This is a genomic window from Streptomyces sp. NPDC002306, from assembly GCF_053593435.1.
In genome coordinates this window covers 1-57671 of the sequence record NZ_JBSFCK010000004.1, presented here as the reverse complement: position 1 = coordinate 57671, position 57671 = coordinate 1, and the positions used below count along the sequence as shown (strand labels likewise).

46 protein-coding genes (1 of these 46 running past the window's edge) are annotated in these 57671 nt (G+C 71.0%); 14 read left to right on the top strand and 32 right to left on the bottom strand.

Translation table 11 applies throughout. The features are described from left to right. A protein-coding gene (locus tag ACWCQK_RS10475) for a sensor histidine kinase (RefSeq protein WP_451154039.1) crosses the window boundary here: on the bottom strand, positions 1-1003 show its 5' portion. 809 nt of this gene lie to the left of the window's left edge; 1003 of the gene's 1812 nt are visible here — the first part of the coding sequence; it begins with the start codon at positions 1001-1003; its stop codon lies off the left edge, out of view. After that, the gene (locus ACWCQK_RS10470) at positions 1000-1662 is read right to left on the bottom strand and encodes a response regulator transcription factor (protein ID WP_451154037.1); all 663 of its coding nucleotides are present in this window, start codon (positions 1660-1662) and stop codon (positions 1000-1002) included. The genes ACWCQK_RS10475 and ACWCQK_RS10470 overlap by 4 nt, the downstream gene beginning before the upstream one ends. 146 nt (positions 1663-1808) lie before the next feature. Between ACWCQK_RS10470 and ACWCQK_RS10465 the strand changes: the two genes are divergently transcribed. After that, positions 1809-2408 (top strand): PepSY domain-containing protein, encoded by a 600-nt coding sequence (locus ACWCQK_RS10465; protein WP_451154035.1) that lies wholly within the window; start codon positions 1809-1811, stop codon positions 2406-2408. A 33-nt stretch (positions 2409-2441) separates the two neighbouring features. Here the strand turns inward: ACWCQK_RS10465 and ACWCQK_RS10460 are convergent, their stop codons facing one another. Beyond that, positions 2442-2948, bottom strand: a complete 507-nt coding sequence (locus ACWCQK_RS10460) for a hypothetical protein (protein WP_451154033.1) — start codon at positions 2946-2948, stop codon at positions 2442-2444. Between the two features lie 218 nt (positions 2949-3166). Here ACWCQK_RS10460 and ACWCQK_RS10455 point away from each other — a divergent pair, with 218 nt between their 5' ends. Next, positions 3167-3328: a hydrophobic protein gene (locus ACWCQK_RS10455; RefSeq protein ID WP_451154031.1), complete on the top strand. Its 162-nt coding sequence runs from the start codon at positions 3167-3169 to the stop codon at positions 3326-3328. Between the two features lie 268 nt (positions 3329-3596). On the opposite strand, the gene ACWCQK_RS10450 is transcribed toward ACWCQK_RS10455, so the two are convergent. Beyond that, a complete protein-coding gene (locus ACWCQK_RS10450) occupies positions 3597-4043 on the bottom strand; it encodes an ATP-binding protein (RefSeq protein ID WP_451154029.1) in 447 nt (148 codons plus the stop codon). Positions 4044-4218: 175 nt separating this feature from the next. Between ACWCQK_RS10450 and ACWCQK_RS10445 the strand changes: the two genes are divergently transcribed. Continuing rightward, positions 4219-4617, top strand: a complete 399-nt coding sequence (locus tag ACWCQK_RS10445; RefSeq protein WP_451154027.1) for an STAS domain-containing protein — start codon at positions 4219-4221, stop codon at positions 4615-4617. 24 nt (positions 4618-4641) lie between these two features. Here the strand turns inward: ACWCQK_RS10445 and ACWCQK_RS10440 are convergent, their stop codons facing one another. Continuing rightward, positions 4642-5505, bottom strand: coding sequence for an SCO6745 family protein (locus tag ACWCQK_RS10440; RefSeq protein WP_451154025.1), 864 nt, complete (start codon positions 5503-5505; stop codon positions 4642-4644). A gap of 404 nt (positions 5506-5909) precedes the next feature. Between ACWCQK_RS10440 and ACWCQK_RS10435 the strand changes: the two genes are divergently transcribed. Beyond that, positions 5910-6908, top strand: coding sequence for a LuxR family transcriptional regulator (locus ACWCQK_RS10435; RefSeq protein WP_451154023.1), 999 nt, complete (start codon positions 5910-5912; stop codon positions 6906-6908). A 73-nt stretch (positions 6909-6981) separates the two neighbouring features. On the opposite strand, the gene rph is transcribed toward ACWCQK_RS10435, so the two are convergent. Further along, positions 6982-9624, bottom strand: a complete 2643-nt coding sequence (rph, locus tag ACWCQK_RS10430) for a rifamycin-inactivating phosphotransferase (protein ID WP_451154021.1) — start codon at positions 9622-9624, stop codon at positions 6982-6984. A gap of 680 nt (positions 9625-10304) precedes the next feature. On the opposite strand from rph, the gene ACWCQK_RS10425 reads away from it, so the two are divergent. After that, positions 10305-14003 carry a S8 family serine peptidase gene (locus tag ACWCQK_RS10425; RefSeq protein WP_451154019.1) on the top strand — a complete coding sequence of 1233 codons (3699 nt, stop codon included), beginning with the start codon at positions 10305-10307 and terminating at the stop codon, positions 14001-14003. A gap of 146 nt (positions 14004-14149) precedes the next feature. Here the strand turns inward: ACWCQK_RS10425 and ACWCQK_RS10420 are convergent, their stop codons facing one another. The 11 genes from ACWCQK_RS10420 to ACWCQK_RS10370 all read right to left on the bottom strand — a co-directional run bounded on the left by ACWCQK_RS10420 (position 14150) and on the right by ACWCQK_RS10370 (position 26007). Further along, a complete protein-coding gene (locus ACWCQK_RS10420; RefSeq protein ID WP_451154017.1) occupies positions 14150-15823 on the bottom strand; it encodes an esterase-like activity of phytase family protein in 1674 nt (557 codons plus the stop codon). Positions 15824-16006: 183 nt separating this feature from the next. Next, complete coding sequence (locus ACWCQK_RS10415) at positions 16007-16774, bottom strand: crotonase/enoyl-CoA hydratase family protein (protein WP_451154015.1); 768 nt, start codon at positions 16772-16774, stop codon at positions 16007-16009. A gap of 25 nt (positions 16775-16799) precedes the next feature. Further along, on the bottom strand, positions 16800-17960 hold the full coding sequence (locus ACWCQK_RS10410) for a CaiB/BaiF CoA transferase family protein (protein ID WP_451154013.1): 1161 nt from the start codon (positions 17958-17960) through the stop codon (positions 16800-16802). A 174-nt stretch (positions 17961-18134) separates the two neighbouring features. After that, on the bottom strand, positions 18135-19037 hold the full coding sequence (locus ACWCQK_RS10405; RefSeq protein WP_451154614.1) for a LysR family transcriptional regulator: 903 nt from the start codon (positions 19035-19037) through the stop codon (positions 18135-18137). Between the two features lie 171 nt (positions 19038-19208). Continuing rightward, positions 19209-19817 carry a DJ-1/PfpI family protein gene (locus ACWCQK_RS10400; protein WP_451154011.1) on the bottom strand — a complete coding sequence of 203 codons (609 nt, stop codon included), beginning with the start codon at positions 19815-19817 and terminating at the stop codon, positions 19209-19211. Positions 19818-19978: 161 nt separating this feature from the next. Continuing rightward, entirely contained in the window at positions 19979-20650 is a 672-nt protein-coding gene (locus tag ACWCQK_RS10395) for an enoyl-CoA hydratase-related protein (RefSeq protein WP_451154009.1), read from the bottom strand. A 432-nt stretch (positions 20651-21082) separates the two neighbouring features. Further along, a complete protein-coding gene (locus tag ACWCQK_RS10390) occupies positions 21083-22312 on the bottom strand; it encodes a CaiB/BaiF CoA transferase family protein (protein WP_451154007.1) in 1230 nt (409 codons plus the stop codon). Between the two features lie 4 nt (positions 22313-22316). Beyond that, entirely contained in the window at positions 22317-23531 is a 1215-nt protein-coding gene (locus ACWCQK_RS10385; RefSeq protein ID WP_451154005.1) for an acyl-CoA dehydrogenase family protein, read from the bottom strand. 1 nt (position 23532) lies between these two features. Continuing rightward, positions 23533-24483, bottom strand: a complete 951-nt coding sequence (locus ACWCQK_RS10380; RefSeq protein WP_451154003.1) for a 3-hydroxyacyl-CoA dehydrogenase NAD-binding domain-containing protein — start codon at positions 24481-24483, stop codon at positions 23533-23535. Then, positions 24480-25226, bottom strand: a complete 747-nt coding sequence (locus tag ACWCQK_RS10375; RefSeq protein WP_451154001.1) for an acetoacetate decarboxylase — start codon at positions 25224-25226, stop codon at positions 24480-24482. The genes ACWCQK_RS10380 and ACWCQK_RS10375 overlap by 4 nt, the downstream gene beginning before the upstream one ends. 1 nt (position 25227) lies before the next feature. Then, the gene (locus ACWCQK_RS10370; protein WP_451153999.1) at positions 25228-26007 is read right to left on the bottom strand and encodes a crotonase/enoyl-CoA hydratase family protein; all 780 of its coding nucleotides are present in this window, start codon (positions 26005-26007) and stop codon (positions 25228-25230) included. A gap of 446 nt (positions 26008-26453) precedes the next feature. Between ACWCQK_RS10370 and ACWCQK_RS10365 the strand changes: the two genes are divergently transcribed. Further along, positions 26454-26855 carry a PPOX class F420-dependent oxidoreductase gene (locus ACWCQK_RS10365; protein ID WP_451153997.1) on the top strand — a complete coding sequence of 134 codons (402 nt, stop codon included), beginning with the start codon at positions 26454-26456 and terminating at the stop codon, positions 26853-26855. Between the two features lie 207 nt (positions 26856-27062). Here ACWCQK_RS10365 and ACWCQK_RS10360 read toward each other — a convergent pair whose 3' ends face one another. From ACWCQK_RS10360 to ribB, 4 genes are all read right to left on the bottom strand, one after another. After that, positions 27063-27479: an ester cyclase gene (locus ACWCQK_RS10360; RefSeq protein WP_451153995.1), complete on the bottom strand. Its 417-nt coding sequence runs from the start codon at positions 27477-27479 to the stop codon at positions 27063-27065. A 131-nt stretch (positions 27480-27610) separates the two neighbouring features. Continuing rightward, positions 27611-30163: an amino acid permease gene (locus ACWCQK_RS10355; RefSeq protein WP_451153993.1), complete on the bottom strand. Its 2553-nt coding sequence runs from the start codon at positions 30161-30163 to the stop codon at positions 27611-27613. A 128-nt stretch (positions 30164-30291) separates the two neighbouring features. Next, positions 30292-31119, bottom strand: a complete 828-nt coding sequence (locus tag ACWCQK_RS10350) for an HAD family hydrolase (protein ID WP_451153991.1) — start codon at positions 31117-31119, stop codon at positions 30292-30294. A 5-nt stretch (positions 31120-31124) separates the two neighbouring features. Further along, on the bottom strand, positions 31125-31784 hold the full coding sequence (gene ribB, locus ACWCQK_RS10345) for a 3,4-dihydroxy-2-butanone-4-phosphate synthase (RefSeq protein ID WP_451153989.1): 660 nt from the start codon (positions 31782-31784) through the stop codon (positions 31125-31127). A 337-nt stretch (positions 31785-32121) separates the two neighbouring features. Here ribB and ACWCQK_RS10340 point away from each other — a divergent pair, with 337 nt between their 5' ends. The 3 genes from ACWCQK_RS10340 to ACWCQK_RS10330 all read left to right on the top strand — a co-directional run bounded on the left by ACWCQK_RS10340 (position 32122) and on the right by ACWCQK_RS10330 (position 36822). After that, positions 32122-32838, top strand: coding sequence for a PadR family transcriptional regulator (locus tag ACWCQK_RS10340; RefSeq protein ID WP_451153987.1), 717 nt, complete (start codon positions 32122-32124; stop codon positions 32836-32838). A 301-nt stretch (positions 32839-33139) separates the two neighbouring features. Next, on the top strand, positions 33140-33940 hold the full coding sequence (locus ACWCQK_RS10335) for an ABC transporter ATP-binding protein (RefSeq protein ID WP_451153985.1): 801 nt from the start codon (positions 33140-33142) through the stop codon (positions 33938-33940). Between the two features lie 152 nt (positions 33941-34092). Beyond that, positions 34093-36822 carry an FtsX-like permease family protein gene (locus ACWCQK_RS10330; RefSeq protein ID WP_451154612.1) on the top strand — a complete coding sequence of 910 codons (2730 nt, stop codon included), beginning with the start codon at positions 34093-34095 and terminating at the stop codon, positions 36820-36822. Positions 36823-37048: 226 nt separating this feature from the next. Here ACWCQK_RS10330 and ACWCQK_RS10325 read toward each other — a convergent pair whose 3' ends face one another. The 3 genes from ACWCQK_RS10325 to ACWCQK_RS10315 form a co-directional block, all read right to left on the bottom strand. Beyond that, positions 37049-37387 carry an SCO0607 family lipoprotein gene (locus tag ACWCQK_RS10325; protein WP_451153983.1) on the bottom strand — a complete coding sequence of 113 codons (339 nt, stop codon included), beginning with the start codon at positions 37385-37387 and terminating at the stop codon, positions 37049-37051. Between the two features lie 177 nt (positions 37388-37564). Next, the gene (locus ACWCQK_RS10320; protein ID WP_451153981.1) at positions 37565-38641 is read right to left on the bottom strand and encodes a fatty acid desaturase family protein; all 1077 of its coding nucleotides are present in this window, start codon (positions 38639-38641) and stop codon (positions 37565-37567) included. Between the two features lie 619 nt (positions 38642-39260). Continuing rightward, on the bottom strand, positions 39261-39887 hold the full coding sequence (locus ACWCQK_RS10315) for a TetR/AcrR family transcriptional regulator (RefSeq protein ID WP_451153979.1): 627 nt from the start codon (positions 39885-39887) through the stop codon (positions 39261-39263). Positions 39888-39954: 67 nt separating this feature from the next. On the opposite strand from ACWCQK_RS10315, the gene ACWCQK_RS10310 reads away from it, so the two are divergent. Both ACWCQK_RS10310 and ACWCQK_RS10305 read left to right on the top strand, forming a co-directional pair. Further along, entirely contained in the window at positions 39955-41568 is a 1614-nt protein-coding gene (locus ACWCQK_RS10310) for an FAD-binding oxidoreductase (protein ID WP_451153977.1), read from the top strand. Between the two features lie 173 nt (positions 41569-41741). Then, the gene (locus ACWCQK_RS10305; RefSeq protein ID WP_451153975.1) at positions 41742-43694 is read left to right on the top strand and encodes a glycoside hydrolase family 15 protein; all 1953 of its coding nucleotides are present in this window, start codon (positions 41742-41744) and stop codon (positions 43692-43694) included. 24 nt (positions 43695-43718) lie between these two features. Here the strand turns inward: ACWCQK_RS10305 and ACWCQK_RS10300 are convergent, their stop codons facing one another. Both ACWCQK_RS10300 and ACWCQK_RS10295 read right to left on the bottom strand, forming a co-directional pair. Further along, positions 43719-45830 carry an FUSC family protein gene (locus ACWCQK_RS10300; protein ID WP_451153973.1) on the bottom strand — a complete coding sequence of 704 codons (2112 nt, stop codon included), beginning with the start codon at positions 45828-45830 and terminating at the stop codon, positions 43719-43721. A gap of 165 nt (positions 45831-45995) precedes the next feature. Further along, positions 45996-46712, bottom strand: a complete 717-nt coding sequence (locus tag ACWCQK_RS10295) for a hypothetical protein (protein ID WP_451153971.1) — start codon at positions 46710-46712, stop codon at positions 45996-45998. A 308-nt stretch (positions 46713-47020) separates the two neighbouring features. Here ACWCQK_RS10295 and ACWCQK_RS10290 point away from each other — a divergent pair, with 308 nt between their 5' ends. After that, positions 47021-47422, top strand: a complete 402-nt coding sequence (locus tag ACWCQK_RS10290; protein ID WP_451153969.1) for a cofilin family protein — start codon at positions 47021-47023, stop codon at positions 47420-47422. A gap of 49 nt (positions 47423-47471) precedes the next feature. Here ACWCQK_RS10290 and ACWCQK_RS10285 read toward each other — a convergent pair whose 3' ends face one another. The 6 genes from ACWCQK_RS10285 to ACWCQK_RS10260 all read right to left on the bottom strand — a co-directional run bounded on the left by ACWCQK_RS10285 (position 47472) and on the right by ACWCQK_RS10260 (position 54694). Next, positions 47472-48683 (bottom strand): AI-2E family transporter, encoded by a 1212-nt coding sequence (locus tag ACWCQK_RS10285; protein WP_451153967.1) that lies wholly within the window; start codon positions 48681-48683, stop codon positions 47472-47474. 201 nt (positions 48684-48884) lie between these two features. Beyond that, on the bottom strand, positions 48885-49694 hold the full coding sequence (locus ACWCQK_RS10280) for a phosphatase PAP2 family protein (RefSeq protein ID WP_451153965.1): 810 nt from the start codon (positions 49692-49694) through the stop codon (positions 48885-48887). A 6-nt stretch (positions 49695-49700) separates the two neighbouring features. Then, positions 49701-50654, bottom strand: coding sequence for a YihY/virulence factor BrkB family protein (locus tag ACWCQK_RS10275; RefSeq protein WP_451153963.1), 954 nt, complete (start codon positions 50652-50654; stop codon positions 49701-49703). Further along, on the bottom strand, positions 50655-52457 hold the full coding sequence (locus ACWCQK_RS10270; protein ID WP_451153961.1) for a diacylglycerol kinase family protein: 1803 nt from the start codon (positions 52455-52457) through the stop codon (positions 50655-50657). Between the two features lie 350 nt (positions 52458-52807). Next, positions 52808-53704 (bottom strand): N-acetylmuramic acid 6-phosphate etherase, encoded by an 897-nt coding sequence (gene murQ / locus ACWCQK_RS10265; protein ID WP_451153959.1) that lies wholly within the window; start codon positions 53702-53704, stop codon positions 52808-52810. Positions 53705-53749: 45 nt separating this feature from the next. Continuing rightward, positions 53750-54694, bottom strand: a complete 945-nt coding sequence (locus ACWCQK_RS10260) for a MurR/RpiR family transcriptional regulator (protein ID WP_451153957.1) — start codon at positions 54692-54694, stop codon at positions 53750-53752. Positions 54695-54895: 201 nt separating this feature from the next. On the opposite strand from ACWCQK_RS10260, the gene ACWCQK_RS10255 reads away from it, so the two are divergent. Next, complete coding sequence (locus ACWCQK_RS10255) at positions 54896-55876, top strand: N-acetylglucosamine kinase (protein WP_451153955.1); 981 nt, start codon at positions 54896-54898, stop codon at positions 55874-55876. A gap of 137 nt (positions 55877-56013) precedes the next feature. Further along, positions 56014-57564, top strand: a complete 1551-nt coding sequence (locus tag ACWCQK_RS10250) for a sodium:solute symporter (protein ID WP_451153953.1) — start codon at positions 56014-56016, stop codon at positions 57562-57564. The last annotated feature ends 107 nt before the right edge of the window (positions 57565-57671 follow it).

Below are 57671 nucleotides of genomic sequence, written 5' to 3'. Positions count from 1 at the left end.
CGGGCTCCGGCACCCGGCGGGAGAGGTCCTCGGAGGCGGTGATGGCCGCCATCTCCCGCCGGATGCCCTCCACCGGGGCGAGCGCGCGCCGCGTCACCAGCCAGGTGACGCCGCCGACGACCAGCAGCACCAGCGGCAGTCCCGCCAGCATCGCCGTCCCGGTGCTGCGGACGGCACTCTCGCGCGCCGCCAGCGAGGCGCCCGCGTGGACGAGCACGGTTCGGCCGCCGAGATCGGTGGCCTTGATGGTGGCGAAGCGGTACGGGGCACTGTGCCCGTCGACCACCGCGCGCCCGGAGCTCTCCTGGACGGTGTCGCCGATGGTGCCGATGGCCGGGTCGTCCGTGCGGGGCGTCGCGCCGTCGTCCGAACCGTGGTCGTCGGAGCCGCTGCCGTGTGAACCGTGGCTGTCCGAACCGCTGTCGTCCGTTCCGCTGTCGTCTGTTCCGTGGGCGCCCGAGCCTCCGTCGTCCGAGCCTCCGTCGTCCGTTCCGCTGTCGTCGCTCGCGCGGTCCCGGCTCCCGCCCCCGCCATGCCCGCTGTCGTCGTCGGCCCTCTCGTCGTCCCGGTCGGCCATGGGGGAGGGACGTGGGTTCGGGCCCCCGGACGCGGACATGGGCCGGGGAGGTGAGGTGGGGGCGGGCGAGGAAGCGGGGGCAGCGGGAACAGACGGCACACGCACGGCACTCACCCCGGTGCCGCTGATGCTCTGCAGCCCCCGGCCCACCGCCAGCAGCCTGCCGTCCTCGTCCGTCACCTGCACCGGAACCCCTGTCCGCGCCCCTTCCGGCAGCGGCAGCCGGGTGCCGCCACCGGGCCAGGTGGCGACGCCGAGGGCGATTCTGCGGGCCGTCTCGTTGGCCTGGTTCTGCGCCTGCTGGGTGAGGTTGGTGTGCAGCGACATCAGCACCGCGAGCCCGGCGGCCACCAGCGCGACGCTCACCACGGCGGTCGCCCCCAGGACCATCGTGGCCTTCACGGAGCCCAGCAGCCGCCGCCTCACGGAGTCACCATCCGGTAGCCGGCGCCGCGCACGGTCTGGATCGTCTCCGTGCCGAGTTTCCGGCGCAGCGTGCTGACATAGACCTCGACGATGTTCGGGTCGCCGTCGTAGGCGAAGTCCCAGACGTGCTCGAGGATCTCGGGCTTGCCGACCACCTGTCCGGCCCGTGTCGCGAGCTGTTCGAGTACGGCGAACTCCTTCGCGGTGAGCGCGACTTCCTCCTCGTCCCGGCACACCCGGCGGGCTGCCCTGTCGACGACGAGCCCCCCGACGCGCAGTACCGGTGACGCGCCCGCTGTGCCGCGCCGGCGCAGCAGCGCCTTCACGCGCGCCACCAGCACGACGTACGAGAACGGCTTCGTCAGGTAGTCGTCGGCCCCGGTGTCCAGGCCCTCCGCCTCGTCGTACTCGCCGTCCTTGGCCGTGAGCATCAGGATCGGCACGTCGTGGCCGGCGGCGCGCAGAGCCGCGCAGACGCGGTAGCCGTTGAGACCCGGCAGCATGATGTCGAGCAGCACCAGGTCGTGGACGCCCTCGGCGGCCCGGTGGAGCCCCTCGTTCCCGTCGTGGACGACGTCCACGGCGAAGCCCTCGGCCCGCAGGCCCTTCGCCAGCGAGAGCGCGAGCCGCTTCTCGTCCTCCACGATCAACAGGCGCATGTGTCCAGCCTCCCAAACGGAACCTGAAGGAGTCTTCAGGTGGCTTCAGGTCCCCTTCAGCTTCCCCCGCGCACATTGGGGTCACCGAACAGCCAGGACAAGGATCCGACACAGGCCGGGCGACTGCCGGGCCGGGGAGGCTCATCATGAAGCGCACCGCAGTCATCGCCACCGCTTTCGGCGCCGCCGTCATCATCGGTGGCGGGAGTTACTCGGCGCTCGCCTCGGGGGGCGGCGACCGGCACGGCGGCGGCCTCGAGGATCGGCCGGCGGTGACGGCGTCACCCTCGCCCTCGGGATCGTCGGTGACGGCGGCGCCCTCGGCGTCGGGATCGCTGCTCACCGCCGCCCAGGCGGCGGCCGCCGCGCGGAAGACGTACCCGGGTACCGTCGTCAAGGTCGACCTCGACGACGACCACCCGGGCTACTGGGAGGTGTACATCGTCGGCGCCGACCAGGTCCGCCGCGAACTCCGTGTCGACGCCCGCACGGGCGCCGTCACCGTGGACCGGCGCGGTGGTGACGACCTCCCGGGAGACGATCACCGTGGGCACACCGGGGGAGACGACCGAGGCCGCGAAACCCGTGGACAGGACGACCAGTCGGGGGACGACCACGGCGTGCACGCCGAAGGGGAGGATGACCACGTAGGTGAGCACCACGGCGGTGAGCACCACGGCGGTGACGACAACGGCCGTGGCCGTGACCGGGGTCGCGAGGGCCACGGCGGCGACGATCGGTCCTGAGATCGGATCGAGCGTCGGAGCCGGCCGGCTGCCTCAGGCATCGCCCACGGGCGCGCCAGGTTCCTGATCGCGTCGTGGCCAGGACGTGCCGAGGTCCCGACGCATGGCGACCTGTGCTTCCTCGGTCGCCGCGAGATAGTCGCGCGTTCGGCGGCGGAACTCCGGGTCGCGCGTGGTGACCCCCGTCGAGACGAGGTCGCGGAGGTCACGGACCTTCCAGAAGGCCTGATTGGTGGGGTCCATCACCTCCCATGGAGCGATCAACGCGAGTTCGTAGCGCAGCGGGTACACGTTGCTGGCCACGAACACCTCATGGGCCGCGGTCCGTGCGTCCTCCGCCGGGCGACCGTCGCGCGCCGTCTCGTGCAGCCGCGTGTACGCGTCCGACAGCGCTCCCATGAACGCCGCGTACGCCTGCCGACGCGTGTCCTGGTTGAGTGCCGCACGGTCACGGCGCCAGCGAAGCCGGTCGGCGAGCAGGGTGGAACCGACGCCGATCGCGGCACCGGTCAGTGTGTTCAGCGGGGCCAACCAGTCCATGGACGGGACCTTATGGGGAGGCCGCCCGGCGCGGAAAGGCACCAGCGACCGACCACCCGCTCAACTGCCCCACTGAGTTACTCGGCCATGTTCAGGCACAGCCCGGAACCAACGCCCCTCGACAGGTGAGTTGCCGAAATGAATGAACGGAGGAAATCCACACCCGACGGCATGGAAGAGCGGACCAGGGGCACACGGTTGCTCGGAGGTTGATAACTATGGTTCCCCTGCTTCTCGTTCTTCTGCTCGCGGTCATTCTGTTCGGCGCCGGTTTCGCGGTCAAGATTCTCTGGTGGGTCGCGATCGCCGTGCTGGTGCTGTGGCTGGTGGGGTTCGTCGCCCGCCCGAGGGGCGGTACCGGTCGCTGGTACCGCTGGTAGCGGCACCCTCGTCGGGATATCCGGCAATCCGGGCCCACCCCTTTCCTCGGGGTGGGCCCCGCCGTCGTATCCACGGAAAACCGGAATGCGACGGCGGATTCCTTTTCCCGCCGCAGCCCGATGATTTTGCCGCTTCCGGGTACGCGAAAGGCAACCGGGGTGGTGCCGTGACGCAGTCGGGAATCGGTTGCCTCCACCGATCGGCGGCCACCCCGGCCTGCGATCGGATGGGCGGCGACGCGGGACACCGTCGAGGCCGGGCCCGGCGTCAGGCGAGCAGGAGGGGGAGGGTGGCCGTAAGGCGTTTGCCGACAGTCTCCTGGCGTGCGGTGAACTTCTCGACGACGGCCATGACGATCTCCAGGCCGTGCTGGCCGATCCGCCCGGGATCCGCCGCTCGGGCGGCGGGAAGTACCGGGTCGCTGTCCCAGACCTCGATCTCCACGACGGCGTCCACCAGACGCAGGCAGAGCAGCGCCGGGCCGTGCGCGTACTTGTAGGCGTTGGTGACGAGTTCGCTCACCACGAGCTGCGCCAGGTCCATGGCCCGCGCGGTGACCGCGATGCCGTGCTCGGTCCGCAGCCGGGTGAGGAAGTCGACCGTGAGACGACGTGCTTCGGCGATCGAGCTGCTGTCGTTCTCGAGGGCCGCGGTGAATTCGACAGGGTCGGGACCCGGTCCGGAAGAACCCTCCATGACCCTGTCGGGGTCCATCCACACCACTGCCCCTCCGTGTTGCCCCAGCGCACCGATACCCCCGCCGCACCCTTCCACACTCTCGCACAGACTTTCTGTGCAAAGGCCAGTGACAGGCGTCAGCCCTAGGATGGCTGGGCAGTGACAGACAAGCACCGAGCAGACCGTGACCGAGGGCGGCAGAGGCATAACTGTGGCAGACATCCCGAACACGACGGGGCACGGTGGGCTGTCGGTCGACCGCCACACCACCGAGGGCGTCACGGTCGTCACCCCTCACGGCGAGGTGGACTTCCAGGCCGCCCCCGCTCTCCAGGCCGCCCTGCCCCCGACCGCCCCGGTGCCCCGACCCTGCATCGTGGTCGACCTCGGCGACGTCACCTTCATGGACTCCAGCGGCATCAACGTCCTCATCACCGCGCACCGGGCTCTCCCCGAGCCGGGCTGGCTACGCCTGGCGGCCGCCCGCAGCGCCGTCCTGCGCACGCTCGAACTCGTGGGCCTCGACTCCGTCATGCCGGTCTATCCCACCCTCGACGACGCCCTCGCCGACGCGGCGGACTGCGACACCGCGCCTCCCGGCACGGCGTGACCGCGCCGCCCCTCGGGGCGGTGGCTACGTTCCCGCGTGACGCGGCGGAAGGCCCATGGGGTTGGGGAAGGGGATGGTGCCGGAGGCCAGGATCTGGTCGGCCGGCGGGGCGAGCAGGCGAAGCACCCGGGCGGCCTCGGTCCGGGTCAGGGCGCGGTAGGGCCGGACGGCGAGGTCGTCGGTGCGGGCCTCGATGTGGGCACGCAGGGCGCGGCCCTCGGCGGTGAGGCGTGCGCTGTTCTCCAGCAGGCCGCGCCCGGTGAGCCGGTCCACGGCCGCCTGCCAGTCGTCCTCGGACCAGCCGCGGTTGTCCCGCAGGGTCGCCGCGGGCACGTTCTCGCTCACGGCGAAGAGGACGTGGGCCTCGCAGCCGTCCAGGCCCTCGGCGGTCAGCACGGCGACGTGGCCGTCACCGCGGTGCTCGCGCAGTGCCGTGGCGGCCTGCCAGAGGGCGGTGACCGGGTCGTCGGGCGCGGGCAGGCCGCGGTTGGCGGCGAACAGGGGTCGCCCCGAGCCGTCCGCGGCGGCGACGGTCCGCGCCAGCAACGGGACGAGGTCTGCCGTCACCCGCTCCGTCGCCGGCGCCACGCGGCGCAGTGCCGCGGTGGCCGCTCCGGCGCGGGCGCCGAGCACCGCCTCCGGCGTGGCGTATGCCCACGCTTCGGGGATGGCGCGTCGCACCATGGCGGGGTGGAAGTTGAAGAAGGCCGCCTCCACCACCCCTGCCGTGACCGCTCCCAACGGCGCCGCCCGGCCCGCGAAGTAGCCCGTCCAGAAGCCGCGCAAACCGACCCGGCGGAGGGCCTCGCGACTCTCGGCGGCGAAGTACGTCACCGCGTGCAGGGGTTCCAAGACCCGCCAGACCGTACGGGCGAATGCCGTGTCCACGCGTGTCAGTCTCGCAGACGGCCCGCACCGGGGTGGCGGGTGCCGCCACGGAGCCGGACGGGCTCGGGCGGGCGGCCCGTCACGCGGCCGGGTCCGGCGGTCGCCCCGCGCACCTGAGGCCGCCCGCGGAGGCGTCTGTCGACCAGGTCGCCTCGGACGCGGACCACCGGCTTCAGGGTTCCGGCAGAGGACGCCAAGGCCGACTGCGACGTCACCCGGGGACCCGAGGGGCCGCGGGCGGAGCGGGTCGTCGGCCGGTAGCGCGTCGCGGGCGGCCCAGGGCGGCGGCCTTGCCCGTCGCACCAGGCCACCCCAGGTGAGGGCGGCCGCGATCGCCGACGGAGTGGCTTGTTACCTTCTTGACCGACCCTCGCAGGCGGCGGTCGGTGACTTGGAGGGTTCTGATGGGAGAAGCTGCGCCGCTGGATCTGGTCGGGGTGGACGCGGAGGCGGAGCAGGCCTACCGCCACCTGCTGGCCCGCGGTGGCGGGACCGTCGACGACGTGATGGCGGCGCTCGGAGTGACCTACCCCAAAGGGCTGGCACTGCTCGAACGGTTGCACCGGTTCGGGCTGGTCAGCCGTCGCACGTCGGGGGAGTTCCTCACCGTGGACCCCCGGCACGCGCTGCGGGCGCTGGTGGAGTCACGCGAACGGCAACTGGCCTCCGTGCGCGACGCGGCGGGTCCCCTCGGCGCGATCTTCGACACCGCGAAAAGGGCCAGGAACGGCGGCCATGGGACCCTTGTGATCAGCGGTCCGGAGGCGGTCGGCGACCGCTACTACCGGTTGAAGCAGGCCGCGCGCGCCGAGATCCGCGCCTTGGACCGTCCTCCGTTCCTGCTGGCCCCCAACAGTCCGCTCGACGAGGCGGCGGTGGGACGAGGTGTCCGGGTGCGCGCCGTCTACGCGGCGGCCAGCTTCGTCGCGGACGGCAGCCGGCAGGAGATCGGCAGCCTGGTGTCGCGCGGCGAGGAGGCCAGGATCACACCGACGCTGCCGATCAAGCTGGCCATGGCCGACCGTTCGGCCGCGATGGTGTCCCTGAGTCTGTCCGACGGCGACAACGAGTGCCTCTACACCGAGGCGCCCCCGCTGCTGGAGGCACTCGCGGAACTCTTCGAGCGCTACTGGTCGGCCGCGTCCCCACTGGCGGGCACGCCGGGGCCGGGCGAGCAGGTGCCGCTGCCGGCCCGTGCCCTGGACGAGGACCGCGACCCCACCGACGAGGAGCGGAATCTCCTCGCGTTGTTCGCGGCCGGAGTCAAGGACGAGGCGATCGCCCGCCAGTTCGGAATCTCGTCGAGGACGCTGCGCAGGCGCATCCAGGATCTCTACGCGGAACTGGGAACGACCAGCCGTTTCGGCGCGGGCGTCGCCGCGGCGCGCCGAAACTGGGTCTGAGCGCTCGGAGGGCGTCACCCGCTCGGCGTCGCCTCCGGACGGCGGCGACGGACGCGCCTTCTCGGCGTGGCGGTCAGGACAGGATCTCGACGTACCCGTCGGTGCCGTGCACGCGGATCCGCTGCCCGTCCCGGATCAGCCGGGTGGCCCGCTCCACGCCCACGACGGCAGGCAGGCCGTACTCCCGGGCGATCACCGCGCCATGGGTCATCAGGCCGCCCACCTCCGTCACCAGGCCCGCGATGCCGACGAACAGCGGTGACCAGCTGGGGTCCGTGAAGGTCGTGACCAGGATGTCGCCCGCTTCGAGGTCGGCCTCCGCCATGTCGAGGATGACGCGGGCCCTGCCTTCGACGGTCCCGGCGGAAACCGGTAGACCGGTCAGGGCGCCGGCGGGTACGTCGTCGCGCCGGTACGCTCCCGTGACGGCCTCACCCTCCGATGTGAGCACCCGGGGCGGGGTGAGCGCGCGGTACGCCCGGAACGCCTCCTTGCGCCGCTGGATGAGCTGGTCGTCCACCTGTCGCGAGCGCACGACGTCGTGGAACTCCTGGAACGTGAGGTGGAAGACGTCCTCCTTCTCAGCGAGCACGCCGGCCCGCACGAGGCGCTCGGCCTCCTCCAGCAGGGCCCGCTTGTAGACGAAGTAGCGGCTCACGATGCCGTACTTCGGGTACTCCCGGTACCCGATGAAGGCCCTGACCTGGTCGATCATCCGCTTGGTCGCGTCGGCCCTGCCTTCCCCGTCCGGCAGGGCCCGCAAGCGTGACAGCACGTCCTGTTCCTTCTCCCGCGCCTTCCGCCGCCCCTGCTCGAAGCGTCGCTCGGCGGCGCCCGGCTCGAAGTTCCTGACGTTGTCGAGGATCACGGGCACGAGTGTGCCGGGGCGCTCGCGCCACCGTGGCCTCGTGATGTCGATCTCGCCGACGCACCGCATGCCGTACCGGTCGAGGTAGGCCTCGATGGCGTCGCGCGCCTCGGTGCCGCCCGCGAGCTTCGCGAGCTCGTCCAGGAAGTCCTCGTACTCGATGTGCTCGACGTGCTCGACGCCCCGCAGGAACGCCACCACCTCCGAGCGCGGGCGGATCACGTCCGCGACGTCGAGCAGCGCCAGTCCCATCTCGGACGTGATGTTGTCGGGGGCGGACAGCGTGAGCGTGTCCGCCGCGTTCTTCTCGCCCAGCCACTCCCGCAGCTTGTCGTTGAGCCACCAGGTGGCTTCCATCCCCGCCATGATCGCCCGCATGTTCAGCGGATCACCGAGGACTCGCTTGTGCTCCTCGAAGGCATCCAGCAGGAAGTCGAACAGCGCCGGTCCGGTCTTCGTCCGGATGTCGCGCTCCAGGGCGGCGACGGACACCTGGCTGCGCTCGATCAGCTCGCCGACGATGGCCGGATCGGCCTCGACCGGGACGGACGCACCGTCGACCGGCGGCCCCCCGGCGGCCGATCCCTGTGGCCCCCCGGGACTCGCCGCGTCCGGGACCGACGGGACGAAGTCCTCGCGGTCGAGGACGGTCTCCAGAGCGTTCCTGACCAGCGGATCGCCCTTCCCCATGACGTCCAGGAGCGCGGCGCGGCTCGCGGGGGAGGCCAGGCGCCGGGTGACGTCGACGAACAGCCTGCCGCCCGCTTCGTGCATGGGCACCATGGCCGTGAGCCGCCACATGGAGTGGCCCAGGGGCTTCATGGCGTCCGTCATCATCTGCTGATGGCCGACGGAGACGTAGACGTGGTTCTCCTGGTCGCCGGCTGCGGGAACGGGGAACAGCGTCGTGACGGGCCGGCTCTGCACGATCTGGAAACCGTCGTCGACCAGGCACCATTCGATGTCCTGCGGACGGCCGAAGTGTGCTTCGATCCGCCGGCCGAGCTCCACGAGCCGCACCACCTGCGCGTCCGTCAGTGCCGGTTGCTCCTGCCGTCGCGGCTCGATCGCCACCTCCCGCGTACCGCCGGTCGGCACGGCGTGCACGGCGCGCTGTTTGGCGGCGATCGTCCTGGCGACGACTTCGCCGTGTCGCACCTTGAAGACGTCCGGGTTCACCATGCCGGAGACCAGGGCCTCGCCGAGTCCGAAGCCGGCGTCCACGGTGGCGACCTTCCGGTTGCCGGTGACGGGGTCGGCCGTGAACAGGACGCCGGCCGCCTGCGGGAAGGCCATCCGCTGCACGACCACGGCCATGTGGACCGTACGGTGGTCGATGCCGTTCCGCTGACGGTAGGTCACCGCCCGTTCGGTGAACAGTGAGGCCCAGCACCGGCTGACGTGCCGGAGGACCGCCGTCGGCCCCACGACGTTCAGGTACGTGTCCTGCTGGCCGGCGAAGGAGGCCGTCGGCAGGTCCTCGGCCGTCGCGCTGGATCGGACGGCGTAGGCGGCTCGCTCGTCGAACTCGGAGAGCGCGCGGGTGATCGCCGCCGCGAGGTCGCCCGGGATGGCGATTCCCTCGATGGTCGCGCGGATCTGTGCGCTGAACGTCCGGATCGCCTCCCGGTCGTCCGGGCTCGAGCGCGACAGTCGATCGAGCTGATCCTCGATCGACGGCCCTTCGGCCATGATCCGCCGGAAGGCGTCCGTCGTGACGCAAAAGCCGCCCGGCACGTGGATGCCCTCGATCCGCGACAGCCCGCCGAGGTGCGCGCCCTTGCCGCCGACGACCGCTCCCTGCCCCTCGTCGACCGCTTGAAGATCCAAAACGTACTGCTCGGTCACTGCGTTGCCTCCAAGGCGGCCGTGCTCCGTTGCCCGCGCCGGCCGCTCGCGTCGCCGGCGCCTTCCACTCTGTCGACCTTCTTTGCCGGGTACGTCCTCAGCCCCGGCCGTCTTCCCGTTCCCGCCGACGGGTCGAGATTCTGCGCCACCCCCCGGGCCTTGCCGCAAGCCCCCCGGTGCGCTATACCTTAGGAGCGGCAAGGAGAGGGCTCTCCTTGCCTTTCTCTTTTTCCGCCCCATGGAACCGGCACGCTTCTCGCGAAGCGATGGCGCGTCGCGTACGGGCACGCGTCGTCGGCCCAGGCGGATGGCCGAGCGGCCGCGGATGCACCCCGGCCGAGGTCACCGGACGAGGCCTGATCCTTATGTCCGTTTTGCCCCATCGTATTACGTGTCGCCGATGAATTGATGGCTCGTCACATTCTCTTATTCGGCCTCGATCGGGCGGCTTTCGCGATACGCCTCAGGGCGGCCCCGCCATGCCCCAATAGGGAATCGCCGCGATGGAACCGCGGCTTGTCCACTTGAGGCCATTGGCACCCAAGGGACAAGACCTCTTCTTTACAGCGGCGCAGATGAATGGCTGACTACGAACATCTTTCGCACGCCTAGCTCTTGAGGTTCCCTTGCGTACACCTCCGTCTCCCAGACGCGGGCTGACAATCGCGGTCGCCGTCCTCGTGGCACTGACGACCATCGGACCGGCCGCGTCAGCCGAGTCCCGCACCGCGCCCACCGCACCCGCCGTCTCCGCCGCCGGACGCCCGGACGTCACCGGTACCGTCACGCTGATCACGGGTGACAAGGTCGCGGTGGCCGTCAGCAACGGTCATACCACCGCGACCGTGTCCGATCCGCAGGGCAGGCCCAGCGGCGCCCATGTCATGGCGGTGGGGCCCGACACGTACGTGTATCCCGACGCGGCGCTGCCCTACATCGCGTCAGGCGTGCTCGACGAGCGGCTGTTCAACGTCAACGAACTGCTCGCGGACGGTTACGACGACAGCCACAGCGACCGGCTGCCGCTGATCGTCACCTACACCGACGCCGCCGCCCGCACCCGCAGCGCGAAGACCCCGGACGGCGCGCGGAAGACCCTGACACTGAGCAGCATCCAGGGGGCCGCGATATCCGCCGACCATGAGCGGGCGACGGACTTCTGGTCCTCCCTCACCGGCGGCGCCGCCAAGAAGGCGGGAGCCGGGCAGCCCTCCGGGCGGCTGACGGGCGGGATCGCCAAGGTGTGGCTGGACGGCAAGGCCGAGGCTGCCCTGTCCGACACCACCGCGCAGATCGGCGCGCCCGAGGTCTGGGCGGGCGGGGACACCGGTCAGGGCGTGGACGTCGCCGTGCTCGACACGGGAATCGACGCCGCGCACCCGGACTTCGCGGGGCGGATCGCCGCGTCGGAGAGCTTCGTGCCGGGCCAGGACGTCACCGACCGGCACGGTCACGGCACGCACGTCGCCTCGACGGTCGCCGGAACGGGCGCCGCGTCCGACGGCAAGGAGAAGGGCGTCGCCCCGGGCGCCTCGCTGCACATCGGCAAGGTCCTGGACAACGACGGCAGCGGCCAGGACTCCTGGATCCTGGCAGGCATGGAGTGGGCGGCCCGCGACCAGCACGCGAAGGTCGTCAGCATGAGCCTGGGCGGTGGCCCCACCGACGGCACCGACCCGCTGAGCCAGGCCGTGAACCGCCTCAGCGCCGAGACGGGGGCGCTGTTCGTCATCGCCGCCGGCAACGCCGGCCCGGAGACGTACACCGTGAGCGCCCCCGGTGCCGCGGACGCCGCGCTGACGGTCGGCGCGGTGGAGGGCCCGGGCAAGGGCGTGGACCAGCTGGCGAACTTCTCCAGCCGCGGCCCCCGCAAGGGCGACAACGCCATCAAGCCCGATCTCACCGCCCCGGGTGTCAACGTACTGGCGGCGCGCTCGCAGTACGCGCCGGAGGGTGAGGGCGCCTACCAGGCGATGAGCGGCACCTCCATGGCCACTCCCCACGTCGCCGGCGCGGCCGCGCTGCTCGCCGCCGAGCACCCGGACTGGACGGGGCAGCAGCTCAAGGACGCCCTGGTCAGCACTGTCTCGAACGGCGACAGGTACAGCCCCTTCCTGGCCGGCAACGGGCGGCTCGACGTCGCCGCCGCGGTGAAGGCCACGCTGGTCGCCTCCGGGAACGCGTTCGTGCAGGCCCACTACCCGTACACGCCGGGCCAGACCGTCCGCAAGGACGTGACGTACACCAACACCGGCGCCGAGCCGGTCACCCTGGACCTGTCCATACCCGCGGGCCTGCTGCCCGAGGGGCTGCTGACCCTCACCGACACACGGCTGACCGTGCCCGCGCACGGCACCACCACCGTCGGCGTGATCACCCACCTCGACGTGGCGCAGGACAACGCCGCCTACTCCGGCCGGCTCGTCGCCACCGGCGCCGACGGCACGATCCTCGCCCGCACGCCGATCGGTGTGAACAAGGAGGGCCAGCGGACCACGCTGTCCGTCACGGCCAAGGACCGTCGTGGGGCCGCACTGCCCGGCATCCTCATCGTGAAGGACGTCGAGCACAACACCACGCCCAAGATGTACGAGATCGACGCTTCGGGCCGCATGAGCGTGCGCCTGTCCCCGAGCACCTACTCGGCGTGGATGTACGCCGACGTGCCCGGCATCGACGGCACGCACACGCTGGGCGCCGCCGTGTTCTCCGCGCCGCAGATCGACCTGGGCACCGACCGCACCGTCCGCTTCGACGCCGCGGACCTGCGCAAGGCGGCCGCCTTCACCCCGCAGACGACCGCCAACCAGTTCATGCGCCTGGACCAGTACCGCACCAACGCCGGCCTGGTTCCGTACCTGGACAGTTACATGCCCGACTACTGGCGGTACGACAGCCTCTGGGTGACCCCGACGCCGAAGGTCACGAAGGGCACGTACGTCTTCGCCACCCGCTGGCGGCAGGTCCAGCCCCCGCTGACGTTCTCCGCCGGCTCGCAGACCTACGACGACGTAGTCGTCCAGAGCCTGTCCCCCAAGCTGCCGGAGGGTACGGGCGGCTACCGCGCCGTCTGGGCCGGTGACGGCTCGGCCGCGGAGTTCCGCAAGGTGAAGGTGCGCGGTCAGGTGGCGGTCGTCCGCCGGAGCGACACCGTGTCCGCCCCGGAGCAGGCCGCCCAGGCGGCGAAGGCCGGCGCCCGGCAGCTGCTCACCCTGAACGACGGCTACGGAAAGCTGGACCCCTGGGCGCACGAGCCCGAAGCCGCCCCGCTGCCGGTGGCCTCGCTCGGCACCGACGACAGCGCACGGCTGCTCAGCCTGCTCCGCAAGACCGGCACGACGACCCTGAAGGTGGTCTCGCACCCGTCTCCGCGCTACGTCTACGACCTGGTCCGCCACCACGACGGAGCCGTCCCCCGGGATCCGTCCTACCGGCCCGGCCGGGGCGAACTGGCCCGGATCGACGACAAGTTCCGCAACACCGAGCAGGGCATGGTCGTCCAGTACCGCGAGGACGTGAACGCCCTGTGGCCCGCGACCCTGAGAAGCGAGGTGACGCAGGTCCAGGCCCAGGGCACGCTGACGTCCTGGGTCACGGCGGGCGTCGGCTGGGTCTCCTCCGCCAGCATGTCCGACCTCTTCGAGGGCGGCGCGGCGCGCTCGTACAAGCCGGGCAGCACCACCGAGGAGACCTGGTTCGCCCCGATCCAGCACCCGCGGCTGCTGAGTGACGGCATCCGCTGGCAGGCCCCGTACCGAACCGGCGACATCATCAACACGTCCGTGTTGCTCGCCTGGGGGGACTCCGACCGTCACGAGGGCACCGCCTGGATCGACGGCGGATCGACGAAGCTCTCGCTCTACCAGGGCGACCAGCTGCTCGCCCAGGACTTCGACGAGCACATCCTGTCCGCCGAGGGGCTGTCGCAGGACCCGCTGCCGTACCGGATCGTCGTGGAGGGCCGGCGGAACGTGCCGAACCGCCCGTACTCGACCCGCACACGCACCGAGTGGGGCTTCACCTCCAGCACGAACACGCAGGACTACACGGCCATCACGCCGCTCCCGGTGGTGCAGCTCGACTACGCGGTGCCCACCGACCTGTCCGGAAAGGCGCACCGGCGGACCGGGCTGACGGTCACCCCGTCCCACCTGAAGGGCGCGGCGGGCGCGGGAGCGATCCGCACGGTGACCCTGGAGGTCTCCTACGACGACGGCGTCACCTGGCACCGGACCACGCTGCGCCACAAGGGCGCGGACTGGACGGCGTCGCTGAACGCGCCGCACAAGTCCCGGTTCGCGAGCCTGCGCACGACGGCGAAGGACGCCAAGGGGAACAGCGTGAGCCAGACCCTGATCCGCGCCTTCGGCCTCAAGTAGGCCCGTCGGCCCCGGCAACCGGGAATCGCGCGGTCCCGTTGCCGGGGCCAAACAACACTGCTCGGCCTGGGAGTTGTTCGAGCGCCCAGGGCGATCGTCGGGCCCGTCCACCGAAGTGGACGGGCCCGACGGCCGTGCGGAGCGCGTCAGCGCACGTGGATCGTCACCGTGACGGTCTTGAGGACCGCGGGCAGCTTGGTGGTGTCGACCTTCAGGATCTCGCCGTTGTCCTCCTGTCCCGTGGGCGGCAGCACCTTCTGGTGCACGGTCCATCTGCCGTCCGGGTCCACGGCGATGGTGTCGATGCCGAAGTCGTCGTCGTTGGACAGGTACAGCGTCCTGCCGCCGTCCGTGGTGGCGATGCCCTCGACCTTGTCGTGGCCGAAGAACGCGCCACTGGGGTCGAGTTGACTCACCAGCATGCCGACGTTGACGTACGGCTGCTTCTGCGCGACATGGACGCCGGCATTGGTGAGCGCGGTCAGCGCCGCGTTGGTGCCGGCCGTGCCGACGAGAGCCTCGGGTGACTTGCCGCCGACGGTCAGGCCGCTGACGTCGGTGGCGCCGTTGATGTCGACCTCGTACAGGGTCTTCTGGGCGAACGGCTCGAAGTTGCCGTCACGCTCGTCGATGAGGAACCTCGTGCCGGACAGCGCGGTGATCTCGCTGTTGGCGTCGCCCGTGGTCGCCGGGTTGTCCAGCAGGTACAGGTACTGCTTGGACTCGTACGTGCGCAGGTCCAGCGTGACGATACGGGTGGCCGCGACGTTGGCCGCCTTCGTGCCGCCGAGATCCGGCTGCTGCAACGCGGCCTGCATGACGCCCACCAGGGTCGAACCGTCGGGCGTGACCGTCAGGCCTTCCATGCCCTTGTTCTTCGCCCGGCCGGCGAGCTCGGCCGGAAGGTATCCGAGGATCTTGTGGAAGGCGTTGTCCGGGCTGTTCCGGTACGGGGTCAGCCGGCCCAGCTCGTAGCCGTGGGCGTCGAAGTGCGTGATGTACGGGCCGTACTCGTCCGACACCCAGAACGTGCCGTCCGGCAGCGCCACCAGACCCTCGGAGTCGTAACCGTACGGGTCCCTGGTCACGGGTGTGGGGGTACCGCCGTTGGCGTTCGTCGCGTCGACATCGTTGATCGTCTCGGCGGTGTCGTGGGGCGGACGGCCGCTGTACTTCACGCCGCCGAGGCTCCTCGGCCCCTTCAGGGTGACCTTCCTGATGAGCTCGGCCCTGCCGTCGACGAGCCTGAACTCGCCGATCATGGGCGTGAAGTCGAGGACCATCTCGGACTTGTTGCCGTCGGGACCGTCGGCGTTCGGGCCGCGGTCGGTGAGACCGTAGAAGTGGCCCGACCTGCCCGGCACCGCGGTGAGCGACGAGCCGAAGCCCGCACCGGAGATCTTGGTGGTGGTGCCGCCGGGGCCGGCGACCTCCTTGAGCGGCGGGATGGGAGTCCCGTTCGCCTGGGCGTTCTTGAACAGTTGCACGGCGTCGGTCGTCGTGTAGGTGAAGGTGTCCGTGCCCGTGAAGCCGGACTTCGGGGTGTACGAGAACGTACCGTCGGCGTCGACCGTCACCTGTCCGTTGGCCGGGGCGGTGTGCCGCACGACCGCGGTCGCGTTGTGATCGTTGCGCAGGACGTCCCCGGTCACCGTGCCATGGCCGGAGAAGGTGTCGGAGACCGCGCGGAAGTCGTGCGACGGGGCCCAGAGCCAGCCACCGGCCTGAGCCGCGACGGTGCCTGCGCCCACCACCGCGACGGTGACGCCGATGGCGAGGGATATCCGGGTGCGTTTGCGGGAGAAGGCTCTTGAAGTCACAGGGCAGAACCTCTCGGTCGCCGGTGAATTCGGCGAGGATCTTTGGTGAATCCTCGGCCCCCAAAGCGTCGGTTCCCCGGAATCGGACAAGGAGTTCGAAGCCCAGCTGACCGCCGGCACCGTGGACCCGGTCCACGTCGACCCGCAAGGCCCGTACAGCCGGAGGCCGCACGGTCGTTCATGTCAGTGTCCCGTCCACCGCGGGGTGCGGCGCTCGGCGAAGGCGGTCACGCCCTCGCGTGCGTCGGCCGACGCCGTCAACGTGCCCAGTATCTCGCGCTGTACGGCGAAGGCGTCGGCCTCCGGCACGCCGTCGGTGGCCCGTACGAGGCTCTGCACCGCGGCCAGCGCGAGCGGGGCGTTGCGCGCGAGCCGTTCGGCGAGTCCGAGGGCGACGGCCACCGCTTCGCCGGGCTCGGTGACCCGGTTGACCAGGCCCAGACGGCCGGCGCGGGCACCGCTGACCGGCTCGCCGGTGAGCAGGAACTCCATCGCCAGGTGGTACGGGACACGCTTGGGGAGCCGGATCACGCCGCCACCGGCGGCGATCAGGCCGCGCGTGACGTCGGGCAGGCCGAACGTCGCGTCCTCGGCGGCGACGATCAGGTCACAGCCCAGGGCCAGTTCGAGCCCGCCGCCCAGGGCGGCCCCCTCCACGGCGGCGATCAGCGGCTTGGTGCGTGCGGCCTCGGTGAGGCCGCCGAATCCGCGGCCCGGGACCGCGGGCGACTCGCCGCGCAGGGCTGCCTTGAGGTCCATGCCCGCGCTGAAGGTGCCCCGCGCCCCGGTCAGGACGCCGGCGCGCAGCTCGGGGTCCGTCTCCAGTTCGTACAGCGCGGCGGTCAGGGCGGCGGCGACCGCGGCGTTGACCGAGTTGCGTGCCTGTGGGCGGTCGATCGTGATCAGCAGAGTCGAGTCGACCCGCTGGACACGCACGTCGTGGGTGCGCATGGCTTCTCCTACGGCATTCTGCGGCTCAGCGGAGGGCCGCCAGTTCGGCGAGCACCTCCGCGGTGTCCTGGCCGGGGACGGGGGCCAGGCGGCGGATCGAGCCGGGCGTGGCGGAGAACTTCACCGGGATCCCGATCGTGCGGACCGGGCCCTCGGTGGGATGCTCGCGTGTTTCGAGGAGGTGGCCCTCGCGGACGTAGGAGTCCTCGTACGCGTGGTCGAGCCGCAGCACGGGTGCCATCGGGATGCTGTGCTTCGCGCACACCTCGGCCCACTCGGCCGTCGTCAGCGCCGGGGCGCACTCGCCGACCAGGTCGGACAGGTCGTCGAAGTCGGCCGCGTCGAGGGTGGGGCCGTTGACGCGCGGGTCGGCGGCCAGGTCGGGACGGCCGGCCGCGGCGAAGAAGTCGCGGTAGTTGGACGGGTTGTAGGGGATCACGGCGGCCAGACCGTCCTTGGTCCGCCGCGCCCTGTGCTGCTCGGACAACGACCGTGCGTAGCCCGTGGGGCCCGTCGCGGGCTCGAAGGTGTGTCCCGCGAGATGCTCGACCAGGTTGAACGCGATGAGCGTGTCGGCCATCGGGATCTCGATCTGCTGGCCGTGTCCGGTCCTGTCCCGGTACAGCAGGGCGGCGAGCACGCTGTAGACGATGGTCAGACCGGAGACCTTGTCGGCGAGGATGCTCGGCAGGTAGAGCGGCGCACCCAGCGCGCGGTCGGCGATGTCGACGAGCCCGGAGGCGGCCTGCACGGTCTCGTCGTAGGCGGCGGCGTTGGAGCGGTCGGAGTCGCCGCGGAAGCCCGCGGCGTGCGCGTAGACCAGGCCGGGGTTGTCGGTGGCGAGGTCTTGGTAGGTCAGGCCCAGGCGGGCGAGCGCGCCGGGCCGCATGTTGGTGATCAGCACGTCGGCGGTGTGGATGAGGTCCAGGGCCTGGGCGTGCTCGGCCTCGTCCTTGAGGTCGAGGGCCACGCTGCGCTTGTTGCGGTTGACGTTGAGGTGCATCGGGGTCATGCCCGGCGTGGTCCGGTACGCCCCCACATGCAGGGAGTCTCCGGGAGACTCGATCTTGATGACGTCGGCGCCCAGGTCTCCCAGTATCTGGGCCGCGTACGGACCCATGACCACGGTGGAGAGGTCGATGACCCGCACGCCGTCGAGCGGCCCAGGACTGTGTGTGTCCGCCATTGTCGCGTCCTTTCGTGCCGTGGTGGGCTTCTACCAGGAACGCTAATAGAAATGCGCGAAGAACGGAATTATCGTATTGCTGACATCGCTGTGACCGTGGCGGTCACGCCGACGGCGCCCTCGAAGTCCGAAAGGACAGCCGGAGGAAATGGGGGCTGGAATTGCCCGCCCGGCTCAGAGATGAAACGGTTCGGCGAACACCTCGCGGGCCGTTGCGATGAGTTCGTCCAGGTCACCGCCCGTGGCGCGGTCGCGCCGCCAGATCAGGACGGTGTCCAGGCTGGGCTCGAAATCCGTGAACGGCAGGACTTTCGTGTTCTCCATCGAGTAGCCGTGCATGGGGTTCTCGGGGTCGAGCATCGACAGGTAGAAAGCCATCCCGCTGGAAACCACTTCGGCGATCCCGCTGTAGCCGGCATCGGTCAGCTTCATGCGCTTCTTGATCCCCCGCTCGGACAGTTCCCGGTCGAGCTGGTCGAAGTAGGCGGCTCTCACTTCCTGCGGTGCGACGACGAAACGGAGGTCGGCGAGGTCCGCCAGTGCCACCGAGTCCCGCCCGGTGAACTGGTCGGCGGGTACCACCGCGCCCAGCCGCTCGGTCATGACCGGCAGCACGTCCAGTACGGGGTCGCTGATCGGCAGTCGGGCCAGCGCGAGCGCGAGCCTGCCTTCGTGTACGCCGGTGACCAGCGCCTTGGAGGTGCCGGGCCAGCGCAGGAGCTCACACAGTTCGCAGGTGCGCTCGGCGAGGGTGCTGACGAGCTTCCTCAAGCTGGGATGGAGTCCGGTGGGGATGCCCACGAACATGGTGCTGTGCCCCGACCGGGTGGCCTCGCGCAGCCGCCACGGAATGCAGTTGATCTGCTCCATCACGTCCCGCGCGATCGGGAGCAGGGCCTCGCCCGCCGGTGTGAGCGTGACGCTGTGCGTGTCACGCTCGAACAGCCGATGGTCGAGCTCTCGCTCCAGGTCCTTGATCCGCTGGCTCAGTGGTGAGGTGGCCATGTGCAGTCGGCGGGCCGCCGCCGAAAAGTTCAGCTCCTCGGCGACCGCGACAAAGTAGCGCAAATGCAGCATCTCCACACTGACACGTTAACCCGAACCACGAGGTTCCGAGGGGTCGCACGTCAGTGCGGAGATCGGTGCGGAGAGGCGGTACGAAGACCGGTGCGGAGAGGCGGTGTGGAGGCCGATGCGGCGAGCGGTGCGGCGCACCGGTGGGCGGCCGCACCGGGCTGATCGCGGGCGTCAGCGCAGTGCGACCTCGCCGGCCTCGACGGCGCGCAGGGCACGCGCCACCGTCTCCTGGCTTTCGCCGACCGGAGCCACGTAGCCGATGACGTCACGCGCGGCGTCCTCTCCGACCGTGCGGGTGATCACCCAGGTGGCGAGGTACTGGGACGCCAGGCAACCGCCCGCTGTCGCGATGTTCCCCTCGGAGTGGAACGCGGTGTCCAGCACGGTGACGCCGGCGGCTTCGACGAACGGCCGGCTCTTGATGTCCGTGCACACCGGCATGGAGCCCAGCAGACCCAGCCGGGCGAGCACCAGCGCGCCGGAGCACTGCGAACCGATCAGCTGACGCGACGGGTCGAGCCGGAGCCTGGAGATCAGCCGGTCGTCGGCGACCACGTCCCGCGCCTTCACGCCACTGCCGATCAGCACGACGTCGGCCTCGGTCACGAACTCCATCGGGCGCTGGCCGGTCACCTCGACGCCGTTCATCGACGTGACCACCGGCGTCGGCGTCGTGATGAAGGCCTCCAGACCGTCCTTGCGGCACCGGTTGATGAGCGCGGAAGCGATGAAACTGTCGAGCTCGTTGAACCCGTCGAAGGTGACGACGGCTACCTGCATCACAACTCCTCCAAGTGCGGCGTCGGATCCCCAGTCTCCCCGGCGCGATGTCCCGGGATCGAGGGCCAATCAGCGATCGGTGGCATCACCGCCGCCGCCACGTGGAGGGGAGCGCCGTGCGCGCACCCGTCGGGGACCGGGGCCGACGGCTGCCGGCGGCCTCAGCCGCGCGGGGCGTCCGTGTCGCGCAGAGACGCCAGCACCGGGCCGTACATCCGTGCCTTGATGGTGCCGAGTGTGTCCCCGGCCCTGCCCAGATGGGCTTGGGCGGTCTCCACGGCCGTGGAGAGCACGGCGTCCTCGGCGACCGCCTCGTCGACGATACCGACGGCCGCTGCGTCCGACCCGCCGTAGCGGTGAGCCGTGAGCATGGCCCTGTGCGCGGTCTGCGGCGCCAACCGGGCCTGGATCAGGGCGGACATGCCAGGCGTGAAGGGGATGTTGATGTCGGCCTCGGGCAGACACCAGAAGCCGCGATCCGCGCGCATCACGCGGAAGTCGTGCGCCAGGGACAGCATCGCGCCGGCGGCGAAGGTGTGGCCCTGGAGCGCCGCCACGGTGATCATCGGCAGGGACAGCACGCGAGCGAAGAGCTCTTGCACGGAGACGATGTAGTCCTCGTGCTGGTCGGCGTGGGCGGAAAGCCAGTCCAGATCGAGGCCGTTCGAGAAGAACTTGCCCCTCGCGGCGGTCACCAGGGCGCGTGGCCCTGTCGCCTTCTCCACCTCGTCCAGGGCCGCCTTGACGGAGGCGAGCCAGTCGGGGTGGAAACGGTTCTCCCCGTCTCCGAGGTCGAGCACGAAGACGTTGTCCTGGCGGTCGAGGGTGGGCATGTGCGCTCCTGTCCGGGTTGCGTGGTCCTGCGGGAAGGGTGGGATCGTGCGGTGGGCCGCTGTGGACGTGCCGTGACTCCAGCGGGCGGGCCGTCGGGATGGGGTGCGGTGACGCTGTGCCCGACATACCCCTCCCGCCCGGTCCGGAACAGGGGCCGGAGGGGAGGACGGGCAACGGCACCGTGCCGACTCATCGCGCGGGTGGTGCCGTCGACTCCTTCTGCCGGTTCCTTTCGTCACCGCCGCGTGAGCCGCCTGGCCGAGCAGTCATGGGAGGTCGTCGCGGCCTGTCAGCCTACCCACCGCGGGGGCGCGTTCCCCGGGTCCCACGCGGTCGCAGGCCTGCCGTTGCTCAAGACGGACGATGACGACGGGCGGCTCGCCGCGGCGACGCCCGCGGAGCGGCACGCCGGCCGCCGGCTGCCGTGCTCCTCACGCCGCCTTCGCCTCCGTCGTGCCGGGGATGGCCCCCTGGGCGCGCAGCCGCGCGACGTCCGCGGGGCGGAAACCCAGCTCGGCGAGGATCTCGTCGTTGTGCTCGCCCAGGTCGGGGGCCCGCCGCGCCGGGACCTTCGGTACCCCGCGGAGGGTGAGGGGGCTGTTGACGGTGTACTCCAGCCCGTCGACCCCTTCCAGCGGCACGACGATGTCGTTCGCGCGCAGTTGCGGGTCCCGCGCGGCCTCCTCCGGCGTCTGGATGAGGCTGTAGTTGATGCGTTCCCGGCCCAGGGCTTCCTTCCAGTGGGCGAAGGGCTGCGCGCCGAACTCGGTGTCGAGCAGTTCGCTCAGCGCCGCGGCGTTCCTGGCGAAGCTCTCGTAGTCCGTGAAACGGGGATCCTCGGCCAGTTCGGGGCGCCCGACGGCCCGCGCCAGGGCCGGCCAGTGCACGGACGAGGTCGCCAGCATCACCCAACGGCCGTCCGCGGTCCGGTAGGGGTTGGTCAGCGCGTTCACCGGGGCGGTGCGGTCGTGCAGCTCGAACGGGGTGCCGTCGGCCAGGGCGCCGGCCACGAGTGTTCCCGTGGCCCAGACACCCGTGGCGAGCAGTGACGTTCCGACGTCGGCCCCTAGGCCCGTCCGCTCGCGGCGGTACAGGGCGGTCACGATCGCCGCGTAGATGGCGATAGCCGACGTGTAGTCACCGCTGCCCCAGACCGGTACCGTCGGCGCACCTCCGGCGTCCCGGGTGGAGGCCAGGAGTCCGCTGCGCGACCAGAAGGCGGTCAGGTCGAAGCCCGGCTGCCCGGCGTCGGGACCTGCGTCCCCGAAGCCGGTGAGGTCGGCGTAGACGACGCGCGGGTTCCAGCTCGCGACCTCCTCGTAGCCGAGGTGCAGCTTCTCGCGGGTGCCGTGCGGGAAGTTGGTGATCACCACGTCGGCCCACTCGACGAGACGCTGGAGAACCTCGGTGGTCGCGGGGGACTTCAGGTCGATGACCATGCCGCGCTTGTTGCGGTTGGCCAGGTGCCAGCCGTAGTTGGCCTGCGCTCGGGGGCTGGGCGGGACGAAGCTCAGCATCCGCTGGGGGTCGCCCCGTCCCGGCGGCTCGATCTTGATGACGTCCGCTCCGAAGTCGGAGAGTACGGTCGCCGCGGCGGGTCCCGCGATGTAGGTCGCCGCGTCGAGGACCTTCAGGCCGGTGAAGACGGATTCGGTGGTCATCGCGTCACCCCACGAAGGCGCTGTGGCCGGTGATGGACTTGCCGACGATGAGCGTCTGCATCTGGTGGGTGCCCTCGTAGGAGTAGAGGGCCTCGGCGTCGGAGAAGAACCGGGCGATGTCGTACTCGAGGAGGATGCCGTTGCCGCCGAAGATCTCGCGGCTCCAGGCGACGACTTCACGCATACGGGCCGCGACGTACTCCTTGGCGAGTGCGGACTGCTCGTCGCGGAAGATGCCCTGGTCCTGAAGCCGGGCCAGCTGGACCAGCATGCCCCACGAGGCGGTGATGTTGCCCAGGCTTTTCACCAGGAGGTCCTGCACCAGCTGGAACCCGGCGATCGGACGGCCGAAGGCTATGCGCTCCTTGGCGTAGTCGAGCGCGAGCTCGTAGGCACCGATCATGACGCCCATCGACTGCCAGGCCACTCCGCTGCGCGTCTGCCGCAGGACCTCGCCGACGTCCCGGAATCCCTTGATGTTCTGGAGCCGGTTCGCCTCCGGCACATGGACGTCGGTCAGGGTGATCTCGGCGTTCTGCACGATCCGCAGCGCGATCTTGCCCTCGATCTTCTCGGGCTTGAAGCCGGGGGTGCCCTTCTCGACGACGAAGGCCTTGACCTTGTTGTCCTCGACGTCCCGGGCGAAGACCACGACGTAGTCGGCGAAGGTGGCGTTGCCGATCCACTTCTTGGCGCCGTTGAGGACCCAGGTGTCGCCCTCCCGCTTGGCGGTGGTGCGCATGCCGCCTGAGACGTCGGAGCCGCCGAGCGGCTCGGTCAGGGCGAACGCGCCGATCTTCTCCATGGTGGCCATGGCGGGCAGGAACCTGTCGCGCTGCTCCTGGTCGCCGCCGTAATAGATGGAATAGAACCCGAGCCCGTTGTGGACGCCGAAGAACGTGGCGGTCGAGGCGTCGACGCGGCCGAGCTCCGCGGCGAGTATCCCGCTGAGCAGGTGGCTGATGGCCGGCTTGTACTCGCCGTAGCCCTCGTAGGCCAGGGCGGACAGTCCACTGCTGCGGAACTTCTCGATGTACTCGAAGGGGAACTCGGCCTTGCCCCAGTACTCGTTGACCAGCGGCTTGATCTCCTTGCCCAGGAAAGTGCGGGCCTTGAGGAGGATCTCGTGCTCCTCCTTCGACAGCAGTGCCTCGTAGCCGTAGAAGTCGGCTGCCAGGTGGTCGTCCAGGGGTGCGACGGGGGTGGTGTTGGTGGTCATCTCAGTTCTCCTTGCTGTGCTCGGTACGGCGGACGTCTTCCAGGGCGGCCAGGACGGCGAGTTGCCTGCGGTCGCGGGCCTCGGCGAGTTCGGTGAACGGCGTGGAGGCGTATGCCTTCTCCACCGCCTGGATGAGTTGCTCGCGGTCCTTGGGGTCTTGCGAGGGCTGCCCGAGGGCCAACTGCTGCATGGACTGGCCGATGTGCGCGCTCATGTGGCGGTAGCCGCCGGGGCCGCCGCCCAGGTGCGAGCCGAGGAACGGCCCGACCGTGGACCAGCGGATGCCCAGGGAGTGGGTGACGACGGTGTCCAGGTCCTCGGGCGTCACCACGCCCTGCTGGACGAGGTAGACGGCCTCGCGGCTCAGCGCGCTCTGGAGCCGGTTGCCCACGAAGCCGGGGATCTCCCGGCGTTCGACGACGGGGGTGCGACCGACCGCGGTGTAGAAGTCGACGGCCGCCTGCACGGCTTCCTCGGTGGTGCGTTCGCCGGGTACGACCTCGACGAGCGGCAGCAGGTGGGGCGGGTTGAAGGGGTGCCCGATGAGGACGCGGCCGGCGTCTTCGAGCTCCGTGGTGAAGGCGGTCGCCGGGATCGCCGACGACGAGCTCAGCAGGAGCGCGTGCCCAGGGGTCTCCCGGACCAGCTGGTCGAAGAGCTGCTTCTTGAACTCGACGCGCTCAGGGCCGTTCTCCTGGACGATGTCCGCGTCCCGAACGGCCTCGGTGACATCGGCGGCGAGGTGTACGCGGTCGGCGAGCCCATCGGTGTCCAGTCCCTGGGCGGCCAGGTGCGGGGCGAATTCGGCGAGCGCTTCGTCGATCGCTTCCCGTAGGTCGGGGCGGGGATCGCTGACATGCACGGTGAGGCCGTGCGCGGCGAACAGTGCTGTCCAGGACAGTCCGATGGTGCCCGCGCCGATCACGGCGGCGGTACGGAATGGGCGCGTCACTGCGCGTCTCCCTTCAGGTAGTCGAAGACCGGCTCGACGGGGGCGAGGGTCAGGTCGGTGAGGATGTGGCTGGCGGAGACGACCTCCAGGACGGGCAGGTCGGCCAGCGGGGCGAGGGCGTGCGCGAAGAGCTGGAGCCGCGCGGGGCCGGTGTACGCCCACTTGACCACCACGTCGGTGATCTCGGTGCGCACCAGTTCCTGGAAGCGCAGGTCACCGCGGTAGCCCGGGACGGACTTGAGCATGAAGGTCGGCACGGTGATCTCGTCCCTGGCCGCGGCCGCGTCGAGCGGTCGCTGCTTGTAGCCCATGGTCGCGGTGGCGACGCGGAGGGTTCCGTAGTCGAGGGTTCCGACGAGCGTCGCGTCGTCGACGTACAGCCGGGGCGCGCCGATGACCTTCGGATAGGCGCTGGCCTCGCGGCCGGCGGCGGTCGCCGGGAAGTTGTCGAGGTACATCGCGTGCAGGTACTCGCCGCGCTCGCCCTCGAAGCCGACCTGGATCGCCTGTCCGGCCTCGGTGTAGGGGCCGAACCCCGTGACGTCGCCCATCTTCATGACCTCGAAGCGGACCAGCGGCTCGTCGATCCGAAGGGGTTCGGGGACGACGGCCCGCAGCGCGTCGGGGTCCGTGCGGTACAGGATGTTGAGGTACTCACGGTCGGTGAAGCGGTGGACCGTCGGCGTGTACGCCGGGCTGGTCAGCGGAGTGGTCAGGTGCTGTCGTACGTCTTCGATCCGCATGTCACTTCCCCGTCCACTGCGGAGCCCGGCGTTCGGCGAAGGCGGTCATGCCCTCCCGGACGTCGGCCGTGGCCATCAGTTCGCTCATCACCGTGCGCTGGGCGGCGAAGGCGTCGGTCTCGGGTGCGCCGTCCGCGGCCCGGGTGACCGCCTTCACGGCGGCGAGCGCGAGCGGCGCGTTCGCGGCCACCCGGTCAGCGAGCAGGAGGGCTTCGTCCACGGTCCGACCCGCGGGGACTACCTGGTTGACCAGGCCCAGCTCGCCGGCCCGGCGGCCGCTCACCGGCTCGCCGGTCAGCAGGAACTCCATCGCGAGGTGGTACGGGATGCGCCGGGGGAGCCGGATCACTCCGCCGCCGGCGGCGATCAGACCCCGCTTGACCTCCGGCAGACCGAAGTGCGCGTCCTGCGCGGCCACGATCAGGTCGCAGGCAAGAGCCAGTTCGAAGCCGCCCCCCATGGCCCAGCCCTCCACGGCGGCGATCAGCGGCTTGGTCCGAGCGACCTCGGTCACGCCGCCGAATCCGCGCCCCGGGATGTCGGGGGACTCGCCGCGCAGGGCGGCCTTCAGATCCATACCGGCGCTGAAGGTGCCGTCGGCGCCGGTCAGCACGCCGACCCGGAGCTCGGGGTCCGCCTCCAGTTCGTCCAGGGCACTCGCGAGGAGGGCGGCGACCGAGGCGTTGACGGAGTTGCGTGCTCGTGGGCGGTCGATCGTGATCAACAGGGTGGTGCCCGCCCGGTGGGTGCGCACCTCGGTGGTGACGAAGGAGTCCGTCATCGCCTCTTCCTTTCGAGTCGTGCTCGTCGTTCCTGATAGCGAATCTAAAGGAATGCGATGAGGGATGGAATTATCAAAAGGGGAAAGGCGGTGTGACCGCACCAGTCACACCGATTCTCGGAGCATTCTTCGCGGATTTTTTCGATGTTACGTCGAGCGATCGCGAAATAATTGACGCCTTGGGAGCAGCGGTCTCGCAGCGGTCTCCGGTCGATATTCACGGATCTAATCCGCTGGGATGGGGATGGAAATGTGGAAATAGATGTCACTGGAAATCGCCGCGGATTCCGTGTCGTGACCGGCGTCGTGAGACCTGGGCGATCACGCACACCGTTCTGTTGCCGCCGACCCGATGTCGATCTTCAGGCGGGGTGGGGGAGGGCCGGGTTCTCGCCAGTGACTACCGTTGCCTCGACATCGCACCGCACCGACCTCTGGAGATCCCCGTGCCCGTCCCCCTCGGCGAGGACGTGGTGGCGCTGCTGCGTCGCCCCAGCACCTGCTACCTCGCCACGACCATGCCCGACGGCTCACCCCAGCTCACCCAGACCTGGGTCGACACCGACGGCGAGCACGTCCTGATCAACAGTGTCGAGTCGCATCAGAAGACCCGGAACATCGCGCGGGACCCGCGGGTGGCGGTCGCCGTCGCCGATCCCGCGGAACCGGCGTCCTACGTCCAGATCCGCGGCCGGGTCGTGAGTGTGACCACGGAAGGAGCGGCCGACCACATCGAGGCGCTCGCGAAGAAGTATCTCGGCGGCCCCTACCCGTGGTTCGGCGGCCGCGACCAGGTCCGGGTGATCTACGTGATCCAGCCCGAACGGATCAGCAGCCCCCGCGGCTGAGTGCGACGGCCCGCCGCTACGGTTCGCGCCCCGTCGGCACGACAGGGCGCACCCATGGGCGAACGCGTCCGGGCAGGAACGCGTCGACGCGCGGGGCCGGCTGCCGCCGTCACGGCGAACGCACCTCCACCTCGCTCGCCGAGGGAGCTCAAGCCGAACCGCTGTTGGAACGCTACGGCGTGCGTACGGGACCGGCCGGTTCTGGGGTCACGTCTCGACGAGGCCCAGTTGCCGCAGCATGCCGAGTTCGTCGCTGCTGCCCCAGCGTTCGACGAGCTTCCCGTCGCTGTCGAAGCGGCTGATCTGCATGCCCCGGTAGCTCACCGTCCGGCCGGTCGCCGGATGCCCCCTCAGTTCTCCCAGGTGTGTCCCGGTGATGGTGTAGGCGAAGGCCAACTCGTCGTCGGTGGCCACCAGGTGCTCCACCTCGACGTGCAGGTCGGGGAAGGCGGTCCGCAACTCGCCGAACATCGCCTTGTACCCTTCCGGCCCCGGTCCCTGTCCGGGAGCCGGGTCGTGGTCGATCGAGCCGGGCGCGACGATCCCTTCGAGGACATCGAGGTCGCCACTGGCGACGGCCTCACCGAAAGCGGTCTGTGCGGCGATGTTCGTCTGCTGAGACATGGCTGCTCCCTGGGAGGCGTGTCGATCGTCCGGCCCCGCCACTCGGTTGCGGAATTCGCGCAATCGTGCCGTATTGCGACGGTACACCGGCCCCGTGACCCCGGCATGTCTGGCCTGGCCGTACCCCGGCGCTACTCGTCGTCCGACGGCGGCAGATCCTGTTCGGTCCAGAGTGTCTTTCCGGTGGGGGTGTAGCGGGTGCCCCAGTGGTGGGTCATCTGGGCGATGATGAACAGGCCCCGGCCGCCCTCGTCGTCGTTCGCGGCGTGCCGCAGATTGGGAGTGGTGTGGCCGATGTCGGAGACCTCGCAGATCAGGGTCCGGTCGCGGATCAGGCGGACCTGGATCGGGCCGCCGACGTAGCGGATGGCGTTGGTGACCAGTTCACTGACGATGAGCTCGCTGGCGAAGGCCAGGTCGTCCAGCCCCCAGTCGCTGAGCTGTTTGCTGACGGCGGTGCGGATGGTGGCCACGGCCGCCGGGTCCGGGGACACCTCCCACTGGGTGAACTGGTTCCGGTCGAGCAGGCGGGTGCGGGCCACGAGCAGGGTGGCGTCCTCGTCCACCGGCCCGGGCAGCAGGGCGGTGACCGCGCGGTCGCACATCTGTGCCAGCGTGGCCCGATCGTCGGAGAGGACGCGGGACAGTTGCGCGACCCCGGCGTCACGGTCGTCGGCCGCCTGGAGGAGACCGCCGGTGAAGAGGGCGACGAGACTGCCCGGCGGCAGTTCCAGTTCCGTGCTCTCGTAGGGCGGTCCGGCCATTCCCAGCGGCGGACCGGGCGGCAGCTTCGGGCAGCGGACGCCGTCCGTGTGCGGCCGGACGACCGCCAGCACCGTCTCCCCGGCCCGGGCCAGGCTGCACTTCCCCGAGACGGGGTCGTACACCGCGTACAGACAGGACACGGCCAGGGCCCGGTCGGCATGCGGCCGCAGCCGGGCGGGGCCGTGGCCGTGGCCGGCCTCGTGTTCGCGTGCGGTCTGTTCGACCAGGTCGTCCAGGCGGGACAGGAGCTCGTCCGGGCTCAGGTCCAGCCGGGCGAGGACCCGCACCCCCGTACTGAGGCGTCCCATGGTGGCCGCGGCGCGCAGTCCGTGCCCGAGCACATCGCCGACGACCAAGCCGACACGCGTGCCCGACAGGGGGATGACGTCGTACCAGTCGCCGCCCACCCCGGATCCGCTGTCGGCCGGCAGATAGCGGCTCGCCGAATCGACCGCGACATGGAGCGGCAGCCGACGCGGCAGCAGGCCGCGCTGGAGTTTGAGGGCGACGGTGTGGCCGCGGGTGACCACCGGCATCAACAGGAGTCCGATCAGCAGGGCGCCCAGGCCCAGGACGGTGACACCGCCCGTCCTTCCGATCAGCGGCAGGTCGACGGTGGTCGCCCCGTACCCGGGGTCCGCGTAGACGACGAAGGCGGCGTAGAGGAACAGCACGAGCATGATCAGCCCGCCGAGCCCGGGCAACACCCCCTTGAAGACCATGTCCTTGGTGCTGCGGGTGAGGACCTTGCGGTGGTACCAGATGCAGGCGAAGCCGGTCAGTCCGTACTGGAACGCGATCGCGAGGCCGATCGAGTCGATCGAGTCGGCGAGGACGTTCCTGCTGAACGACGTCAGCAGGATCAGCAGGGCGATCGAGGCCGCTCCCATGCCGACGGTCCCCCAGGTCGGGGTGAGAAACCTGCGGTGGACCCGGGCGAACCGGGGCGGGACGACCTTGTGGACCGCCATCGAGAAGACGGTTCTGGCCAGCGGCAGAATGGTGGTCTGGGCGGACGCCAAGGCGCTGGTCAGGACCATCAGGATCAGCATTTTCGACAGCAGCAGCCCCGTGCTCTGGCTCCCGAACACGGCCTCGCCCAGGCCGGAGAACACGTCGTCCGAGTTGGTCGCGTTGCCGAGTCCGATGCCCGAGGTGCCGACTCCGGCGAAGGCCTGCGCCGAGGTGGACACCAGCCCGTACATGATCAGAAGCAGCACGGTGGACATGACCGCGGCACGCCCCGGGATGCGGGTGCTGTCGATGGTCTCCTCGTTCACCGAGAACGCGGTGTCCCAGCCCCAGTAGATGAAGACCCCCGCGAGGAGGCCCGAGGTCAGGGCCTCCACCGAGGGCACCTCGAAGGGGTTGAACCAGGAGGCGGACACCTGGATCGTCATCGGGGACGGGCTCGTGTAGACCTTGACCAGCGCGGCGACGGCGAAGACGATCAGCATCGCCAGTTCCAGGCCCAGCAGCCAACGCTGGACCGCGGCCGAGATCCCGATGCCGACGTAGCAGACCGCGGTCAGCACGACGATCCAGACGATCCCCACCACGGTGGTCCACAGCCGGTTCTCCCCCAGTTCGTTCAGGCCCACCAACCGGAAGCTGTAGGAAGCGGCGATCTCGGCGAGATTCGCCATGACGAGGATGTTGGCGACGATGAGGCCCCAGCCGCCCATCCAGCCGGTGCGCGGTCCGAACGCGCGAGTGGCCCAGGTGAAGGTGGTTCCGCAGTCGGCGTTGCTCGCGTTGAGCTCCCGGAAGGCGTACGCGACCAGCAGCATCGGGACGAAGGCCAGCATGGTGACGATCGGGGCCTGGAGTCCGACTCCGGCCACGATGATGCCGAGCGTGGCGGCGAGGCTGTACGCCGGGCCGGTGGAGGACAGGCTCATGGCGACGGAGGAGAACATGCCCAGGGCATTGCTCTTGAGCCCTTTCCGACCGGCTCCTGTCCCGGGAGCGGGGCGGCCGGCGGGCATGGCGCTGCCGAAGAGCCTCACACTTGATTCCAACGCCGGGCCAGTCCCGTCGCAACAGCTCAGGGTGCGGCGGGAAGTCCGTCGGTCGCACGAACCGGTGGCACCGGTGACGCCTCTGTAGCCGCGCGGCTGTGCGGCCGCCGCGGTGCCGCCCGGCCCGGCGTCGGCGGAACGGCCCGCTGGGCTCCGAGGCCCCCCTCGGTCCGCGTGATCTCGTCGTCGCTCGCGCTCGCCAGGGCTGTGTGCAGCCGGGTCAGGAGGGGGAGGGCGTCGGTCGCGCAGTGGGCTTGCGCCGTGGGCAGGTGGGCCACGTCGGGGGGAAGGGTCATGCCCGCGCGGGGGATGGCGAGGACACGCATGCCCGCGGCGGCGGCCGAGCGGATGCCGTTCGGGGAGTCCTCCACGGCCACACAGCTGGACGGCGGGACGCCGATCGCGGCCGCTGCGCTCAGATAGGCGTCGGGAGCGGGCTTGCCGTAGGCCACGTCCTCGCCGCAGACGATGGCGGAGAGCCGCGCCGTCAGGCCCAGCTCCCGCAGGATCGCCCGGACATAGCGGCGCGGGCTGGCCGTGGCCACGGCCACGGGTCCGTGGCGTTCGGCTTCGAGAACGAGAGGGAGTGCCCCGGGCAGTGCCGGGACGCGGCCGGCGGCGCATTCGTCGGCGATCGCGGCCGTGCAGGTCTCGAGCACGTCGGCGGTACTCGCCCCGCCGTCGCACAGTCCGGCGACGTAGAGGGCCCAACCGCCGTTGCCGTGGAGCGCGGCGTCGTCCTCGGCCCGCCACCGGTGCCCGTGGGCGGCGGTGAATGCGGCGCACACCCGCGCCCAGGCTTCGCCGCTGTCGACCAGGGTGTCGTCCAGGTCGAAGACCGTCGCCTGGGGCACCCCCGTCACACCGTTGCCGGGGAGGACGGACGCAGCTCGCCCGACAGCTGCTCGATCGTGATCAGCGACAGATCGTGTTCGTCGGCGAAGGCCCGCAACCGGGCGGAGCGGGCGACGGACCCGTCGTCCTCGCAGACCTCGCTGATCACACCGACCGGTGACAGTCCCGCGAGGCGCAGCAGATCGACGGTCGCCTCGGTGTGCCCGCGCCGTTCCGCGATCCCGCCGGGGCGGGCGCGCAGCGGAAGCACGTGCCCAGGACGGATGAGGCGGTCGGGGCGGGCGCCGGGATCGGCCAGGGTCCGCAGGGTCGTCGCCCGGTCCGCGGCGGAGATGCCGGAGCCGACGCCGACCGCGTCCACCGAGACGGTGTACGCGGTCGCGTCGACGCCGGTGGCGGCCGGGACCATCAGCGGCAGGTCCAGCCGGTCGGCCACTTCCGGCGCCATCGGCGCGCAGATCAGTCCGCCGGTCCAGCGGACGAAGAACCCCAGGGTCGCGGCGGTCGCGAATTCGGCCGCCATGACGAGGTCGCCCTCGTTCTCGCGGTCCGCGTCGTCCACCACGATCACGGGCCGACCGGCCCGCAACTCCTTGACCGCGACCGCCACCGTGTCCAGGCCCGCGTCCGAACGCAGCACCGATACGTCGTATCCACCGTTCACGGGGAGTGCATCGGTGGCTGGACGAGCAACCTTGAGCGATACGTACGCCAAGTGGACGAGGAGCGGTCAGAAGCGGCTCGTCCAGGGCGGCATCGCAGGTGGGAGGCTGTTTGCGGTGGGTGCCCCCCGGCCGGTGCCTCGTCCCGGACCACCTCGGCGGGCTCCGGTGCGGCGGTGGCCAGTGTCCGTGCGATGTACGAGGAGTGGCCGTCACCCGTCGTGTCGCGAAGCCTCCTCCGGACACGATCCGGGAGCCGGACGGCGAGGAGGTGTGTCGGCCGGCTCGGAAGGCGGGCGGGAGTTGCGCTGGCGACCATACGCGGTATACATACTGAGTATGTCAATCCGTCATGGCCTGCTGTCCCTTCTCGAACCGGGGCCGCGCTACGGCTTTCAGCTCCGGAACGAGTTCGAGTCGCGTACGGGCTCCACCTGGCCGCTCAACGTCGGGCAGGTGTACACCACGCTCTCCCGTCTGGAGCGGGACGGGCTGGTGGTGCCCGCAGGCGAGGACGAGGGCGGCCACTCGCTCTACGCGATCACCGACACCGGGCGGGCCGAATTGCGGGAGTGGTTCGCCAGTCCCGTGGACCGCGCCAACCCGCCGCGGAACGAGCTGGCGATCAAGCTCGCGATGGCCGTCGGGTCCTCCGACGTCGATGTGCGTGCGGTCATCCAGGCCCAGCGCGTGCACACCATCACGGCGATGCAGGACTACACGCGGCTGAAGTCGCAGGCGCTCGAAGCGGCGACCCGGGGCGAGGATCGGACGGGCCGGGACGATGTGGCCTGGCAGTTGGTCCTCGAACAGATGATCTTCCAGGCGGAGGCCGAGGTCCGCTGGCTCGACCACTGCGAGACGCGGCTGACGCGACTCGCGGCATCGGCCGCACCGTCGGCCCCTTCGTCATCGGCCACCCCGCCGGCCGGCACGTCCACGACGGTGTCGGACCCGGGAACCGCCGACACGGCGGGGAACGACAGCGCCGACACGGCGGCCGCTCAGGGCGGGAGGCCGCGCGGCGGACTCAGGCGGTCCGCAACCCGCCGATAGCGCGATGGCGCCGACCGCGCCCGCTTGATCCGACGCCCCACTCGACGCCGCGGCCGGCGAGCGGCCCGGCGAGGGATCAGGTGCGCGGCCCGGCGGGGGATCCGACGCCCGGCCCGACGCCGAGGTCGACGCCAGGCCCGACGCCGCAGTCGACGCCAGGCACGTATCCGCCGCGTCGCCACCACACCGCCGCCACACCACCATCTCACCGCCCACGAGAACACCCGGGGCCGGTCGGTCGACCACCGCCCGTGCCCGAGCCATCCAGCAGGTCGCGAACCACCGGGGAAGAGAGCAGCTCATGTCCAGCCAGAACACATCGTCCACACCGCCGGCCCCGCTCGGACCGGGCCCGGGTGGATCCGGCGGCGGGGCCGCCGACGCCCCGGTACTGCTCCTCGAAGCGCTGACCCGGGTGCACGGCTCCGGAGCCACCGAGGTGCAGGCGCTGCGCGGCATCGACCTGGCCGTGTACCCGGGCGAACTCGTCGCCGTCATGGGCCCGTCGGGATCGGGCAAGTCCACGCTGCTGACCCTCGCCGGCGGGCTGGACCTGCCGACGTCCGGACGCGTGGTGGTCGAGGGCACCGACCTGACCCGCGCGAGCCGCAAGGAGATGGCGGCGCTGCGCCGACGCAGCATCGGCTACGTCTTCCAGGACTACAACCTGATACCCGCGCTCACGGCCGCGGAGAACATCGCGCTGCCCCGCGAACTGGACGGCGTCAGCAGCCGGTCGGCTCGCCGCGAAGCGCTCGCCTCGCTGGCGGAGATGGGCCTGGAGCAGCTCGCCGACCGCTTCCCCGACGAGATGTCCGGCGGCCAGCAGCAGCGGGTCGCCGTCGCCCGGGCCCTGGTGGGCGACCGCCGGTTGGTCCTCGCCGACGAACCGACCGGCGCGCTGGACTCGGAGACCGGTGACGCGGTGCTGGCGTTGCTGCGCAACCGGTGCGACGCCGGGGCGGCCGGCGTCCTGGTCACCCACGAGCCACGGTTCGCCGCCTGGGCGGACCGGGTGGTCTTCCTGCGCGACGGCACGGTGGTGGACATCACGCTGCGCTCTTCCGCGGAGTCGCTGCTGTCCGGGGGTTCGGCCCGGTGACCACCCCGACGAACAACGACCGCACCCCGCCCTTTGCTGCGGCTTCCCGACGCGTCCCGGCGGCCGGCCGGTTCCACAGCTGGCGGGTCGCCGTCCGGATCGCCCGCCGCGACGCCTGGCGTGCCAAGGGCCGCACCCTGATGGTGCTGGCGATGATCGCCGTACCGATCATGGGAGTCAGTGCCGCCGACATCACCATTCGCAGTTCGCAGCTGACCCGGCAGCAGACGATCACCCGTGAGATCGGGGCCGCCGACGCCCGGCTGGACGACGCGGGCCTGGGCCACCAGGCGGTGTTCCAGACGACGTCGGGCGACAGCACCCTGCCGGCGCGGCAGGCGGTGGACTCCGGCGGCCCGGCCGCTCCCGGCATCGCCCACGGCGCCGGTGACGCGGCCGTCGACCGCGTCGACCCCATGACCGGCGCGCCCCGGGGATCCCGGGCCATCACCGACGCGAACACCTACGCCGGCGTCCTGACGAAGTCCGGGATGAAGTACACCGAGGTCAGGGAGATGAACGCGGCGGACCCGATCGCTGCCGGGATCATGGACCTGACCCGGGGCCGTTTCGCCACCGTGCCGGACGAGATGATCGCGACCAACGCGTTCCTGGAGCACAGCGGACTGCACGTCGGATCCGACGTCCGGGCCTTCGGGCTGGACCGCACCTACCGCATCGTCGGCGCCTACGACCTGCCGAGCATGCTGAACGCCGATCAACTGGACGCCCTGCCAGGCGCTTTCATCGACGCGTACCACGCGGCACGCGAGGCGGCCGGTTCGGATCTCGGCACACCGCGGACGCCCTCCTACCTGGTCGTGGTTCCGGGCGACTTCACCTGGGACATGGTGCGACGCGCCAACACCCTGGGAGTGACGGTCCGTTCGCGAGCGGTGACGCTCGATCCGCCCGCCGACTCCGAGGTGCCGTTCAACCGCCTCGCGGGCCACGGCGAACGGCCGGCCGACGATCATCGAGCCGAGCTGACCGCCGCGGCCACCATCGCGGGCCTGGCCCTGTTGGAGGTCTGTCTGCTGGCCGGACCCGCGTTCGCGGTCGGCGCCCGGCGTTCGCGGCGCCACCTCGGGCTGGTCGGAGCCAACGGAGGCGACCGCCGGCACATCCGGGCGATCGTGCTCTCCGGTGGACTGGTGATCGGGTGCGCGGCAGCGGTCGTGGGCATCCTGGCCGGCGCCGTGCTGCCGCTGCTGCTGCGCACCACGTTGGAGGACTATGTCGGCAGCCGGTTCGGCGGGATCGTGCTGCGGCCCGCGGAACTGCTGGGCATCGCCGGGCTCGCGGTGCTCACCGGACTGCTCGCCGCGATCGTGCCCGCCGTCACCGCCTCACGGCAGAGCGTGCTTTCCTCCCTCACCGGACGGAAAGGGGTCAGGCGAGCCGGACGGGCGTTGCCGGTGGTCGGCTGCGCGGCGGTCTGTCTGGGAGCGGCGATCGCCCTCTACGGATCGCTGCACAGCGACAACTCCTACGTGGTGGCCGGCGGCTCCGCCATCGCCGAACTGGGCCTCGTGGCGCTGACACCCCTGCTCGTCGGAGGCTTCGGCCGGCTCAGCCGGTGGCTGCCGCTCGCCCCGCGGCTGGCGCTGCGGGACGCGGTGCGCAACCGCAGCCGTACCGCGCCCGCGGTGGCCGCGGTGCTGGCGGCCGTGGCCGGTACGGTCGCCGTCGCCACGTACACGGCGAGCCAGGACCAGCAGAACCGGGACCAGTACAGCGCGAGGGCGCCGAGCGGAGTGCTCGCCGTCAGCCTTCGCTCGGGCCAGGGCCTGGAGGCGGTGCGGCAGAGCGTGGACAAGCGCTTCCCGGTCGTGGAGCGGGCGGATGTCCTTCGGCTGGCGGCCGGTACCCGGATCTGCGATCAGTACAGTTCACAGCCGGGCTGCGGCGGTGTGGAACCGGTGACGCCCCAGGCCAACGAGTGTCCGTCCGACCCCGACAAGACCTTCAGCACCACGCAGTTGCGGTCCTTCGCGACCGACTGGCGGTGTCAGGGGATGGACGCTCTGCCGCCGATCGACGCGGAAGGGGGTCTGCTGGTCGGCGGTCCGCGGGTGCTGCGGGTACTGGGGATCGAGGACCCCGCGGCACAGCGGGCTCTCGCCCAGGGCAGGACGGTGCTGTTCAACCGGGCCTACGCCGACCACGGCTCCCTCAAGCTCCGGGTGATTCCCGACCGTTCGAAGACGGAGAGCACGATCACGACGCTGCCCGTGCTGCTGAGCAGTGCTCCGTCGTACGGGATCTCGGCGGTGGTGCCGGAGTCGGCCGCGCGAGCCGCGGGGCTGAAGTCGGTGCCACTGGGCGACCTCTTCGCGACCTCGCGGATGCCCACCGAGTCCGAGCAGCAGCAACTGACCGAGGACATCGCCAAGCTGGGCACCGACGCCGACGTCTACCTGGAACGCGGATACCCCGCCGAGAACAGCCTGATACTGGTGGCGTTGGCGATCTTCGCGGGCCTCGTGACGATCGGCGCGGCCGGGATCGCGACGGGGCTGGCCCAGGCCGACGCCGAGGCGGACCTTCGGACACTGGCCTCGGTCGGGGCCCCGCCTCGGGTCCGGCGGACCCTGTCCGGTTTCCAGTGCGGAGTCGTCTCGGCGATGGGCGTGCTTCTGGGGACGGCCGCGGGCATCCTTCCCGCCGTCGCGTTGCGGCGGACCGAGCGGCGGCACGCGCTGGATCTCGCCCGGCAGGGGTTGGACCAGGGTCACGTGCTCCTGCACAACTCCGTTCCCCTGGTGGTGCCGTGGACGACGATCGGCCTGCTGCTGGTCCTGGTGCCCCTGGGCGCGACACTGCTCGCGGCCCTGGTCACACGCTCCCGCAGCCACATGGGCCGCCGCGCCCAGGAATAGGAGGGCGGGCGCGGGGCGCGCCGCTCGGACAGCGGACGGGCGCCCCTGCCCGCACACACCTCCGTGGTGACGGGCGGGACGAGCAGGGGCGAGCCGTCGACCGAGAGCGCCGGCCGTACCGGCGCCGGTCGGCCGCGAGGGCGTCAGTCGTACCGGCGGCGGCCGTACTGGTGTCGGCCAGGCCGTGCGAGCGTCGGCCGTCGCGGCGTGAGTGCGGGTCGTCCGTTCAGCCGGCGTCCGGCGCGTCGATGATGGTGCCGTTCTCATCGAGTGTGTGGGTGTCCCAGTAGACGTCCCACTTGTCGCCGACGTGCTGGGGCACCTTGCCCTTCGGGTATCGGGTGTAGCCCGACGGGGGCTTCTGGTCGTTCGCCGTGCATGCCGAACCGGTGCCGTTCACGGTCAGGACGGGGTACTCGCCACTGCCGCAGATGGCCTCCCGGTACTCCAGGCCGGAGCATCCGCTGAGCGCCACGACCGCTGCCGCGCCGACAAGAGCGGCGCCGACGGCCCGCGACCTGCCGGGGCGGAAGGCGGTGGTGGGTCGGCCGGCGTTACGGTGCATGAACACGATCGTCTCCTGTCGTCGGGGCTGCCCCCACTCTTGCCGCCGGCGGCCACCGAGCCCTGAGTACGCGTACCCACGAGCTCACGCGCGAATGCTCAACTCGCCCTGCTCCGAGGAGTCAGTGCGGGTGATCCTGGTGACCGGGGCCATCGCGGTCCGCGAACGCGGGCCGTGTCAGGTCGCCTTGCGTCGGCGCCTGATCGGCTCGCCCACCCGGTGCAGGTGGGCGAGGGCCTCGCCGTAGGACTGGATCAGCCCGGTCTCGTGGTACGGCACGCCGATCTCCGCGCAGTACGCGCGCACGACGACCTGGGCCCGTCGCAGATGAGGGGTGGGCATGCTGGGGAACAGATGGTGCTCGATCTGGTAGTTGAGGCCGCCGAGCATCAGGTCGGTGAGCGGGCCGCCCCGCACGTCGCGCGAGGTGAGCACCTGACGACGCAGGAAGTCGGGCCGTTCGTCGCCGGTGAAGGTCGGCATGCCCTTGTGGTTCGGGGCGAACGTACAGCCGAGATAGACACCGAAAAGGCATTGGTGCACGGCGAGGAACGCCACCGCCTTGCCGGGGGAGAGGACCAGGAACAGCGCGGTCAGATAGACCGCCAGGTGCAGGAAGAGCAGACCGCCTTCCGCCAGGCGGTTCTTCATCGACGGTGACCGCAGTGCCCGCACGCTCGACACATGCAGGTTGAAGCCCTCCAGCGTCAGCAGCGGAAAGAACAGGAACGCCTGGTGGCCTCCGACGAGGCGGGCCAGACCGCTGCTGTCGCGGGCCTGCGCGGTGGACCACACCAGGATGTCCGGGGAGACATCGGGGTCGAGTTCCTCGTGGTTGGGGTTGGCGTGGTGGCGGGTGTGCTTGTTCATCCACCAGCCGTAGCTCATGCCGATGCCGAGATTGCCGAAGAGGCGGCCCCAGACCTCGCTCGGGCGCCGCCGCCGGAACACCTGCCGATGCGCCAGATCATGGGCCACCAGGGCGACTTGGCCGAAGACCAGGGCCATGAAGGCGGCGACCGCCAACTGCCACCAGCTGTCGCCCAGCGCCACGAACGCCGCCCACCCCGCCACCAGCAGTCCGGTCACCAGCCCGAGCCGCAGCGTGTAGTAGCCAGTGCGCCGCCGCAACAGCCCTGCCTCGGTGATGCGCTGGGACAGCCGGGCGAAGTCACTGCCGGCCTCGGAGTCCGATCTACGGGGACGGACGGCGGGCGTTGCGGCCGCGACCGTGGCGTCAGGGGAAGTCGTCATGAAGCCGAGTCTGCTGACGGCCGTCCGGCCCGGACAAGCCTGCCAGGCACAGCCCTCCTGGGGGGCTTGCCCCCCACCGTCCCAGGGGGATGTCACCACCACTACGCCACTGAGCTGGACTTTCTCCCGTCCCGGCGTCCGCCGCCGGAGCGCCGGGTCGTGCCGCGGCCACCGGACTGCCAGGGGCCGCACCACGTCAGGCTCGCCGCGTACGGCCGCGGGCCGGGTGGCTTCGTCGGCGTAACGAATGCCAACAACCCACGCGCGCCCGCGATACGGCGACACTCGACGATGTGCCTGGCCGGGGCGCGCTATACTCGATCTTGAGCGTGCCGCGGAAACGCGGTTCACGCGCTGTGCGTCGGTGGTCCAAGGAAAGACGCCCCGCTTCCTGCGGGGAAATGCAGGTGCAAGGCCTGCCCGGCGCTCGAACAGACCCCGCCCCGGAGATCCGGGGCGGGGTTCTTGCGTGTAGGCGGGCAGGTCGGACGCCGGCCCCAGCCGGCCGCGCGGTTTCATGCGGCCGCCGGGCCTGCGCGTCTGTGCGCGAACAGACCCACGGGGCCCGGCAGTTGGCCCCGCGGCCGGTGGCCGGCTGTGCGCGGGGCGGCGTGGTGATTCAGCCGGTGACCTGTGTGAAGAGTGCGGCGAAGATCCGTCGGCAGCGCGCGGTCATGTCGTCGGCCGTCTGCTCGGGATGATGCCGCCACCAGGTGACCGACGCGCTCACGGTCCCGTACCAGAAGTGCGTGACGAGGTCGACGTCGAGCGGATCGGTGGCCGCGGAGCTGCTGAGGAAGCCGGCCACGCCGGCCGCTCCCATGCGGTTCAGTTCCCGCCGGTACACGGTGGCCGCGCCGTAGAGTCCGCTGTCCGCCGTCAGGGTCGGATCGTAGACGAGTTCCCAGTCCTCCAGGTGCGCTTCCAGGGCACGGAAGATGGCCTCCAGGGTGCGCGGAGCGCGCGTGATGTCGGCCGGCCCCTCCTGTGCGCCGCGCACCGCCGCGACGAGGCGGGAGCCCGCGCGGTCGAGGCAGGCGAGGTAGAGGCCGTCTCTGGACGCGAAGTACTCGTAGATCATGGGCTTGGTGATTCCCGCCCGGGCGGCCACGGTCGCGATCGCCCCCCGCGCGTAGCCCTTGGCGCCGAACTCGGCCGCCGCCGCGTCCAGGATCAGCCGCTCCCGGTCCTTGCGCGGCATGCCTTTGGTGCCCACACCGCGTGTGACGCTCACCTGCTTGCCCATGACCACCATCCTATGCCACGGTGACCCGACGGTAACTTACCCTTCGTTCAGATCGGTGGTGTGGTCAGTGCGACGTAAGACGCGTTCGTGGTGGGGATGGGGCAACGTCGAGGACGCCGTGGTCGGCGCGGAACGCGCGGCGCTGAGCCGACGGGTCTCGGAACTGCTGCCCGGCGCTGACCTGACCGACCACGCGGCCCCGCCGATCGAGTCCTTCGACGTCGGTGTGAGCAGGGTCCAGGCGCCCCCTTCCCTGGCCTCGATCGTCTCCGCGGGCGCCCGTGACCGGCTGGCGCACAGCCATGGGCAGGCGTTTCGCGACGTCGTCCGGGCGCTGCTGGGAAAGCTGCCGCACGTGCCCGACCTCGTCGTGCGCCCGACCTCGGAGGCCGAGGTCGTCCAGGTGCTGGACTGGTGCGGCGACGCCGGCATCGCGGTGATCCCCTTCGGGGGCGGCACTTCGGTGGTCGGTGGTGTCGAGCCCCGTGTGGACGACGGGTATTCCGGCGTGGTCAGTCTGGACCTCACCGCCATGGACCGGGTTCTGGAGATCGACCGCACCAGCCGAGCCGCACTGGTCCAGGCCGGGGTGCTCGGCCCCCGGCTGGAAGAACAACTGAGGCCGCATGGTCACACGCTTCGGTTCTTCCCTCAGTCGTTCGAGTTCTCCACCCTCGGCGGCTGGCTGGCCACCCGGGCGGGAGGCCACTTCGCCACGCTGCACACCCACATGGACGACCTCACCGAGTCCCTCCGGGTGGTCACCCCCGCCGGTGTCGTCGAGTCCCGCCGGCTTCCGGCCTCGGGCGCGGGTCCTTCCCCCGACCGGCTGTTCCTCGGTTCCGAGGGAACACTCGGCGTCATCACCCAGGCATGGGTCCGGCTCCAGGAGCGCCCCCGATGGCGGGCAGGGGCGTCGGTGGGCTTCGCGGACCACGACGCGGGCGTGCGAGCCGTCCGCGCCCTGTCCCAGTCCGGTCTTCACCCGGCGAACTGCAGGCTCCTCGACCCCATGGAGGCGTTCCTCAACGCGGGATCCGCGACGGCCGTCCTGGTGCTCGGGTTCGAATCCGCGGACCACCCCGTCACCGTCCGGATGGAACGCGCCCTGGAACTCTGCCGCGACCACGGCGGCACCCTGTCCGAGCCGCCCCGGTACACCGACACCGCCGAACGGAGCGCGCGCGGCGGAGCGGCGGACACCTGGCGTTCCTCGTTCCTGCGGATGCCGTACCAACGCGACGCGCTGGCGGCGCAGGGCATGATCGTGGAGACCTTCGAGACCGCCTGCACCTGGGACCGGTTCGACGCACTGCGCGCGGCGGTCGACGACGCGGCCCAGGACGCCATGCGCCGCGTCGGTGCCACAGGCGTGGTGACCTGCCGCTTCACCCATGTTTATCCCGACGGCCCCGCACCCTACTTCGGGATCTACGCCACGGGTACGTGGGGCAGGACGGTGGAGCAGTGGGACGACATCAAGGCGGCGGTCTCCCAGGCGCTGATCGCCTGCGGGGCGACCATCACCCACCACCACGCGGTGGGCCGTGACCACCGGCCGTGGTACGACCAGCAGCGCCCCGACCTGTTCGCCTCCGTCCTGCGAGCCGGCAAGGCCACGCTGGACCCGGCCGGCATCCTCAACCCCGGCGCGGTGATCGATCCCCTCCGGAAGACCTGATCGCGTGCGTCCACGACGCCTGATCGAGGGGGCCACCTCCGGGAGTGATGCGAACCCCGTGCGTGCCGTGCAGTCTGGAAGTGGGGCGCGTCGTGTGTGCGGGTGCGCGCGAGCGGCGTGGCCGGTGGCAACCACGTCACCGTCGGCGCCGGACGGAACGGGAAGAGGCCCCCATGAGCGAACAACCGCTGATCGAGGACCACGGACTCATCGGTGATCTGCAGACGGCCGCGCTGGTCTCCACCGAGGGCACGATCGACTGGTTCTGCAGCCCGCGCTTCGACTCGCCGAGCATCTTCGGAGCGCTGCTCGGCGGCGACAGCGGCGGTCGGTGGACGATCGTGCCCCAGGCGCGAACGTACGCGACGAAGCAGCTCTACTACCCCGACACCTGCGTGCTGCTCACCAGATTCATGACCGAGCAAGGCGTCGGATCGGTCGTGGATTTCATGCCGCCCGCCTCGCCGCGCAATCCGACCAGCACACACCGGCTGGTCCGCATGCTGCGGTGCACACGCGGCGAGATCGCGTTCGACATCGAGATCTCCCCTCGGTTCGACTACGGGCGTCAGCCGCACGAGGTCACCTCGCACCGGGGCGGCTGGCATTTCGCCGGCCGGGACACGGACATGACCGTGCACGTGGTGGACGCACTCGACGACGAGTGCGCGAGCGGCCGCAGGATTCGCTCTGGTGATGTGTGCATGACCGTACGGCTGCGGGCCGGTATGACCCGCGGCCTGGTCCTGGAGACGTTCGCCGACGGACCGCCACGCATCGTCGCGCCGGCGGAATGCGTGCGGCTTCTGGAGGACACCATCGCCTACTGGCACACCTGGCTGGCGCGTTCGCGCTACACCGGACGGTGGCGGGAGACGGTCAACCGCTCCGCCATGACGCTCAAACTCATGACGTACGCTCCGTCCGGCGCCATGGTCGCGGCCCCGACCACCAGCCTGCCCGAACAGGTCGGCGGCGAACGCAACTGGGACTACCGCTACGCCTGGGTACGCGATGCCTCCTTGTCCCTGCACGCGCTGCTCGGGCTGGGATTCACCGAGGAGGCCGTGGCGTTCACCGAGTGGCTGGGCGACCGCGTGCAGGAATACACCGGTCCGGGCGAGCGCCCGCTGAAGGTCATGTACCGCGTCGACGGCTCCTCCGACCTGGCGGAGCAGACGCTGGATCACTGGGAGGGCTACCGGAGTTCGGCGCCGGTGCGGGTCGGCAACGGCGCCGCCGACCAGTTGCAGCTCGACATCTTCGGATCGGCGTTGGAGTGCCTCCATCTCGCCGACCAGCGGGGCCTGCCGACGACCTGTCGCATCTGGCAGGCGCTGATCGACACGGTGGACTGGGTGTGTGAGAACTGGGACCGTCCCGAAGCCGGTATCTGGGAGACGCGCGGCGGTGACAAGGACTTCACCTATGGACGGCTCATGAGCTGGATCGCGATGGATCGGGCCATCCGCATGGCCGCCCGAAGCGGCCGCCCCGCCGAGGTGCAGCGCTGGACGAGGGAACGCGACGCCGTCTACTGGCAGATCCTGGGGCGCGGGTGGAGTTCGGGGCGGGCCGCGTTCACACAGCACCTGGGCAGCGACGTCCTGGACTCCGCGCTTCTGCGGATGCCCGCGGTCGGGTTCATCCCCCCGCAGGATCCGCGGTGGTTGTCGACCTTGGACGCGATCAGGAAGGATCTCGTGTCCGACGGTCTCGTGTACCGGTACGACCCCGCTGCCTCTCCCGACGGCCTGCACGGCGCCGAAGGCACCTTCTCGGCATGTACGTTCTGGTACGTCGAGGCCCTCGCTCGCGCGGGCCACCTGAGTGAGGGGCGACTCGTCTTCGAGAAGATGCTCACCTACGCCAACCATCTCGGCCTGTACTCCGAGGAGATCGGGCTGACCGGCGAGCAACTCGGCAACTTTCCACAGGCGTTGACCCACCTCGCACTCGTCACGGCGGCACTCAGTCTGGACGCCCATCTCGACGCGGCCGCGCCGGGCTTCCCGCCCACCTCGCCGGTCCCGGTTCTCTACGGGCAACCGATGGCGGGCGTGGACGGCGGTCCGTCCGTCACCCTGAGCACCACCTATCCGTCGGGCCACGTCACCCGCAGGTGAGCGCGCGACTGCGTGGCTCCGGTCTCAGGCCGCCGCGTGACGCCGGGGGCGGTAGCGGGAGGCGATGGTGGCGGTCAGGGCCTCGACGGCGTCGACGGTCGCGGTGCTCAGGCCCACGGCGCGGTTGGTCGTGACACCGGCGGAGCCGTCGGATGTCTGGGCCAGCAGGCCGGATCGGGCGGTGAAGGAGTTGAAGACGGACCGCAGTGCCCCCGGGGCCACGGTCTCGGCTCCGGCGGCGGCGCGGGCCAGGGCGGAGAGATGTTCGTGCAGCGGATCGACCAGCTCGGTCAGTTCCGGCACGGTGTCCTGCGGGGTACGCGGCAGGTGTTCCCCCAGCAGCGTGGCGCAGCCGGCGACCTGGGACACCTGTGATCTGAGCTGTTCCAGCTGCTCACCCGACCAGGGGCCGCGATGCTCGGCCGGCTCGGCGTGCGACTGCTGCACGGCGGCCTCCAGGTGCTCCCTGACCTGCCGTGACCGTGCTCGTAGCGCGTCGACGGCTGCCGGGTCGGTGGCCCCCACGTCGGCGTAGCCGGTCAGCAGCTCGGGCAGCAGCCGGTCCTGCACCCGCAGCCACTCCGCGAGCAGCCCCGGCACCCGCCGGGTGGACCAGGTCGGCCAGAGCAGGAAGATGAGCACGGCGATCGCGGCGCCGACCACGGTGTCGGCCGACCGTGCCCACGCCGTCGGCCCGGGCAGCCCGCCGACATGGTGGATCAGGAAGACGATCCAGGTGGTCAGCCACAGGTTGAGCATCAGCTGCCCGGTCCGCAGGGTGACGAACGACGCGGCGGCCAGGATCACCGCCACGACCGCCAGGCCGACGGGCGACCAGTTCGGCAGCGACAGCACCCAGGCGAGGAGACCGCCCAGGACGGCGCCCGCCGCCCGTCCCCAGCCGCGCGCGATGGTGTGCCCGTACTCGGGGAAGAGCACCAGCATGGTGGTGAGGGACACCCAGAAGCCGTGCGCGGAGATGCCCAGTCCGCCCCAGCCGCCGATCGACCGGCCGATGATCTCGGCGATCACCACGCCCACCGCGAGCCGCACCGCGTGGCGGAAGATCGGCGACTGCGGGTGTAGCTGGGCCCGGATCCGCCGGGCGGTGCGCGCCACGGAGGGGGTGCCCGCGTACAGGCCCGGCACCTCGGTGTGCGGTTCCAGCACGTCACCGAGGTGGTCGTCGGTCGAGCGCCGGGCCAGCTGCTCGGCGGAGCGCAGCCGTGCGACCAGGTCGCACGGGCCTCCCGCGGGCGAAACGGTCGCCCACGACTCCAGGACGGCGTGTGCCTCCTCCGGTGCGCGGTGCTCCCGGCCGGAGGCGACCGTACGGGAGATGCTGCCCAGCACCTGCGCGGTGGCCCGCGCCTCCTGGTTCCCGGCCGCCCCCGCGGGCACCGTCAGCCGTGAGGTCTGCTGGGCGCGGCGGATCCGCTCGGCCTCTCCCAGCAGCCCGAACAGCGCCGCCGCCGCCGGCCGGCTGAACTGCGGCAGCACATCCAGAGCCTGCCGGGCCACGGTGAACGGAGCCGATCCGCCCGAGGCGGGCGAGTCGGGCGCGAGCGCGTCGTCGGCGAGCGACTGGTACAGGGCCGCGAGGGTACGGCGTTGGGAGGCGAACCGTGGGCCGTACGGCGGGAGCAGGGACACCACCACGACGATTCCGCTCCCGACCGCGATCCATCCGGCGATCAGCAGGCCGCCGTGCACATCGGGAGCGAGATCAGCCGTGATCATCAGTCCGATGACCGCCAGGCAGGCCCTGATCCCGGGCGCGACGCCCAGCGTGCGCCACAGCCCGGTGGCGAACGACGCGACCGCGAGCAGCAGCAGGAACAGCCAGGTGATGTCGTTCACCAAGGCGCCCACCACGGCCATCGCGCTGAAGGCCACGGCCATCCCGAGCGCGTTCACCACAGGATGTCGCAGCGGGCTCAGCAGCGTACCGATGCCGCAGATGAAGGCACCCACGCTGGCCATGGCCCCGGCGAGGGGGTCGTCCAGCAGCAGGCCGAGGATCGTGGCGAGGAGTACGGCGAGCACGGCGCGTGCGATCACCACCGGGGCGGCGAACGCCCGTTGGATGCGCAGACCTTCCCGCCCGATCGTGATCAGCGACGACCACCAGCGCATGTCCGGGACTCCTTCGCGGCAAGGCGCGGAACCAGCACTCTCATCGTCTGCCAGCCCCGGCGTGACTGCCACTCGCTGAGCCAGGACGACGCTGTTCAGGACGGAGACAGCTGGTGACCGTGCGTGCATCCACGCAGTTCACGTTCAGTGGGCGGCAAGCGGTGGTCAGTGCAGAATGCTCACCGCGCGAGCGATGACCAGAAGCGATGTCAGGAGGGCGGCGACGCTCTGGACACTCATCAACAACTTCGCCCGGGTCGACAGGGGCATGGTGTCGGTCGGGCTGAAGGCGGTCGAGTTGGTCACGGAGATGTACAGGTAGTCCACGAGGGTCGGAACCCAGTCGGAGGTGCCGCTGGCGCCGTCGGCGACCTCCTCCACCGCGTCGTCGTTCTCGTCCTGCGAGAAGCGGAAGTCGGCCAAGGGCAGCGCTTCGCGGGGGGCTTGGGTGCGCGCGACGGGGCCGCCCCGGTCCAGTTCCCAGTAGGCGAGGCCGAAGGCGATGATGTTGGTGAGCCAGACCTGGAGCGCGGCGACGAGCAAGGAGCGGCCGTCCTTCACGTCGGCGTGGATCAGCTCGTGAATGAGGATGCCCAGGGCGGTGAGGTTGCTGACGGCGATGATGAGGACGAGAGTCAAGGAGAGGAAACGGAAGGCCTTGGTCTGCCGGGTGAGCCGCTTGGGGTTGATCGCGACGAGCGGGACCAGAAGCAGCAGTTCCCACGCGGGCACTACATAGCGCGGTGCGACCAGGAGTTGCTGCGGCAGGCCCACGTACAAGGTGATGGCGACGAGTGTGGCGATCACGCCGGGCAGCCGCGCTTCACCGCGGCGCTCGTGCCTGGGGTGCCTCGTTCGGGCTTCGACGCGGCTCTTCGCCATGGAGGTCGTCCTTGCGTGTGCTGCTCGTGGAAGGGCAACGGATTGTAACGTGACCGTATGAGGGCGCCGACCGCGTGCGTCCGTGGGCCATTTTGTACGCGCGACTCCCGCACTGCCTGGTCAAGTTCACGGAATCGCCCGGTCGTTGGGCATCGGCGCGGATCTCGACTCCGGCGGTCTTTCGCGGGCCGACGGCCGGACCGGGCGTAGTCGGTCGGCCATGTCGTACGAGCGGCGCACCCGCCGTGCCTTCGGTGGGGAGCGGGTCGTTGAACTTCAGGTCCGGCCATGAACAGAGCGAGGTTCGCGTGAACAGTCCGACCGGCCTGTCGGAAGACTGCCTTGGTGCTCTCCAACATCTCAAGGAGACACGGGAGATCAACACCGTGATCCTCAGTTACCGGGACACCTCAGGTGACCTGGTCCTCGAGGTCGAGGGCAACCTGACCCATGACGAACTGCTCCAGGCCCTGCCCGCCGACGAGCCGCGCCTGGTCGTCCACGAAATCTCCTTCGCCAGCGCGGAGGGCACCCGGAGGAACAAGCGGCTCGTGATCTTCTGGATCCCCGCTCTCGCCGGCGGGCAGGAGGAGAGCTACACCACCGGATACACGGCGCTCAAGGAGCACCTGACCGACGTACATGTGCACGTCACGGCCAGGCGGAGAGAGCACCTGGACTACCGACGGCTGGTCGCGCTCGCCGGCTGAGCGCTCCTCCGCCGGCGGCCGCGGCCGGATCCGTCTTTCGGCGGACGCCCTACGCCGGCGCGCCCGGCCGCGGGCCATGGTGTCGGGACAGGTAGCTCACCACCGCGTTGGCCACCGCCACCAGGGGGACCGCGACGACGGCGCCGCCGATGCCGGCCACGAGTCCTCCCGCGGCCACCGAGAGGATCACGGCCAGCGGGTGCACTCGTACCGCGCGCCCGAGGATGAAGGGTTGCAGGATGTGGCCCTCGAGCTGCTGTACGGCGAGGACGACGAGCAGCACCAGCAGCGCGGTGAACACGCCTTCGGCCAGCAGGGCGACGACGACGGCCAGCGCTCCGGAGACCACTGCGCCGACCAGGGGCACGAAGGCGGCGGCGAAGATGACGACGGCGAGGGGGAGGGCGAGAGGTACGTCCAGGAGGTAGATGCCCAGGCCGATGCAGACGGCGTCGATGAAGGCGACGATGACGGTGCCGTGTACGTACGCGGTGAGCGTGTGCCAGGCCACGGGACCGGCGCCGGCGAGCGCGGGGCGGGCGGGAGCGGGAACGAATTTGAGGGTCCATCGCCAGACGCGGGATCCGTCGTAGAGCAGGAACAGCGTGCAGAACACGGTCAGCAGGACTCCGGTGACGATCTCCACGAGCAGGGTGACGCCATGGATGCCGACCGACGTGAGCCGTTCGCTGCTGAAGCCGATGCCGTCGCTCAGCTTCTGGGTGAAGTCGTTGATCTGCGCTTCCGTGATGTGGAAGGGGCTGTGGAGCAGCCATCGTTTGAGTCCGTCGATCCCGCCCTGAAGCCGGCCGGAGAGGTCGTCGAGGTTGTCCATCACCTGCCATACGACGAACCACCCGACCAGCCCGAGCAGTACGAACCCGCAGAGCGCGGTCGAGGCGGTCGCCAGGCCCCGCGGCACCCGGTGCTTGTGGAGACGGGCCACGGTGGGCTGCAGGAGCGCCGTGATGAGGAGGGCGGCCACGAACGCCAGTACGACCAGGCGCACCGTGCTGATGGCCCGCCCCAGCACCCACAGGGAGGCCGCGATGACCAGCAGGCGCCAACCGGCTTCCGCGGCGACCCGCACGCCCCAGGGAACGGCCGCGGCGGGCTCTGGTCTGCTCGCCACGGCATCCCCGCGTTCTGAGGGCGATGCCGTCTCCGGGACATCGTCGTTCCCCGCGTTCGCCGACCGGTGACGCGCGTCCGCTTCCTCGACCTTGGCGCGGAGGTGCTCCCACCAGTTCCAGAACCTCACGGGCGCACCTGTCTCTCAGAAGGGAAGGACCACCGCCACTGGCGCACCGCCCGGGTGGGCATCGCGGCCATCGCCCGCGAGCACAGGGTGAGATTCAACAGCAGCCGCTGCCGGACATGTCCGCTGTCGCGACGGCGAGGCCTCCGGATCACCTTGATGGGCCACACATCGCGAGCGGCCGTGCGGGGGTCGTGCTCGCCCTCACCCGCGCGAGCGACGGCCCGTGGGCGCGCGCGGAGCGAACAGGTCGGCTTCCGTTCGCCCCGTGCCGAGTTCGGGCTCCAGCCCGTCCCCGACGCCGGTCGGAGACCCTCCGGCGTCCGCGCGCCACGCCTCGAACGCCCAGGTGGTCAGCGCGACCACGGCCGCCCCGAGGAGCCAGCCGCCCACGACGTCGCTGAACCAGTGAACGCCCAGCGCGACACGGGTGAAGCCGACACCCGCCACCGATACGGCGGCGCCCGCCCAGCACACCGGACGCCAGACGCGCGGGACCAGCGGCAGCAGAACCAGCAGCAGGATGGCGAACGACGTGGTGGCCGTCATCGTGTGCCCCGACGGGAAGGAATAGCCGGGAGCGTGTGCCACCGGGTCCTCCAGGGACGGCCGGGCACGCTCCGTCACCGCCTTGACCAGCCAGCCGATCAGTCCACCGGCCACGGCGGTGACCGCGGACCAGGCGGCCAGGCGCCAGGCCCGGCGGTACAGCAGCCAGACGGTGAGCAGCGCGACCACGGTGCGCAGCGTGACCGGGTCCCCCACCCGGTCGGACAGGAAGCGCAGGGTCTCGGTCCACAGCGGGTGATCGACGGCGATCACGTGCAGACGCCCCGCGGCACCCGAGTCCAGGCGTCGCAGGGGTCCCCACCGGCTCTTGACCAGGACGAGCAGGAGTCCGAAGGGTACGGCGCCGGCCGCGGCGGCCGCGGCCGCCCCCAGCAGGTGGACTCCGTAGCGGCGGTCGGCGTCGCCCCGCCGTCGGGCGAGCGGACGCCGAGCGGGGACAGGCACAGGCGATCACACTCCTGGGTCGTCGTTGATCGGGCCCGGGCGCAGTGCCCGGGAAGCCTCCAACTGCGCGGCGAAGGACAGCCCGAGGAAGAGGGCGATCGAGGTCAGGTAGGCCCACAGCAGCAGTGACATGAAGGCGCTGAGCGGCCCGTACACCGTGTCGAAGGACCCGCTGACGTCGAGGTAGAGGCTGAACAGCCAGGTCAGCAAGGTCCACAGGACCAGATAGACCGCCGCGCCGAAGGCGAGCCAGGTGTAGCCGGGCTGTTTGCGCCGTGGTGACCTGCGGAAAATGGCACTGGCCGAGATGAGGGCGAGCAGGAATCCGAAGGGCCAGCGCAGGACGCTCCAAGCGGTCTGCGAGAGCCCGTTGAGGTGGTAGACGGCGGCGGCCGCGGCGGCGAGATCCTTGCCCGCGACCATCACGACGAATCCGAGGCCGAGCGGCAGCCCGGCGCTGACGGACATGACGAGGCCGCGGAGGTACTTCCGGTGGAAGGGCCGGTCGCGTTCGTTGCCGTAGATGCGATTCGCGCCGCGCTCGATCTGGCACATGGCGGTGGTGATGTTGACCAGGGAGAAGCCCAGACCGAACCAGAGGGCGACCTGGGCTCCGTCGCCCGCGCTGTGTCGGCTGCGCCGCAGCGCGTCGTCGACCACGTCGGCGCTGGGACCCGCGACGATCCGATGGATCGTGAGTTCCGCGAGTCTGCCGATGTCCTCGGTGTGCAGGGAGGCGGACAGTCCCACGAACGCGATGGCCATGGGGATGACCGAGAGCACCGTTTGCAGGGCCAGGGCGCGGGAGTGACTGAAGCCGTCGGCGTAGCGGAAGCGGATGAACGAGTCCCGCAGCAGCGGCCAGCGGCCGTAGCGACGCAGTGACGCCAGGGCCTCGTCCGCCGACAGTTCGCCGCCCCGCATGTCGCGGGTCACGGGAACATGGGTGGCGGTTCCCATTCAGTGCTCCCGCTGGGGAAGCATGACGGTCAGCGCGCCGGGTGCGACCTCGGCGGTCAGCCGGCGGCCGCGCGCCACGGTGTCGCCGTCGAGTTCGCGGGGCTGCGCGGCGTCGAAGGTCACTTCGGCTCGCCGGAAGACGAAGGACTCCACCGGTCCGGGCGCTTGGTTGCCGTTGTTGGTGGAGGTGGAGGTGGCCGTGGCGTTGGTGGTCGCTACGGTCGTGGTCGTGGCGACGGTCCGGCGGACGGGCTTCGCACGTGCCGCCTTGCGCCCGCCCCTCAGTACCGCGCCCAGGGCGCGGAACCATCCGGCGGGGCCGCGCGGGTCGAGGACCAGCAGGTCGAGGACTCCGTCGTCGGGCCGTGCGGCCGGAAGCAGCGTCACGCCGCCCTGAACGGTGCCCACATTGCCCACGAGCACCATGCGTGCGCTGCGGCGCAGAAGCGGTCCGTCGTCGAGGCGGATCGTCACCCGTACCCGGGGCGTGCGAAGGACGCCGACGCCGGCCAGTACGTACGCGGGCCACCCCAGGACCGACTTGGCCCGGTCGTCGGTGTGTTCCATCAGCGCGGCGTCCAGTCCGGCCCCCGCCATGGCCGTGAAGTACGTGGGGGCGAGGTCGTCGCCCGCGATCCGCCCGAGGTCGACGGGGCGCGGACGGCCGCGGAGCGCCGCGTCCAGCGCGTCGGCCGGTGCCAGCGGCAGCCCGAGGTTGCGGGCGAGCAGATTCCCCGTCCCGCAGGGCACGATCGCCAGCGGGATCCCGCTGTCGGCCAGGGCGGCGGCGACATTGCGCACGGTGCCGTCGCCGCCGCAGACCACGATCAGACGGGCGCCCCCGGTCACGGCGCGGGCGGCCTGTCCGGCGCCCGGGTCGTCCGCCGCTGTCTCGACGAACTCGGCCCCGTGATGGCCGTGGCGATCGAGGACCCGCCGCAGTGCTTCGCGCTCGTGCTCCGCCGTGACCGTCGGGTTCAGGATCACGGTGGTGGTACCGGGGACGTACGGGGCGCCCGCGGGGGAGTCCGTGTCACGGCCGCGGACGCCGCTGGACGGGGGCGCGGTCACCGTCTTCTCGACGAGCAGGGCGTGGCCCACGATCAGGAGGGAGAGGCCGCCGTTGGCCAGGCCGCCCAGCACGTCGGTCGGGTGGTGCATGCCGCGGTACAGCCGGGCGACGCCCACCAGGAGCGGGACGATGAGCAGCAGCACGCCGACAGCCTTGCGCCACGCTCCGCCCGGCCGGCGAAGCAGGACGACGGCCAGTCCGGCGTACAACGCCGTGGCCGCCCCGACGTGCCCGGACGTGTAGCTGGAGGTGGGCGGTGAGGCGTCGAGCCGGTCGACGTCAGGGCGATGCCGGTCGACCGCGGTGGTGATGACGAGGAAGACGAGTGCCTGGAGGGAGACGGCGAGGGCGAGGAAGGAAGCCTGCCGCCACATCGGCAGCCGGGGTATCAGCACCAGGCCCACGCACGCCAGCAAGGTCAGGGCGACCACCGTCAGCGTGTTCCCGGCCTCCGACCCGACGGAGGACAGCGCGGTGAGGGCGGGTGTGCGGGCCTGTTCGAGACCCTCCTCGATCCGGTCCTCCACGGTCAGTGGCCACATCCGGCGTGCCGGACCGGTGATGAGCAGCCCCGCCCCGACCATGAGCGCGGCCTGACCCGTCGTCAGCGCGCCGATGCGAGCCGATGTCCGTCCCATACCGCGGGGCAGGGCGATCGAACGGACTGCGCGGGGCGGCTCGGTGGATCGGCCGGACCGCTGAGCGGTCGGTTCGGGTACGGCGGTCGGCATCGTGTCTCCCACGGTCAGCGCGTCGCCTGCGCGTTCGGCCGGATTCTTCCTCCATGTCGACCGACGTTTGCCCCGACCTCGCCCGCTCAGTCCTGCCGCGGCGGGGCGTTCGGGCGTGCCCGGAGCCGTCCGAAGAGGGTCGGCGCCGGGGGCTGTCGCCTGTGGGACGCGGGTGAAGAGGTCGGCGGGGGGAACGCGGCGGTGGGGGAACGCGGCGGTGGGGGAACGCGGCGGTGGGGGAACGCGGCGGTGGGGGAACGCGGCGGTCGCGGTGCGGGACCCGCACCGCGACCGGCCTGCGCGGGAGGAGGGCGCCGGACGCCGCCTCGATGCCGCCCCGGCCGCCGAGGTCAGCCCTGGGCGACGGCGCCGCGGACGTCGCCGCCCGAGCGCTCCAGCCGGGCCTTGGCCTCGTCGTGGCCGCAGCTCGCCAGCAGCATCACGATCGCGGTCTTGGCGTGGCCGCCGGTGATCTCGAGAGCGCGGGTCGCCGTCTCCGGATCGGTGCCCGCCGCCTCCGCCACCATCTGCCGGGCGCGCTCGACGAGCTTGTCGTTGCTCGGGCGGACGTCGACCATCAGATTGCGGTAGGCCTTGCCGATGCGCACCATCGCGGCCGTGGAGAGCATGTTGCAGACCATCTTCTGGGCGCTGCCCCCCTTGAGACGGGTGGAGCCGGTCAGCACCTCGGGACCGGTGACCACCTCGATGGCCACGTCGGCGTGCCGGCTGATGACGGCGTCCGCGTTGCAGGCCACCGACACGGTGGCGGCCCCGACCGAGCGGGCGTAGTCGAGGCCTCCGACCACGTAGGGCGTTCTGCCACTGGCGGCCAGCCCGACCACGGTGTCGCGCGCCGTGAGCTTGACGCCCTGCAGTTCGTTGACGCCGCCCTGGGGGTCGTCCTCCGCGCCCTCGACGGCGACGACGAACGCGTTCGGGCCGCCGGCGAGCAGCGCGATCACCTGGTCGGGAGAGGTGCCGAAGGTGGGCGGGCACTCGACGGCGTCCAGCAGGCCGATCCTGCCGCTGGTCCCCGCGCCGAGGTAGATGAGCCGGCCGTCCTGGCGCAGTGAGTCCGCGATCAGTTCGACCGCGGCACCGATCTGGGGGAGGGCGGCGCGCACGGCGAGGGCGACCGACTGGTCTTCGGCGTTCATGACGTCGAGCAGTTCGGAGACCGGCATACGGTCCAGTTCGGCCGTACGGTCGTTGCGGGTTTCGGTGCCGAGCGCACTGAGGTCCACGGTGCGTGCTTCCTTTCGTGTGGGGGCGGAGCTCGTGAGAGCGCGTCAGCTGTCGGCGGGCGACCGGCGGGGGGCCGGCTGCCGGGTGCGTCGGTGGATCGCGCCGTAGGTGTTCTGGAGGGCGGTGGTCGCGTCGTCGTAGGAGCGTTGCGCCACTCCGACGAAGAGGCAGTCGATGAGCGCGAGTTGCGCGATGCGGCTGACGGTGGCGCCGGAGCGGAACGGGGTCTCCCGGACGCTGGTGGTGAGGACCACGTCGGCGCTCTGGGCGAGGGGCGAGCGCGCGTAGTTGGTGAGGGCGATGGTGCTCGCACCGCGCTCGGCCGCGTCCCTCAGGGGCTCGATGGTGTCCTGGGTGGAGCCGGAGTGGGAGATGGCTATCGCCACGTCGCCTGGCCCGAGCAGCGCGGCCGCGGTGAGGGCGGCGTGCATGTCGGTCCAGATGAACGCCATGAGGCCTATGCGGTGCAGCTTCTGGTGCAGGTCCTGGCCCACGAAGCCGCTGGCTCCCACGCCGAAGATGTCCACCCGGCGCGCCTGGCTGACCGCGTCGATGGCCCGGCCCAGCGCCGCGATGTCGATGCCGTGGCCGGTCTCCTCCAGGGCGCGTACCTCGTTGTAGATGATCTTTTCGGTGATCTGGGCGAGGGAGTCGGTGGCGCTGATGTCGGTGCTCGGCGACGGACGGTCTCCGCCGAGCGCGTCCTCGCGTGCGGCCGCGCGGGCCAGGGCCAGACGCAGTTCGGCGTACTTCGCCAGTCCGATGGCCCGGCAGAACCTCATCACCGTGGCGCCGGAGGTCTCCGCCAAGTCTCCGAGTGCGCCGATGGACAGGCTCGCGGCCGCCGCGGGGTCGGCGAGGACGGTCTCGCCCACACGACGTTCGGACGGCGCCAGCGACGGCAGGGCCCCGCGGATGCGGACGAGGATGTCGGCGGCCGATTCCGGTGTCGGCCCGGCCGCGTCCTGCCGGTTGACCGGGTGCGCCATGAGGTCCTCCTGAGTGGGTGGGCGCCAGCGTAGCCACGGCCCGGGGTTAGGTCAAAAAGCTACGGAGCAAATGATCAGCTGTAACTTATTGACATGTGGAGGTCGACCTTCCGATACTCGCTGCACATTGGACGACCTTCGGCGGACCGTGCGGTGAATCCGCGCCGGCCCGCTCCCCGGCTTCGAGAGGAGAGCGCACGTATGACGGCAGTGCTGGCCGTGGACCTGGGAAAGACTGGCTGCCGCGCCACGATCTGGACCGGCCACGGTGATGAACCCCGCCTCGTGCGCGAGGCCCCCGGTGCCCCTGGACTCGCGGGTCCCGACGGGGTGGCCTCGGCGGAAGCCGCGATCCTCGCCGTCGGCGCAGCGCTCCTCGAAGACAGCGGGACCGGCCGCCTGGACGTGGTGTGCGTGGGGGCGGCGGGCGCCGCCGCCGCCCCCGAGGCCGCCCGCGCTCTGGCCGATCGACTGCTGGAGCGGCTGCCCGCCGACGAGGTCGCCGTCACCAGTGACGCGATCACCGCGCACGCGGGAGCCCTGGGCACCGGCGCGGGTGTCGTGCTCGCCGCGGGGACCGGGGCGGTCGCCGTCGGCGTCGGTGACGGGGGAGTGCTCGCCCGGGTCGACGGGTGGGGCCCCTGGCTCGGCGACGAGGGAAGCGGCGCGTGGATCGGCCTCGCCGGGCTGCGGGCCGCGCTGCGCGCCTTCGACGGCCGGGGCGAGGGCACCGCGCTGCGTCAGGCGGCGATCGACATGTTCGGCGAACTCGGCCGGCTGCCCCTCGTTCTGACCGAGGAGAACAACCCGGCCAGGACCGCCGCGTCCTTCGCTCCCGTGGTCGGCCGCACGGCCGCCGCCGGGGACCGGGTCGCCGCCGAGATCATGCGGGCGGCCGCGGCCGCGCTGGGGGAGGCGGTGATCGCCGCCGCACGACAGATCGGGGCATCCGGTCCCGTCCCGGTCGCCATCACCGGCGGGCTCGCCGGGGTCGGCGGTCCCCTGCTGGACCCGCTGCGTGCCGTGATCGCCGAGTCCGGCCTGTCGCTGCGCCTCCAGGCGCCGCTCGGCGATCCGCTCGACGGGGCGCGACGGCTCGCCCTCGGCGGCGGCTTCCCGCACGAACCCTTCGTCACCCGTGTCCGACGTCGTACGACGATCCCGGCGGCCCCACCCCGGTGATCGCCACCTCCCCCGTCCGGCCCTGAGGCCCGGCGGGTCACCGATCCGTTCCGCCTACCGTCCCCCCGCTGGTGCTCCGGCACCCGCCCGTCACAGCCGGTGTGCACGCACCGGCCCCCTCGCAAAGGAGCGAGCCTGTGCGTCACCTGGACCTCGTGGTGATCGTCGCGTATCTCATCGCGATCGCCTGGATCGGTCTGCGCCTGTCAGGGCGGCAGAAGTCGGCGAAGGAGTACTTCGTCGGCGAAGGCAAGATGCCCTGGTGGACCGTCTGTTTCTCGGTCGTGGCCACAGAGACCAGCGTGCTCACGGTCATCAGCGTGCCCGGCGCCGCCTACACCGGCGGCGGCTTCGGGAACGTCGAGCTGGCCTTCGGCTACATCGTCGGCCGCGTGATCGTCGCCACGGTGCTCATCCCGCTGTACAAGCGAGGCGGCTTCGTCAGCGCCTACCAGTACCTCGGTGACCGGTTCGGTCTGAAGCTGCAGGGGCTCGCCTCGGTCACCTTCGTCTTCACGCGGCTGCTCGCCGAGGGCGTGCGCCTGTTCGCCTCGGCGATCCCGATCAAGCTGCTGCTCGACGAGCTCGGCGTGCACACCAACTTCAAGATCATCATCATCGTGCTGACCCTGATCACCGTCCTCTACACCTACATGGGTGGCATCAAGGCGGTCATCTGGACCGACGCCATCCAGATGATCCTGTACATCGGCGGCGCGATCCTGGCGATCGCCGTCCTCAGCGGCCACGTCGGCGGTGGCGGCTTCTCCGACGCCCTGCACGCCGGCCGGTTCAAGCTGTTCGACACCGACTTCGACCTGGCTCACATCATGACCAGCTCGTTCGCCCTGCCCACCGCGATCATCGGCGGCGCGATCTTCGCGATGGCCAGCCACGGCTCCGACCAGCTGATCGTCCAGCGCATCCTGGCCACCAACAGCCTGCGTGACAGCCAGAAGGCCATGATCGGCTCCGGCATCTTCGTCGCCATCCAGTTCGCCGCGTTCTCCCTCGTGGGCGCGCTGCTGTGGAGCTACAACAGCCAGAAGACGTTCGCGGACATGGGCCTGGAGACCGCGGACAACCTGTATCCGCACTTCATCCTCCACGACCTGCCCGTGGGAGTCTCGGGCCTGCTGGTGGCCGGCATCCTCGGCGCGGCGATGGGTTCGCTGTCGTCCGCGCTGAACTCGATGTCCAACTCCACCGTCTCGGACATCATCCACAGCTTCTTCAAGCGGGCTCCCTCCGACGAGACGCTGCTGAAACTGGCCCGCGTGATGACGCTGGTGTGGGCCGTACTGATGGCGATCTTCGCGTGTGCGTTCAGCACCAGCACGGGCAACGTCTACGTCACCGGCCTGACCATCGCCGGGTACACCTACGGCGCGCTGCTCGGCGCGTTCCTCCTCGGCCGCCTGATCAAGCGCTCGAACGAGACCGACGCCGTGGTCGCCTTCCTGGTCACGATCGGCGTCATGACCTATGTGGTGCGCAGCGTCAAGATCGACGTGACGGTGGCCGGGGCCACGGTGCCCACCGCCATCGCGGCGCAGTGGCTGGTCCCGCTGGGCGTCGTCATCACCCTGCTGGTGGGCGGCGTGATGAGCCTGTTCCACCAGGCGCCGGCCCCGCAGCCCGCGCCGGTGCGCGACAAGGCCGAGCAGGACACCGTGACGGCGGCCTGACCCACGGCGGCGCTCCCACGGCCCCGGACCTGGGCGGGGGGGGGGGGCGCCCCCCCCCCCCCCCCCCCCCCCCCCCCCCCCCCCCCCCCCCCCCCCCCAAAAAAAAA

Excerpts from the sequence above, each read along its gene's own strand:
- ACWCQK_RS10470 (WP_451154037.1), bottom strand. The coding sequence starts at position 1,662 with ATGCGCCTGTTGATCGTGGAGGACGAGAAGCGGCTCGCGCTCTCGCTG.
- ACWCQK_RS10465 (WP_451154035.1), top strand. The coding sequence starts at position 1,809 with ATGAAGCGCACCGCAGTCATCGCCACCGCTTTCGGCGCCGCCGTCATC.
- ACWCQK_RS10460 (WP_451154033.1), bottom strand. The coding sequence starts at position 2,948 with ATGGACTGGTTGGCCCCGCTGAACACACTGACCGGTGCCGCGATCGGC.
- ACWCQK_RS10455 (WP_451154031.1), top strand. The coding sequence starts at position 3,167 with ATGGTTCCCCTGCTTCTCGTTCTTCTGCTCGCGGTCATTCTGTTCGGC.
- ACWCQK_RS10450 (WP_451154029.1), bottom strand. The coding sequence starts at position 4,043 with ATGGACCCCGACAGGGTCATGGAGGGTTCTTCCGGACCGGGTCCCGAC.
- ACWCQK_RS10435 (WP_451154023.1), top strand. The coding sequence starts at position 5,910 with ATGGGAGAAGCTGCGCCGCTGGATCTGGTCGGGGTGGACGCGGAGGCG.
- ACWCQK_RS10415 (WP_451154015.1), bottom strand. The coding sequence starts at position 16,774 with ATGCGCACCCACGACGTGCGTGTCCAGCGGGTCGACTCGACTCTGCTG.
- ACWCQK_RS10410 (WP_451154013.1), bottom strand. The coding sequence starts at position 17,960 with ATGGCGGACACACACAGTCCTGGGCCGCTCGACGGCGTGCGGGTCATC.
- ACWCQK_RS10405 (WP_451154614.1), bottom strand. The coding sequence starts at position 19,037 with ATGCTGCATTTGCGCTACTTTGTCGCGGTCGCCGAGGAGCTGAACTTT.
- ACWCQK_RS10400 (WP_451154011.1), bottom strand. The coding sequence starts at position 19,817 with ATGCAGGTAGCCGTCGTCACCTTCGACGGGTTCAACGAGCTCGACAGT.
- ACWCQK_RS10395 (WP_451154009.1), bottom strand. The coding sequence starts at position 20,650 with ATGCCCACCCTCGACCGCCAGGACAACGTCTTCGTGCTCGACCTCGGA.
- ACWCQK_RS10390 (WP_451154007.1), bottom strand. The coding sequence starts at position 22,312 with ATGACCACCGAATCCGTCTTCACCGGCCTGAAGGTCCTCGACGCGGCG.
- ACWCQK_RS10385 (WP_451154005.1), bottom strand. The coding sequence starts at position 23,531 with ATGACCACCAACACCACCCCCGTCGCACCCCTGGACGACCACCTGGCA.
- ACWCQK_RS10375 (WP_451154001.1), bottom strand. The coding sequence starts at position 25,226 with ATGCGGATCGAAGACGTACGACAGCACCTGACCACTCCGCTGACCAGC.
- ACWCQK_RS10370 (WP_451153999.1), bottom strand. The coding sequence starts at position 26,007 with ATGACGGACTCCTTCGTCACCACCGAGGTGCGCACCCACCGGGCGGGC.
- ACWCQK_RS10360 (WP_451153995.1), bottom strand. The coding sequence starts at position 27,479 with ATGTCTCAGCAGACGAACATCGCCGCACAGACCGCTTTCGGTGAGGCC.
- ACWCQK_RS10355 (WP_451153993.1), bottom strand. The coding sequence starts at position 30,163 with ATGTTCTCCTCCGTCGCCATGAGCCTGTCCTCCACCGGCCCGGCGTAC.
- ACWCQK_RS10340 (WP_451153987.1), top strand. The coding sequence starts at position 32,122 with ATGTCAATCCGTCATGGCCTGCTGTCCCTTCTCGAACCGGGGCCGCGC.
- ACWCQK_RS10335 (WP_451153985.1), top strand. The coding sequence starts at position 33,140 with ATGTCCAGCCAGAACACATCGTCCACACCGCCGGCCCCGCTCGGACCG.
- ACWCQK_RS10330 (WP_451154612.1), top strand. The coding sequence starts at position 34,093 with ATGATCGCCGTACCGATCATGGGAGTCAGTGCCGCCGACATCACCATT.
- ACWCQK_RS10325 (WP_451153983.1), bottom strand. The coding sequence starts at position 37,387 with ATGCACCGTAACGCCGGCCGACCCACCACCGCCTTCCGCCCCGGCAGG.
- ACWCQK_RS10320 (WP_451153981.1), bottom strand. The coding sequence starts at position 38,641 with ATGACGACTTCCCCTGACGCCACGGTCGCGGCCGCAACGCCCGCCGTC.
- ACWCQK_RS10315 (WP_451153979.1), bottom strand. The coding sequence starts at position 39,887 with ATGGGCAAGCAGGTGAGCGTCACACGCGGTGTGGGCACCAAAGGCATG.
- ACWCQK_RS10305 (WP_451153975.1), top strand. The coding sequence starts at position 41,742 with ATGAGCGAACAACCGCTGATCGAGGACCACGGACTCATCGGTGATCTG.
- ACWCQK_RS10300 (WP_451153973.1), bottom strand. The coding sequence starts at position 45,830 with ATGCGCTGGTGGTCGTCGCTGATCACGATCGGGCGGGAAGGTCTGCGC.
- ACWCQK_RS10295 (WP_451153971.1), bottom strand. The coding sequence starts at position 46,712 with ATGGCGAAGAGCCGCGTCGAAGCCCGAACGAGGCACCCCAGGCACGAG.
- ACWCQK_RS10275 (WP_451153963.1), bottom strand. The coding sequence starts at position 50,654 with ATGGGAACCGCCACCCATGTTCCCGTGACCCGCGACATGCGGGGCGGC.
- ACWCQK_RS10270 (WP_451153961.1), bottom strand. The coding sequence starts at position 52,457 with ATGCCGACCGCCGTACCCGAACCGACCGCTCAGCGGTCCGGCCGATCC.
- ACWCQK_RS10260 (WP_451153957.1), bottom strand. The coding sequence starts at position 54,694 with ATGGCGCACCCGGTCAACCGGCAGGACGCGGCCGGGCCGACACCGGAA.
- ACWCQK_RS10255 (WP_451153955.1), top strand. The coding sequence starts at position 54,896 with ATGACGGCAGTGCTGGCCGTGGACCTGGGAAAGACTGGCTGCCGCGCC.